Origin of the sequence: Pseudarthrobacter sp. NPDC080039 (genome assembly GCF_040702335.1) — a bacterium.
Taxonomy (GTDB): Bacteria; Actinomycetota; Actinomycetes; order Actinomycetales; family Micrococcaceae; genus Arthrobacter; species Arthrobacter enclensis_A.
Genome location: NZ_JBFBKY010000006.1, coordinates 111583 through 167315, shown reverse-complemented (window position 1 = coordinate 167315; position 55733 = coordinate 111583). Strand labels below are relative to the sequence as shown.

General features: G+C 67.3%; 55 protein-coding genes (2 of these 55 only partly in view). 33 read left to right on the top strand and 22 right to left on the bottom strand.

Annotated elements, in window-relative coordinates; genetic code table 11:
* Positions 1 to 77: the 3' portion of an AURKAIP1/COX24 domain-containing protein gene (locus tag AB0313_RS09645; RefSeq protein WP_003792170.1), read on the top strand. It extends 22 nt beyond the left edge of the window; only the last 77 of its 99 coding nucleotides appear in the window; its start codon lies beyond the left edge, outside the window; its stop codon occupies positions 75 to 77.
* Positions 78 to 180: 103 nt separating this feature from the next.
* Here the strand turns inward: AB0313_RS09645 and AB0313_RS09640 are convergent, their stop codons facing one another.
* On the bottom strand, positions 181 to 999 hold the full coding sequence (locus AB0313_RS09640) for an HAD-IB family hydrolase (protein WP_141946081.1): 819 nt from the start codon (positions 997 to 999) through the stop codon (positions 181 to 183).
* A 78-nt stretch (positions 1000 to 1077) separates the two neighbouring features.
* Here AB0313_RS09640 and AB0313_RS09635 point away from each other — a divergent pair, with 78 nt between their 5' ends.
* Both AB0313_RS09635 and AB0313_RS09630 read left to right on the top strand, forming a co-directional pair.
* Positions 1078 to 1332: a glutaredoxin family protein gene (locus tag AB0313_RS09635; protein ID WP_141946083.1), complete on the top strand. Its 255-nt coding sequence runs from the start codon at positions 1078 to 1080 to the stop codon at positions 1330 to 1332.
* A 9-nt stretch (positions 1333 to 1341) separates the two neighbouring features.
* Positions 1342 to 2046, top strand: coding sequence for a redox-sensing transcriptional repressor Rex (locus AB0313_RS09630; protein WP_366305174.1), 705 nt, complete (start codon positions 1342 to 1344; stop codon positions 2044 to 2046).
* Between the two features lie 77 nt (positions 2047 to 2123).
* Here the strand turns inward: AB0313_RS09630 and AB0313_RS09625 are convergent, their stop codons facing one another.
* Positions 2124 to 2912, bottom strand: a complete 789-nt coding sequence (locus tag AB0313_RS09625; protein ID WP_366305172.1) for a hypothetical protein — start codon at positions 2910 to 2912, stop codon at positions 2124 to 2126.
* A 222-nt stretch (positions 2913 to 3134) separates the two neighbouring features.
* The gene (locus tag AB0313_RS09620) at positions 3135 to 3683 is read right to left on the bottom strand and encodes a YceI family protein (protein ID WP_141946093.1); all 549 of its coding nucleotides are present in this window, start codon (positions 3681 to 3683) and stop codon (positions 3135 to 3137) included.
* Positions 3684 to 3883: 200 nt separating this feature from the next.
* On the opposite strand from AB0313_RS09620, the gene AB0313_RS09615 reads away from it, so the two are divergent.
* The 10 genes from AB0313_RS09615 (at position 3884) to AB0313_RS09570 (ending at position 17769) form a co-directional block, all read left to right on the top strand.
* Positions 3884 to 4564 (top strand): histidine phosphatase family protein, encoded by a 681-nt coding sequence (locus tag AB0313_RS09615; RefSeq protein ID WP_366305170.1) that lies wholly within the window; start codon positions 3884 to 3886, stop codon positions 4562 to 4564.
* 56 nt (positions 4565 to 4620) lie between these two features.
* Positions 4621 to 5181, top strand: a complete 561-nt coding sequence (locus tag AB0313_RS09610; protein WP_366305288.1) for a TlpA disulfide reductase family protein — start codon at positions 4621 to 4623, stop codon at positions 5179 to 5181.
* Between the two features lie 15 nt (positions 5182 to 5196).
* Positions 5197 to 5952 (top strand): cytochrome c biogenesis protein CcdA, encoded by a 756-nt coding sequence (locus AB0313_RS09605; protein WP_366305168.1) that lies wholly within the window; start codon positions 5197 to 5199, stop codon positions 5950 to 5952.
* On the top strand, positions 5952 to 7715 hold the full coding sequence (locus AB0313_RS09600) for a cytochrome c biogenesis protein ResB (protein ID WP_366305166.1): 1764 nt from the start codon (positions 5952 to 5954) through the stop codon (positions 7713 to 7715). Before AB0313_RS09605 ends, AB0313_RS09600 begins: the two co-directional genes overlap by 1 nt.
* Entirely contained in the window at positions 7715 to 8803 is a 1089-nt protein-coding gene (gene ccsB, locus AB0313_RS09595; RefSeq protein ID WP_141946100.1) for a c-type cytochrome biogenesis protein CcsB, read from the top strand. The genes AB0313_RS09600 and ccsB overlap by 1 nt, the downstream gene beginning before the upstream one ends.
* A gap of 155 nt (positions 8804 to 8958) precedes the next feature.
* Complete coding sequence (locus tag AB0313_RS09590) at positions 8959 to 11058, top strand: Hsp70 family protein (protein WP_366305164.1); 2100 nt, start codon at positions 8959 to 8961, stop codon at positions 11056 to 11058.
* Between the two features lies 1 nt (position 11059).
* Complete coding sequence (locus AB0313_RS09585) at positions 11060 to 13147, top strand: LuxR C-terminal-related transcriptional regulator (protein WP_366305162.1); 2088 nt, start codon at positions 11060 to 11062, stop codon at positions 13145 to 13147.
* Between the two features lie 162 nt (positions 13148 to 13309).
* Positions 13310 to 14338, top strand: a complete 1029-nt coding sequence (locus AB0313_RS09580; protein ID WP_307308361.1) for an IniB N-terminal domain-containing protein — start codon at positions 13310 to 13312, stop codon at positions 14336 to 14338.
* Between the two features lie 27 nt (positions 14339 to 14365).
* The gene (locus tag AB0313_RS09575) at positions 14366 to 16279 is read left to right on the top strand and encodes a dynamin family protein (protein WP_366305160.1); all 1914 of its coding nucleotides are present in this window, start codon (positions 14366 to 14368) and stop codon (positions 16277 to 16279) included.
* Positions 16276 to 17769: a dynamin family protein gene (locus tag AB0313_RS09570; RefSeq protein WP_366305158.1), complete on the top strand. Its 1494-nt coding sequence runs from the start codon at positions 16276 to 16278 to the stop codon at positions 17767 to 17769. Before AB0313_RS09575 ends, AB0313_RS09570 begins: the two co-directional genes overlap by 4 nt.
* 9 nt (positions 17770 to 17778) lie before the next feature.
* Here AB0313_RS09570 and AB0313_RS09565 read toward each other — a convergent pair whose 3' ends face one another.
* Together AB0313_RS09565 and AB0313_RS09560 are read right to left on the bottom strand one after the other, a co-directional pair.
* The gene (locus tag AB0313_RS09565; RefSeq protein WP_366305156.1) at positions 17779 to 18345 is read right to left on the bottom strand and encodes a hypothetical protein; all 567 of its coding nucleotides are present in this window, start codon (positions 18343 to 18345) and stop codon (positions 17779 to 17781) included.
* A gap of 4 nt (positions 18346 to 18349) precedes the next feature.
* Positions 18350 to 18751, bottom strand: a complete 402-nt coding sequence (locus AB0313_RS09560) for a PLD nuclease N-terminal domain-containing protein (protein WP_366305286.1) — start codon at positions 18749 to 18751, stop codon at positions 18350 to 18352.
* 64 nt (positions 18752 to 18815) lie between these two features.
* On the opposite strand from AB0313_RS09560, the gene AB0313_RS09555 reads away from it, so the two are divergent.
* Positions 18816 to 19124: a DUF4229 domain-containing protein gene (locus AB0313_RS09555; protein ID WP_307308371.1), complete on the top strand. Its 309-nt coding sequence runs from the start codon at positions 18816 to 18818 to the stop codon at positions 19122 to 19124.
* Here the strand turns inward: AB0313_RS09555 and AB0313_RS09550 are convergent.
* The 5 genes from AB0313_RS09550 to AB0313_RS09530 form a co-directional block, all read right to left on the bottom strand.
* Positions 19121 to 20002 carry a 1,4-dihydroxy-2-naphthoate polyprenyltransferase gene (locus tag AB0313_RS09550; protein ID WP_307308373.1) on the bottom strand — a complete coding sequence of 294 codons (882 nt, stop codon included), beginning with the start codon at positions 20000 to 20002 and terminating at the stop codon, positions 19121 to 19123. The two genes, AB0313_RS09555 and AB0313_RS09550, sit on opposite strands and share 4 nt — an antisense overlap.
* Positions 20003 to 20078: 76 nt before the next feature.
* Positions 20079 to 21290, bottom strand: coding sequence for an AMP-binding protein (locus tag AB0313_RS09545; RefSeq protein ID WP_366305154.1), 1212 nt, complete (start codon positions 21288 to 21290; stop codon positions 20079 to 20081).
* Positions 21291 to 21302: 12 nt separating this feature from the next.
* Complete coding sequence (locus AB0313_RS09540; protein ID WP_141940268.1) at positions 21303 to 22256, bottom strand: 1,4-dihydroxy-2-naphthoyl-CoA synthase; 954 nt, start codon at positions 22254 to 22256, stop codon at positions 21303 to 21305.
* Between the two features lie 22 nt (positions 22257 to 22278).
* Entirely contained in the window at positions 22279 to 22719 is a 441-nt protein-coding gene (locus AB0313_RS09535; protein WP_141940269.1) for a VOC family protein, read from the bottom strand.
* Positions 22720 to 22773: 54 nt separating this feature from the next.
* Positions 22774 to 23535 carry a CPBP family intramembrane glutamic endopeptidase gene (locus AB0313_RS09530; protein WP_141940270.1) on the bottom strand — a complete coding sequence of 254 codons (762 nt, stop codon included), beginning with the start codon at positions 23533 to 23535 and terminating at the stop codon, positions 22774 to 22776.
* Positions 23536 to 23743: 208 nt separating this feature from the next.
* On the opposite strand from AB0313_RS09530, the gene AB0313_RS09525 reads away from it, so the two are divergent.
* Entirely contained in the window at positions 23744 to 25204 is a 1461-nt protein-coding gene (locus AB0313_RS09525; protein ID WP_366305151.1) for an amino acid permease, read from the top strand.
* Between the two features lie 103 nt (positions 25205 to 25307).
* Here the strand turns inward: AB0313_RS09525 and AB0313_RS09520 are convergent, their stop codons facing one another.
* Entirely contained in the window at positions 25308 to 26042 is a 735-nt protein-coding gene (locus AB0313_RS09520; protein ID WP_366305149.1) for a dienelactone hydrolase family protein, read from the bottom strand.
* A 114-nt stretch (positions 26043 to 26156) separates the two neighbouring features.
* On the opposite strand from AB0313_RS09520, the gene AB0313_RS09515 reads away from it, so the two are divergent.
* Both AB0313_RS09515 and AB0313_RS09510 read left to right on the top strand, forming a co-directional pair.
* The gene (locus tag AB0313_RS09515; RefSeq protein WP_366305284.1) at positions 26157 to 27212 is read left to right on the top strand and encodes a DNA polymerase IV; all 1056 of its coding nucleotides are present in this window, start codon (positions 26157 to 26159) and stop codon (positions 27210 to 27212) included.
* Between the two features lie 204 nt (positions 27213 to 27416).
* Positions 27417 to 28385: an IS481 family transposase gene (locus AB0313_RS09510; protein WP_366305147.1), complete on the top strand. Its 969-nt coding sequence runs from the start codon at positions 27417 to 27419 to the stop codon at positions 28383 to 28385.
* On the opposite strand, the gene AB0313_RS09505 is transcribed toward AB0313_RS09510, so the two are convergent.
* Entirely contained in the window at positions 28382 to 28558 is a 177-nt protein-coding gene (locus AB0313_RS09505; RefSeq protein WP_043452369.1) for a CsbD family protein, read from the bottom strand. The two genes, AB0313_RS09510 and AB0313_RS09505, sit on opposite strands and share 4 nt — an antisense overlap.
* A 129-nt stretch (positions 28559 to 28687) precedes the next feature.
* Here AB0313_RS09505 and AB0313_RS09500 point away from each other — a divergent pair, with 129 nt between their 5' ends.
* The 4 genes from AB0313_RS09500 (at position 28688) to AB0313_RS09485 (ending at position 32387) form a co-directional block, all read left to right on the top strand.
* Positions 28688 to 29362, top strand: coding sequence for a pentapeptide repeat-containing protein (locus tag AB0313_RS09500; RefSeq protein ID WP_307308392.1), 675 nt, complete (start codon positions 28688 to 28690; stop codon positions 29360 to 29362).
* 118 nt (positions 29363 to 29480) lie between these two features.
* A complete protein-coding gene (locus tag AB0313_RS09495) occupies positions 29481 to 30707 on the top strand; it encodes a thiolase family protein (protein ID WP_141940274.1) in 1227 nt (408 codons plus the stop codon).
* Positions 30707 to 31510: an enoyl-CoA hydratase/isomerase family protein gene (locus tag AB0313_RS09490; protein WP_307308397.1), complete on the top strand. Its 804-nt coding sequence runs from the start codon at positions 30707 to 30709 to the stop codon at positions 31508 to 31510. Before AB0313_RS09495 ends, AB0313_RS09490 begins: the two co-directional genes overlap by 1 nt.
* A gap of 4 nt (positions 31511 to 31514) precedes the next feature.
* Entirely contained in the window at positions 31515 to 32387 is an 873-nt protein-coding gene (locus AB0313_RS09485; protein ID WP_307308400.1) for a 3-hydroxyacyl-CoA dehydrogenase family protein, read from the top strand.
* Between the two features lie 9 nt (positions 32388 to 32396).
* On the opposite strand, the gene AB0313_RS09480 is transcribed toward AB0313_RS09485, so the two are convergent.
* A complete protein-coding gene (locus AB0313_RS09480) occupies positions 32397 to 32630 on the bottom strand; it encodes a DUF6480 family protein (RefSeq protein WP_141940277.1) in 234 nt (77 codons plus the stop codon).
* A gap of 72 nt (positions 32631 to 32702) precedes the next feature.
* Between AB0313_RS09480 and AB0313_RS09475 the strand changes: the two genes are divergently transcribed.
* Positions 32703 to 33323 carry a GNAT family protein gene (locus AB0313_RS09475; RefSeq protein WP_366305143.1) on the top strand — a complete coding sequence of 207 codons (621 nt, stop codon included), beginning with the start codon at positions 32703 to 32705 and terminating at the stop codon, positions 33321 to 33323.
* Between the two features lie 168 nt (positions 33324 to 33491).
* On the opposite strand, the gene AB0313_RS09470 is transcribed toward AB0313_RS09475, so the two are convergent.
* Positions 33492 to 33650, bottom strand: a complete 159-nt coding sequence (locus AB0313_RS09470; RefSeq protein WP_307308406.1) for a hypothetical protein — start codon at positions 33648 to 33650, stop codon at positions 33492 to 33494.
* Between the two features lie 103 nt (positions 33651 to 33753).
* On the opposite strand from AB0313_RS09470, the gene AB0313_RS09465 reads away from it, so the two are divergent.
* A complete protein-coding gene (locus AB0313_RS09465) occupies positions 33754 to 34464 on the top strand; it encodes a tyrosine-protein phosphatase (RefSeq protein ID WP_366305141.1) in 711 nt (236 codons plus the stop codon).
* Positions 34465 to 34522: 58 nt separating this feature from the next.
* Positions 34523 to 37156, top strand: coding sequence for a trypsin-like serine protease (locus AB0313_RS09460; RefSeq protein ID WP_366305139.1), 2634 nt, complete (start codon positions 34523 to 34525; stop codon positions 37154 to 37156).
* Between the two features lie 22 nt (positions 37157 to 37178).
* Here the strand turns inward: AB0313_RS09460 and AB0313_RS09455 are convergent, their stop codons facing one another.
* Positions 37179 to 37622: a hotdog fold thioesterase gene (locus AB0313_RS09455; protein WP_366305137.1), complete on the bottom strand. Its 444-nt coding sequence runs from the start codon at positions 37620 to 37622 to the stop codon at positions 37179 to 37181.
* A 144-nt stretch (positions 37623 to 37766) separates the two neighbouring features.
* On the opposite strand from AB0313_RS09455, the gene paaZ reads away from it, so the two are divergent.
* A complete protein-coding gene (gene paaZ, locus AB0313_RS09450) occupies positions 37767 to 39878 on the top strand; it encodes a phenylacetic acid degradation bifunctional protein PaaZ (protein WP_366305135.1) in 2112 nt (703 codons plus the stop codon).
* Positions 39879 to 40058: 180 nt separating this feature from the next.
* Complete coding sequence (locus AB0313_RS09445) at positions 40059 to 40454, top strand: VOC family protein (RefSeq protein WP_366305133.1); 396 nt, start codon at positions 40059 to 40061, stop codon at positions 40452 to 40454.
* Between the two features lie 90 nt (positions 40455 to 40544).
* Here the strand turns inward: AB0313_RS09445 and AB0313_RS09440 are convergent, their stop codons facing one another.
* The 5 genes from AB0313_RS09440 to AB0313_RS09420 form a co-directional block, all read right to left on the bottom strand.
* A complete protein-coding gene (locus AB0313_RS09440; protein WP_141940284.1) occupies positions 40545 to 40850 on the bottom strand; it encodes a hypothetical protein in 306 nt (101 codons plus the stop codon).
* A 13-nt stretch (positions 40851 to 40863) separates the two neighbouring features.
* Entirely contained in the window at positions 40864 to 42003 is a 1140-nt protein-coding gene (locus AB0313_RS09435) for a trypsin-like peptidase domain-containing protein (protein ID WP_366305131.1), read from the bottom strand.
* 103 nt (positions 42004 to 42106) lie between these two features.
* Positions 42107 to 42763: a TetR/AcrR family transcriptional regulator gene (locus AB0313_RS09430; RefSeq protein WP_366305129.1), complete on the bottom strand. Its 657-nt coding sequence runs from the start codon at positions 42761 to 42763 to the stop codon at positions 42107 to 42109.
* A 61-nt stretch (positions 42764 to 42824) separates the two neighbouring features.
* Positions 42825 to 44210: a phenylacetate--CoA ligase PaaK gene (gene paaK / locus AB0313_RS09425; RefSeq protein ID WP_174237466.1), complete on the bottom strand. Its 1386-nt coding sequence runs from the start codon at positions 44208 to 44210 to the stop codon at positions 42825 to 42827.
* Positions 44211 to 44217: 7 nt separating this feature from the next.
* Entirely contained in the window at positions 44218 to 44688 is a 471-nt protein-coding gene (locus AB0313_RS09420; RefSeq protein WP_366305127.1) for a hotdog fold thioesterase, read from the bottom strand.
* A gap of 269 nt (positions 44689 to 44957) precedes the next feature.
* Between AB0313_RS09420 and pta the strand changes: the two genes are divergently transcribed.
* Entirely contained in the window at positions 44958 to 47054 is a 2097-nt protein-coding gene (gene pta, locus AB0313_RS09415) for a phosphate acetyltransferase (RefSeq protein WP_366305125.1), read from the top strand.
* Between the two features lie 83 nt (positions 47055 to 47137).
* Here pta and AB0313_RS09410 read toward each other — a convergent pair whose 3' ends face one another.
* Positions 47138 to 48469: an MFS transporter gene (locus AB0313_RS09410; RefSeq protein WP_141940288.1), complete on the bottom strand. Its 1332-nt coding sequence runs from the start codon at positions 48467 to 48469 to the stop codon at positions 47138 to 47140.
* 243 nt (positions 48470 to 48712) lie between these two features.
* Between AB0313_RS09410 and AB0313_RS09405 the strand changes: the two genes are divergently transcribed.
* The 4 genes from AB0313_RS09405 (at position 48713) to AB0313_RS09390 (ending at position 53693) form a co-directional block, all read left to right on the top strand.
* Positions 48713 to 49435: a GntR family transcriptional regulator gene (locus tag AB0313_RS09405; protein WP_366305123.1), complete on the top strand. Its 723-nt coding sequence runs from the start codon at positions 48713 to 48715 to the stop codon at positions 49433 to 49435.
* A 165-nt stretch (positions 49436 to 49600) separates the two neighbouring features.
* Positions 49601 to 50947, top strand: coding sequence for an L-fuconate dehydratase (locus AB0313_RS09400; protein WP_366305121.1), 1347 nt, complete (start codon positions 49601 to 49603; stop codon positions 50945 to 50947).
* A complete protein-coding gene (locus AB0313_RS09395) occupies positions 50944 to 52488 on the top strand; it encodes an aldehyde dehydrogenase (NADP(+)) (RefSeq protein ID WP_366305119.1) in 1545 nt (514 codons plus the stop codon). The genes AB0313_RS09400 and AB0313_RS09395 overlap by 4 nt, the downstream gene beginning before the upstream one ends.
* Positions 52485 to 53693, top strand: coding sequence for a fumarylacetoacetate hydrolase family protein (locus AB0313_RS09390; protein WP_366305117.1), 1209 nt, complete (start codon positions 52485 to 52487; stop codon positions 53691 to 53693). The genes AB0313_RS09395 and AB0313_RS09390 overlap by 4 nt, the downstream gene beginning before the upstream one ends.
* A gap of 84 nt (positions 53694 to 53777) precedes the next feature.
* Here AB0313_RS09390 and AB0313_RS09385 read toward each other — a convergent pair whose 3' ends face one another.
* Positions 53778 to 54068, bottom strand: coding sequence for a hypothetical protein (locus AB0313_RS09385; protein ID WP_141940292.1), 291 nt, complete (start codon positions 54066 to 54068; stop codon positions 53778 to 53780).
* Positions 54069 to 54207: 139 nt separating this feature from the next.
* Between AB0313_RS09385 and AB0313_RS09380 the strand changes: the two genes are divergently transcribed.
* Both AB0313_RS09380 and AB0313_RS09375 read left to right on the top strand, forming a co-directional pair.
* A complete protein-coding gene (locus tag AB0313_RS09380) occupies positions 54208 to 55368 on the top strand; it encodes an acetate kinase (protein ID WP_366305115.1) in 1161 nt (386 codons plus the stop codon).
* Positions 55369 to 55373: 5 nt separating this feature from the next.
* Positions 55374 to 55733, top strand: the 5' portion of a protein-coding gene (locus tag AB0313_RS09375; RefSeq protein ID WP_366305113.1) for a GNAT family protein. Its footprint extends 207 nt past the window's final position; 360 of the gene's 567 nt are visible here — the first part of the coding sequence; it begins with the start codon at positions 55374 to 55376; its stop codon lies beyond the right edge, outside the window.

Sequence of the window (55733 nt, the reverse complement as noted above, 5' to 3'; positions counted from 1 at the left end):
GTCGCAAGCGTATGGCCAAGAAGAAGCACCGCAAGCTGCTTCGCAAGACCCGTCACCAGCGCCGCAACAAGAAGTAGCAATACTTCGTTCAGCGTGGAGATGCCCGTCCCCTTCCCAGGTGGCGGGCATTTCGTTTGTCCCCGTTGTAGTGCCGGCAGCGAGAGGCCAGCGCCGGCAACGCTAGGCGCGCGGGCCGCGGAAGCGGGCGAAGCCCTTCCACAGGCCGTAGACGACGCCACCGAAGGTTGCCGCCTTGAGGCCGAAGGTGGCGGCGCGGCGGCCGGCGCGGAAGTCGTAGACCGGCCAGTTGCGGTCGCGGGCGTGGCGGCGCAGCCTGGAGTCCGGGTTGATGGCCACAGGGTGTCCCACCAGCGACAGCAGGGGGATGTCGTTGTAGGAATCGCTGTACGCCCAGCAGCGCTTGAGGTCCAGGGCCTCCTCGTCGGCAATGGCCTGCACTGCGACGGCTTTCGCAGAGCCGTGCAGGATGTCACCCACCAGGCGTCCCGTGTACATGCCGTCCGAAACCTCGCCGACTGTGCCAAGTGCTCCGGTCAGTCCAAGGCGGGTGGAGATCACGGTGGCCACTTCGATGGGCGTGGCCGTCACCAGCCAGACCCGCCGGCCTACCCGCAGATGCTGTTCCGCCAGGGCCTTGGCGCCCGGCCAGATCCGCGACGCGATCATTTCGTCATAGACCTCTTCGCCGAGGGCCTTGATGTCGTCAACGCTGATGCCCACTGCCAGGGTCAGGGCCGAGTCCCGGACGGCGTGGACATCATCCATGTTTTCACCGCGGGCCACGAACTTGAACTGTTTCCAGGCCATGCCAGCCGCCTGCCTCAGGGTGAACGCTCCCCGCTGGTGCATCTTGCGGGCTACATGGAAGAGGCTGGCGCCGCGCATCAGGGTATTGTCCACGTCGAAAAACGCCGCTTCGCCGGGCTGCGGCGCAGCAACCGGCCGCGTGACTACGGCGACGTATTTCTCCTCGGGCATGGACTCGAGTCTAGTCAATCCACCGGCCTGCCGCCGTCGGCGTCACCGGCAACCCGCGAACGGCGATACCGTTAAGCCATGGCTACACCCCGCGTCGTCCTGGTCACCAAAGCTGACTGCCACCTTTGCGAAGAGGCGCGCGACGCCGTCAGCCGGGTCGTTGCCTCGCTGGGGCTTACCTGGAGCGAGGAACGGGTGGATAACCAGCCGGAACTCCGGGAGCGCTACGCCGAGGAGATTCCGGTGGTGCTGGTGGACGGGGTCCAGCGGGACTTCTGGAAAATCGACGAGGCCCGGCTGGAACGCGTGCTGCAGCGCGCCATGGCCCAGTAAGGGAGCGCCGTGACCTCCCTGGACTCAACATCGCAGCCTGTCCCGGAACTTCCCGATGCCGGCGGCATGCCGCCCAAACAGATACCGCCTGCCGCCGTGGCCCGGCTGACGCTCTACCTGCGGGCCCTCAACACCCTGCTGGCCGAGGGTGTGGAACGTGTCTCTTCCGAATCCCTCGCGGAGGCCTCGGGCGTCAGTTCCTCCACGCTGCGCAAGGACCTCTCCCATGTGGGTTCGTACGGCACCAGGGGGGTGGGTTACGAGGTGCAGTACCTCAGCCGCCACATTGCCGCGGCCCTTGGCCTGACCCACGACTGGAAGGTTGCCATTGTGGGCGCCGGCAACCTGGGCAAGGCCCTGGCGCGGTACGGCGGCTTTGAGTCCCGCGGATTCGACGTCGTGGCCATCTTCGACGCCGACCAGATGGTGGTGGGCAGCGAGGTGGGGTGGCTGCGGGTCAGCGACGTGGCAGACCTTGAGACCGTCCTGCACCGCACCGGCGCCAACATGGTGGTGCTGGCGCTTCCGGCCGCGGTGGCGCAGGGCGTCTGCGACCGCGTGGTGGCGGCAGGAGTGCGCAGCGTGCTGAGCTTCGCGCCGGTGATGCTGCAGGTTCCCGAGGGCGTAAACCTCCGCAAGGTGGACATGGCCACCGAACTCCAGATCCTGGCCTACCATGCCCAGCGGGCCCAGACGCCAGGGCAACCCGCCTAGGACCACTCGACACAGCAGAACGGCCCGGGAGACATTGCTGCTCTCCCGGGCCGTTCTGACGTCAGCGGACGGGGCCGCTACCGCCCGTAAGGGTTGCCGAAGCCGCCGGTATACGGATTGGTAAAGGGCTGCTGTTTCCGGAAATAAGGCGCAGCTGCAGGCAGGTAGAGCAGCACGATGGCGGCAATCCCGAGGAGCGTGCCGATCGTCGAGAGGCTGGGAACCCCGAACAGACCGAATAGGGACAGCGCCGCAAATACCGTGCCCAGGATGCGGGCCCAGTTCCTGCCTTTGCGGACGAAGAAGGCCACAAGCAGGTACAGGGCCGCCCCGATGATGGCAAACACCACCAAGGTGCCGGCGATGAAGCCCTTCATGTTGTCGTAGCTGATGTCGGCCCCGCCGGCTTTCATCTGCTGGTCAAAGAGCTGCCGGAGCTGGGGGTCATCAAGCTGGGTGAGCCCCAGGATCATGCCGAAGACAAAAAGGACAGCTGACGCGATGAGCAGCCAGAAGGAGATGTTTACCAGTTGCGGGACCCCGGCGCTGGCGGCGGCCTGAGGCTGCTCGGAGGGGTACTGGCCGTAGGGAGACTGCCCGTACGGCGGCTGCCCCTGCCCGTACTGCCCGCCATACTGGGGAGCGTTCTGCCCGTACTGCGGCGCTGCCGGCGGCTGTGATCCATACTGCGGCGGGTTTTGGCCGTACTGGGGAGCGTTCTGCCCGTATTGGGGTGCGTTCTGTCCGTACTGCGGCGCATTCTGGCCGTAGCGTGGCTGCTGGGAGCCGGACTGGCCGTTCCCGGGCTGGCCGTTGCCGGAGTGGGGGTCTTGGGGTGCGGGAGGCGGGACGGGAGGCGTGCTCATTGGGCGTTCCTTCTGCGGGTCGGGATCCAGGTGGGGTGCCGGGAATCGGTCCTCAGCCTTCCCCCCAGCATGGCTTACGTCCACCGTACCCCCGGCCGTCCGTGATGTGGATGATTCACAACTTATTCACGCCGGCCGGTGCCTTGTCGGTTCCGCCCGTTAAACACCGCACCCCGGAGCCTGCCTCGTGGGCCGCTGCCGGGGGTGCGGTGTTGGGGGAAATTACGCTGCGGGAGCGATGAAGGCGAGCTCCAGGTTGATGGCAACCTTGTCGCTGACCAGTACGCCGCCGGTTTCCAGCACGGCGTTCCAGGTCAGGCCGAAGTCCTTGCGGCTGATGGTGGTCTCAGCGGAGACGCCGGCGCGGGTGTTGCCGAACGGGTCAACGGCCACACCGTTGAACTCGGTTTCCAGGGTCACAGGGCGGGTGACGCCCTTGATGGTCAGGTCGCCGGTGAGTTCGTAGCTGTTGCCCTTGGCCACCAAGCCGTTGGAGACGAAGGAGATCTCCGGGAACTGCTCCACGTCGAAGAAGTCGCCGCCCTTGACGTGGCCGTCGCGGTTGGCGTCACCGGAATCGAAGCTGGCGGTCTGGATGGTGGCGTTGATCTTCGAGTCGGCCACGTCCTCGGCCAGCTCCAGGGTGGCGGCGGCTTCGGTGAACTGGCCACGGACCTTGCTGATGCCTGCGTGCCGCACGGTGAAGCCAATCTCGCTGTGGGAGTTGTCCAGGGTCCAGGTGCCGGTGGTGACGTCTGCGGGAAGTGCCATGATGTTGCTCCTTGTGTTGATACCTGTCGAGGTCGTGATGTTGAAGCTTCATCTGTTGAAGTCTCAACTAACTGCTGCATCCAGTATAAACATGCATTTGCATCTTTTGTTCCCGCCTTTGGAACATTTCTTCAAAAACTTCAGTTCTACTCGACGTAGAAGATTTCGGATCGCACGCCATCTTTGAGAAACTGGTACACATGCCCCAAGCCACTGTCCATCTGCTCCGCCACGGCGAGGTCCATAATCCCGACGGCGTTCTCTACGGACGGCTCCCGGAATTCCACCTCTCCGAACTGGGGCAGGAGATGGCGCGGATGCTTGCCGAACACTTCCGGCAGCGCGCGGAGCGCGGCGCCCGCATCACCTACCTGGCCGCCTCACCGCTTGACCGTGCACAGGAAACCGCGCGGCCGACGTCGGAAGCCCTGCACCTGCAGATCCACACCGATGAGCGGATCATCGAAGCGGAAAACTACTTCGAGGGCATGAAAGTCACCAGGGCGGAACTCAGGCGCCCCAAGCACTGGCCGCGCCTGGTCAACCCCCTGCGCCCGTCCTGGGGTGAGCCGTACAAGCAGCAGGCCGCACGCGTGGCGGCTGCCGTGCAGGACGCGCGGCTGCAGGCCATCGAACGTGCTGCGGGCGACTTTGGCACCGCCGGTCCCGAGGCCATCCTGGTAAGCCACCAGCTGCCCATCTGGGCCACCCGGCTGAGCGCCGAGGGCAGGCCCCTGTGGCACGACCCCCGCAAGCGCGAATGCACCCTGACCTCCGTCACGTCCCTGGTATTCGACGACGACGGCTCGCTCCTGCGGGTCGAGTACAGCGAACCCGCGGCGTCCCTTCTTCCCGGTGCCGCCAGCACCCCTGGAGCCTAGCAGTGAGCAACAACCACAACCTTCCTTCCCGCCGCCGCCTCCTGGCCGCCGGCGGCATGGCCCTGACCGCGCTGACCCTTGGCCTGTCCGGCTGCGCCCAGGAGGATGCGCTGGCCAAGCAGGCCAAGGCGGGGGACAACAAGAACTACGTTGCCGGGGACGGCTCCGTGACGGAGTTCGCCGCCGCGGACCGCAAGGAAGCCGTGCAGGTCCAGGGAGCCTTGTTCGACGGCACCAAGGTGACACCGGCCGATTTCCAGGGAAAGGTCAGCGTCCTTAACTTCTGGTTCGCGGCCTGCGCCCCGTGCAGGGTGGAGGCGCCGCTCCTGGAATCGCTGCACCAGGAGTTCAAGGACCAGGGCGTCCAGTTCTTCGGCGTTAACCTCCGCGACGAGAAGGCAACGGCCGAGGCCTTCGAGAAGACCTTCAACCTCACCTACCCCAGTTTCAATGACAAGGACGGGGCCGTCCTGCTGTCCGTGTCCGGCCTGGTTCCCCCCGGCGCCGTGCCCACCACCCTGGTCCTGGACAAGCAGGGACGGGTTGCCTCCCGCGTTCTCGGCGAGATCGAAAAGGGCACCCTGAAGGCCCTCATCACCGCCGCCGTGGCGGAGTAGGGACAGGCCGGGACCGTGAACAGCCCCTTTGCAGAAGCCATCCTCAGCGGATCCCTGCTGCTGGCCATCCCGGTGGCACTGCTCGCCGGCCTGGTTTCCTTCCTTTCCCCCTGCGTCCTTCCACTTGTCCCGGGCTACCTGGGGTACGTGACGGGCCTGAGCGGCGTGGACCTGCACAAGCAAAAACGCGGCCGGATGCTGGCCGGGATCGGCCTGTTCGTCCTGGGCTTCTCCGTGATCTTCGTCCTCCTGGGCGGCGCGTTCGGCCAGCTGGGCACCCTTATCACGGGCAGCCAGAACGCCTGGATCACCCAGCTCCTGGGGCTCCTGGTGATCATCATGGGCATTGTGTTCATGGGCGGCTTCAGCTGGCTCCAGCGGGACGCGAAAATCCACGCCAAACCGCCGGCAGGCCTCTGGGGCGCGCCCCTGCTGGGGCTGACCTTCGGGCTGGGGTGGGCGCCGTGCATCGGCCCCACCTACTCCGCGGTGCAGCTGCTCAGCCTCTCCGGCGGGTCCTCTGCCGCCAAGGGTGCCTTCCTGGCCTTTGTCTACAGCCTGGGGCTGGGCATCCCGTTCCTGCTGATCGCCCTGGCCCTGCGCCGGGGGATGGGCGTCATGGCCTTCTTCCGCAAGCACCGGCTGGCCATCCAGCGGACCGGCGGCGGAATCCTGGTGGTGCTCGGGCTGCTGATGGCCACCGGCGTGTGGGGTGCCTGGGTGACCGGGCTGCAGTACTGGTTCCAAACCGATGTGAAGTTGCCAATCTAATGAGCGAGCGCGTGAACGTAAAGAAAAAGCAATCCGCCCCCCTTGCGGAGGCAAAAGCCCAGGCTGCCCTTCCGGCACTCGGGCTCAAGGGCATGCTCCGATGGGCCTGGACCCAACTGACCAGCATGCGCACCGCTCTGTTCCTGCTGCTGCTCCTCGCCGTCGCCGCCGTGCCCGGCTCGTTGTTCCCGCAGCGGCCGGCCAACCCGGCCAACGTCACCCAATACATCACGGACCACCCTGACTACGGCAAGCTGCTGGACAACCTGCAGCTCTACGACGTCTACTCCTCGGTCTGGTTCTCGGCTATCTACCTGCTGCTCTTCATCTCGTTGATCGGCTGCGTGGTTCCCCGCGCCATCGCCCACTACAAGGCCATGCGCTCCCAGCCGCCGCGGACCCCGCAGCGCCTCTCCCGGCTGCCCGAATACGGCACGCTGGTGATTCCCTCCGGTGCCGGCATTCCGGCGTCGGACGCCATCAACAATGCCGCCGGGATACTCCGGAAGCGCGGCTACCGCGTGGAGGTGAGGGATGCCGACGGCGCCCTTCCGTCCCTGGGTGCCGAGCGCGGCTTCCTGAAGGAAGTCGGCAACCTGGTCTTCCATACCTCGCTCATCGGCGTGCTGGTGTCCGTGGCCGCGGGCGGACTGTTTGGCTACAGCGGCCAGCGCATCCTGGTGGAGGGCGACACGTTCGTGAACACCCTGGTGGGCTACGACCAGTTCAGCCCGGGCACTAACTTCCAGTCGAGCCAGCTGCAGCCGTACTCCCTGCAGCTGGACAAGTTCAACATCACGTTCGACCGCGAATCCAAGGGCAAGTTCGGCCAGCCCATCGACTTCGCAGCCACCGTGACCACCAAGGAAAACCCCGACGCCCCGCCCAAGCAGGAGCTCCTGAAGGTCAACGACCCCGTGAGCCTCGGAGGGACCAGCATCTACCTCACCGGCAACGGCTACGCGCCGGTGGTAACCATCCGGGACGGGACCGGCAACATCGCCATGCAGGGCCCGGTGGTGGCCAAGCTGCAGGGCCAGAACTACTATTCCTCGGTGGTCATCAAGGTTCCGGACGCCAAGCCGGACCAGCTCGGGTTTGTGGGCTTCTTCCTGCCCACCGCCTTCGTCAATGACAAGAACGTTTCGTTCAGTGCCGATCCTGAGTTGTTCAACCCGCAGCTGACCCTCAACTCCTACTACGGGAATTTGGGCCTGGACACCGGTGCTCCGCAGAACGTCTTCGAACTCGACGTCAAGAACCTGACCCCGCTTAACGCCCGCAACCTGGCCGCCGGCGGCATCACGCTTGCCCCCGGCTCCACCTACACGCTGCCGGACGGCAAGGGCAGCATCAGCTTCGATGGCGTGAAGCGCTACATTGGCGTGGACATCCACCACAATCCCGGGCAGGTGTCCGCCCTGGTCTTCGCACTCCTGGCGGTGGCCGGCCTGATCCTGTCGCTCTACGTCAACCGCCGGCGCGTCTGGGTGCGCACGGGCACCGCGGACGACGGCCGCACCATGGTGGAATACGGGCTCCTGGCCCGCGGCGAAGACCACCGCCTGGCCGGAGAAGCGGCAACCCTTCGGAAACTCTTCTCCACCGAGTGGCAGCTGCCCGAAGATTCCGCCGCCGAAGACAGCGCCACATCCCAGCAAACTCCCAGCCGGACAAGCGATAATGTCGCAGGCTCCGTCGACAATGCCGCAGGCTCCCTCACCACCCCAGCAGGCCCTACCGGGCCCGAAAAGGACCAGTAATGCCATTTGGAATCAACGAAACCATGGGCCAGTACAGCGAACTCTTCATGCTGCTGGCGGCGGGAACCTACACCGTGGCCTTCATCGCCTTCGCCTGGGACCTTGCCAAGAGCAGCAAGGCCCTCCGGGCCGTGGACCTCAAGGCCGCCCAGGCCGGGACCGCCGCCAAGGTCCCCGTAGCTGCCGGGGTGGCCGCGGGCTCTGCCGGGGCCCGCCTGGACGGGCCGGCCGACCGGGCCGAGCGTCCGTCGTCGTCTGCTGCCAGGGCCGGCGGTGCAGGCACCGGGGGTGTCAGGACGGCCGACGGCGACATGAAGTACGCCGCGGAGCGCCGGGTTCCGGCGCGGGTCGCCGTAGCCCTGACCACCCTTGCCGCCGTTATCCACGGCGCGGGCGTGGTCACCAGGGCCCTGGGCGCCGGACGCGTGCCGTGGGGCAACATGTACGAATTCCTCACCACCGGCGCATTCCTGGTGGCGGCCGTGTTCCTTCTTTCGCTGATCCGCCGCGACCTCCGCTTCCTGGGCACCTTCGTAGTGGGCCTGGTGATCATCATGATGGTGGCTGCCTCCGTGGCGTTCTGGACCCCGGTGGGCCACCTCGTTCCCGCCCTGCAGAGCTACTGGCTGGTTATCCACGTCTCCATCGCGGTTCTTTCCTCCGCACTGTTCACCCTGACGTTCGCGATGTCCGCCCTGCAGCTGGTGCAGTCGCACCGGCAGAAGACGGCTGCCGCCGGCGGCGCCGACAAGCTCGGTTTCATGCGCCTGGTGCCTTCAGCACTGAGCCTGGAAAACCTGTCCTACCGCATCAACGCCATCGCCTTCATCGGCTGGACCTTCACCCTGATGTTCGGCGCCATCTGGGCGGAAAAGGCCTGGGGCCGGTTCTGGGGCTGGGACACCAAGGAAGTGTGGACCTTCGTTATCTGGGTCGTCTACGCCGGCTACCTGCACGCCCGCGCAACGCGCGGCTGGACCGGAACCCGGGCGGCGTGGCTGTCCATCGTGGGCTACCTCTGCGTGATCTTTAACTTCACCATCGTCAACACGCTCTTCAACGGCCTCCACTCCTACTCCGGCCTATAGGGTCCTGCCCGGGCCCGGCAGCCGGGACTTTCGGCCCCTTTTCCGCCGCCAGGCGGCATAGATCGGCCGAATGGCAATTCGATGTAGCAACAGGGGTGTTCCCCCGTCCTTCGATGGTGCTACGTTGGTGACGTTCACTGTGATGAAGCTTGCATGTGGACCACCAGCCTTTCGAGGTACCCATGAGCTACGCTCTCGCCGTTGACGTCGGGACAAGTTTCACGGCGGCCGCCGTGGTTCGTTTTCACAAGGGTGCCTCCCCTGTGCCCGAGAGCCTGCCCCTGGGGTCGCGCGGGGCTTCGGTGCCTTCGGTCCTGTACTTCCCGGAAGAGGGAGCCGTCCTGGTAGGCGAGGCGGCGGAGCGCCGCGGGCTGGACTCGCCGGAGCGCGTGGTGCGGGAATTCAAGCGCAGGATCGGGGACGACGTACCCATCATCCTGGGAACCCTGGCGCTGCAGCCTGAGGAGGTCTTCGCCACCATGGCCCGGTGGGTGGCAGACCGGGCTGCCGAACGGGAAGGGGGGCCGCCGTCGGCGCTCTTCCTCACCCACCCAGCCGCATGGGGAATCCACCGCCTGTCCGTCATCCGGGACGCCCTCGCAGCCCACGGCCTGGAGAACATCACGCTCCTTCCGGAGCCAGAGGCCGCGGCACTGCATTACGCATCCCAGGTCCGGGTCGATGAGGGAAGCACCATCGCGGTATACGACCTTGGCGGGGGTACCTTCGATACGGCCGTCCTGAGGAAGTCCGGCAGCAGCCGCTTTGACCTGATGGGGCGCCCGGAGGGCATCGAAGACCTGGGCGGCGCCGACTTCGATGCCGCCGTATTTGGCTACGTTGCCGCGCACACCGGGACCGCACTCAATGACCTGGATCCCACCGATCCGGCCGTGCTGGGAGCCCTGGCCCGGCTCCGGCGCGAATGCGTCGAGGCCAAGGAAGCGCTGTCCGTGGACAGCGAGGCCAATATTCCCGTGTTCCTGCCGGGAGTCCACCAGCAGGTACGGCTGGTGCGTTCCGAGTTCGAGGCGCTGATCGACGAGCCCCTGCGGGAAACGGTGGAGGCGCTGCAGCACTCCCTGTCCCAGCTGCACCTGGAGCCGGCCGACCTTTCCACGGTGCTGCTGATCGGGGGGTCCTCCCGGATTCCGCTGGTGGCCGAACTGGTGTCGGAGCGGCTGGACCGCCCCATCGCCGTGGACGCGGACCCGAAATCCTCCATCTGCCTGGGGGCCGCCGTGGCGGCGCTTCTCGCTTTCACCTCCGCAGCGGAGGCTGCAGCAGCGGAGGCCGCGGCAGCGGACGGGGCTGAAGCGCCCGGGTCCCGGGGGGACGGCGCAGGGGCGACTGCCGCCGTCGGGCCTCCCGTTCCAATCGTGCCCACCGCCCCGCCTGCTCCCACAATGCCCAGCTGGTCAAGGAAATACACGACGGTGGCAGGAGACGGTAAAGGGAAGGGCGGCGCGCACGCGCCGAAACCCACCGTCCGGGTCACGGCCGTCGCCGCAGCCGCAGCTGTCCTCACCATCCTCACGGCGACGGCCGCGCAGAGTCCGGACGGTTTCGGGAGCCTGACCGCAATGTTCGTCCCGCAGGCGGGCGCCAGTACCACGGGCGGCTCCGTCGGGGCTGGGGGGACAGAGGGACCCCATGCAGGGGGAGCGGCAGCCGCCGTGCCCCGGCCGCTGGCCGGCGTCGAGGCCAGCGCCAGCACGCAGGCCAGCCAGGAAGCCACCGCCAGCGCGTCCGCCCAGCCGACGGGACACCATGCAACCGGCGGCGAGGGGACGGCGGCCGCCGGCGGGGCACATGCAGGCAGCCCTGTGCCGGCAGGCGCAGCTCCTGCAGCCAGCGCCCCATCCAGTTCCAACGGTTCTACTGCCGGCAGCGGGATCGTCCTGGATGCGGCAACCATAACTGCCACGCCGCCGCCCGGCACCCCTTCGCCGGTTCCGACAACGCCTCCCACCACCATCACCACGCCGACAGCCAGCCCAACTCCTACGGGATCCGGCGCGGGTGGCACCGCAACGCCTGTCCCGGCGGTCTCACCCACGCCGGTCAGCGCCACCGGCACGCCCGTACAGACGGATGTTCCAACCGCCACGGCAAGCCCGGACCCGGGAACCACTCCCACCCAGCTCAGCGCTGAGGCCAGCCCGACGCCGCAGGACACGGCGCTTGAGCCCACTGCCACGGCAACTGAAACTGCCGTGGCAACAACGGACCCGACCACCCCGCCGGCGGCCTGACATGGACGGGCAACTCCAGCGGGCAGAGCACTTCATTCCCCTGCATACCTCACCGGACCACCAAGGGCAGCCGCCCCCTGGCGCGGAGCTGATGGCCAACCACCTCAAGGGGGCGAATGCGGCCGTACGTGAACTGCTGCTCGCACTCTCGGTGGGCTTCGCCCTGCCCGGGCCACTCCCTGCGGACCTTCAGCACAAACTCGCCGGGGGAGCAGTGGAAGATCTTGATGCACTGGTGGACCGGGCCGAGAGTGCCGGGCTGCTAAGGCCCGATGGCACGGTGGTGGGCACCGCCCAGCACGCACTGCTGGCGGCCACCCCGGCCGCCAAGGTCCACGCACTCCAACGTGAGCTGGTGACTGTTTTCGCTGCCACGGGACAACCCCTCGGAGCCCTTGCCCGCGAGCTCGCCAGGGGCGGCCTGGCTGATCCACGGGTTGCGCTGGAACTGGAACAGGCTGCGAACGCTGCCCTGGAGCGTGATCCCCGGCTCGCCGGGCAGCTTTACGAGGAGGCGCTCCTGGCTGGCGCCGACCCGCTGGCCACTGCGGCCCGGCGCGCCCAGGCCGCAGCCGGGGACGGGGAACTCGATGCCGCCGCCCGCATCATCGACTCGCTCCTGGTCAGCACAGAGCCGCCCGACGTGCGCCGCGGGGCAGATGTCGGTGCTTCCGTCTGGGCGCAGCGGGGAATGCTGGCGCGCGGCGCGGACGTCTACAGCTGGCTGGGCCCGGGCCGCGTAGGTGCCTCGGCACCCCTTGCCGCCGTCGCCATGATTGGCTCCGGCGACCGGGCAGGAGCGGAGGCCTTCTTCCAGCCGGACGCGCCCCCGGCGTCGCCGACGCTCCTGTCCGCCGCCCTGGTCCAGACCGGACAGGGAATCCTCGCGTCCCTGGGCGAAAAGCCGCAGCAAGGCATTTCCATCCTGATCCATGCCTCGGACATGCTGAACTCGGCCGGGACGGCCCTTCCGTTGCCGGAAACACCCGCTGCACTGGCAGCACTCCTGGCACTGCACAGCGGTGAGCCACACCTGGCGGAGACAGTCTGCAGGGCGGCGGCAGCCGCGGGGCAGGGCGGCAACGCGGCCCAACCCAGGCTCCTGCTGCTCCAAGCCTGGGCAGCCATGATGCAGGACAAACTCGAGGACGCCCGGCTTGCCGCCACCGAAGCGGCCAAGGCCAACCATTGGCCGCTGGTCCCGCGCGATGAGTTCCTGTCCGCCGCATTGGAAGTGGGGCTGGCGCGCCGGAACGGGGACGTGCCCGAGCTCATCCGCGCATGGGAACGGGCCCGCGAGGCCATGCTGCACACCTCGGTTGACCTTTACAACCTGCTGCCATGGGGGGAGCTGCTGATCGCCGCTGCCCGCCTGCGGGAGACGCGCCGCGTGGCGCAATACCTGGAGGACGCCTGGAAGCTGCTGGGGCGCCTCGGCGAACCCGCTCTGTGGTCCGTTCCCCTGCACTGGTCCGCCGTCCAGGCCGCGCTGCTGAATGAGAGGCCCGCAGACCTGGCTCCACACGCATCGGCACTGGCCAAGGCCTCCGCCCACAGCCAGCTTGCCGCGGTCCTGGCCACGGCCGGCAAGGCCTGGGTGTCAGTGCTGGCAGGCCGGTTCCGCACCGCTGACGTGGAAGGCGCCGCCCGGCTGCTGGCAGCGGTCGGAATGCCCTGGGAAGGCGCGCGGCTCGCGGGGCATGCGGCCGCCCGGGCCGACGAACGGCGGGACATGATGCGCCTGCTCTCCTGCGCCCGGGACCTCCATCCCCAGGGTCCTCCGGCCGGCGGGCCACCAGGATCCGGCGAGGTGGACGCAGGAAACGGTGCGGACGGACCCGGCAAAGTGGGGCAGCCGGACGCATCCGGACTGAGCGAGCGCGAAAAGGAAGTCGCCCGGCTGGTGCTTGAAGGCAAGACCTACCGCGAAATCGGGGAAGCGATCTACATCTCACCCCGGACCGCAGAGCACCATATTGCCAGAATCCGGCGCCGGCTGGGTGCCGAAAACCGCTCTGACCTCCTGGCACGACTGCGCCTTGCGCTCGGTGTTGAGAGCTCCCAACAGCTCAACCCGCAACAGGAGTGAGCCCCTAATGCCCCTATGCGCACCATGCCAATCACCCCGGAGCGGAACCAGCGTGTAGGGGGAACGGGCCCGATGCCATGCAGCGGAAGCGAACCTAGGTTTGAGGCAAAAGGGAACGCCGCCTGATGATCGCAACTCGAAGAAGATGTGAGGACCACGCATATGCCAACACTCGCAAACGACCTTGTCCAGTTCCTGATGCACCTTTTCGGCGACCGGGAGGCGGTCCAGGCGTTCCTGGCCGACCCCGAGAGGGCGCTCGCGGAACACGGCCTGGGCAACGTGGGCTCCGCTGACGTTGACGCCGCTATGCCGGTTGTCCTGGATTACGCTCCCATCACTGTAAATGCGGCATCCTTTGACCGCGCCCCCAACCTCGGCGCCAACAGCGCATGGGTTGGGCAGCCGGGTGCAACTGCCGCCCATGCCGGGGCCCTGCCGGCGGTGTACACGGGTGGACGTGGCCTGGGACAGGGCGGAAACTACGACCATGACGATCACGCCAACGCAGTCCAGCAGCTCCACCACGTGGTGAACCACTTCTCGTACACCACCAACACCACCATGCTGGATGACCGGGGGATCTTCACGGACCAGTCCGTCAGCCAGAACATCTGGGCACACGGAGACGTGGAGCAGTGGTTCGACAACGCAGCGGTGGCTGCCACCGGTGACCACGCTGTTTCCGCCGGCGATGACGCGGGTGCCCGGGACGCCGGCAACATCAGGGATACCTACAGCACGGACCACTCAATGGACCAGTCCACCCACGCGGGCGGAGACGCTGGAATGGGCAGTGGCCAATCCGACGCCTTCGACACCGACGTGGTCCTGGACACGGACAACTCCTTCGACGACAACCTGGACCGTTCCCACGGCATGGACGGCCACCTGGCAACCACGGACCATTCCGTCAGCATGGACACAACCCCCGACGCCAGTGACTCGTCCAGCGACAACTCCGCCCACACCTTCATCCAGGCCGGGGACCCGTACAGCCCGGACACCTCCACAGGTACGGCGGCGGAAACGCACGTGGACGATTCCTTCCAGGACCATGCGGCAACGGGCCTCATGGAGGGCGACCTGGGGGAGGCGGATAACCACCTCGGTCTCCCGGAGGACAACTCCACCCACACGGATGTGGACCCGGACCACCACGCCCCCATAGACGACTCGACAGCGCTCTAACACCTAACTGGAACAGGGGGACATGCTGTGGCAGATTCAGGACCGGTGAGGCAGCAGGGGCCGACGACGGCCGGTCAGCTGGCAAGGCTCCTGGAGCAGGGGGTTCAGCTGGTGGGCAGCGGTGAACGTGCTGACCTGCGCAGGCGGCTGGACCAGGCCTTGGGCCGCCTGCAGGATCCCAGCATCCGGGTCATTGTGGTGGGGGAATTCAAACAGGGGAAGAGCAAGCTGATCAACGCCCTGGTGAACGCCCCGGTGTGTCCGGTCGATGACGATATTGCCACGTCCGTGCCCACCATCGTCAGGTACGGGGAGACACCCTCCGCCACGGTCCTGGTCCCCGCGGTGAAAGACCCCGGCGCTTCCGGCGATGACGGAAGCGGGGACGGCGCCGACGGCACGATCGAGCGCCGCCCCGTGCAGCTCGCGGACCTGCCCGCGCTCGTCTCCGAGCAGGGCAACCCGGGCAACGGCAGGAAGCTCGCCGCTGCGGAGGTCTGCCTGCCCCGCCGAATCCTTACCGGGGGACTGGCCATCATCGACTCCCCGGGAGTGGGTGGAATGAACTCCACCCATGCGCTGACCACGCTCACGGCCCTGCCCGCCGCGGACGCCATGCTGCTGGTCTCGGACGCCTCGCAGGAATACACCGAACCTGAGCTGCGGTTCCTGCGCCAGGCCATGCGGATCACCCCAAACGTTGCGGCCGTCCTGTCCAAGACAGACCTCTACCCGGACTGGCGCCGGGTGGAGGAACTTGACCGGGGATACCTGGACCAGGTGGCGCCGGAGATCCCGTTGTTCCCCTTGTCCGCGGATCTTCGCCTGGAGGCTTCACGGCTGCAGGACAGCGAGCTCAACTCCGAATCCGGATTCCCTGCCTTGGTGGCCTACCTGCGTAACGACATCGTGGGCAAGGCGGAACGCATCCAACGGCGCTCCGTCAGCCAGGACTTGCTGTCCGTTACCGACAACCTGCGGCTGGCCCTGCAGTCCGAGCTCGACGCGTTGGAAAACCCGGGCGGCACGCCGCAGATGCTCGCGGCCCTGGAACAGGCCAAGACGGAGGCGGACCACCTGCGGAAGCGGTCCGCACGGTGGCAGCTGACACTGAGCGACGGCATCAACGACCTCATCTCTGACATGGAGTACGATCTCCGGGACCGGCTGCGCCGGATCCAAAAGGAAGCCGAAACAGCCATCGACCAAGGTGATCCGGGGCCGGTATGGCCACAATTCACGCAATGGCTGGAAGAATGCGTTGCCGCGGCAGTGTCGGACACCTTCGTCTGGACCAGCGAGCGCTCGCAGTGGCTGGCAGCGCAGGTGGCCGGGCACTTCGCCGCCGACGAGGTGTCCCTGCCGGTCCTGCAGGTCTCCGATTCCGGGGACGCCCTGGACCCGGTGGACCGGATGCCGGAGCTTGATCCCGGCCGTGTGAACCCGATCCAGAAAGTCCTCATCGGAATGCGCGGATCCTACGGCGGTGTCCTGATGTTCGGGCTCCTGACCGGTATCTTCGGAATGGCCCTGATCAATCCGCTGTCCGTGGGCGCCGGGCTGCTGCTGGGACGCAAGGCCTACCGCGAGGACAGGGAAACACGCTTGAAGCGCCGCCAGGGTGAAGCCAAGGCGCTGGTGCGGCGCCAGCTGGACGATGTCATATTCCAGGTTGGAAAGCAGCTGAAGGACCGCCTCCGCCTGGTCCAGCGGACCATCCGCGACCACTTCACGGAGATCGCCGATGAATACCACCGGTCGCTGTCCGATTCGGTGGCTGCTGCCCAGAAGGCTGCAAACTCCTTCACGCAGGAGAGGGAAGGACGGATCCGGGACATCCGGACCCAGCTGGCAAAGGTCGATGCCCTGCACAGGGCCGCGGAAGCTGTCTCCGCTGAAGCCATTGCGGCAGGCACCCGTGCCTCGGCGGGGGTGGGATGACGGCATCCACCACAGCGGGGGCCGCCGCGCTGATCCGGGAAGCGCTTGAGGCATACGCTGACGACCCGCAGGCTTCCGCCGCGCTCCAGGGGTATGCGCAGCGGTTGGCTGAGCCGCTGCGGATCGCCGTCGCCGGCATGGTGAAAGCGGGCAAGTCAACGCTCCTGAACGCCATCCTCGGCGAGGAAATTGCGCCCACGGACACCGGCGAATGCACGCGGATTGTGACGTGGTACCGGCACGGCCACACCCCACGCATCACGCTGCACCCCTTTGCGGGGGAGCCCCGGAACCTGCCCCTGAAACGCGTCGACGGCCGCCTGGTCTTCGTCCTGGACGGCATCCGGGCCGAAGAGGTGGAGCGCCTCGACGTCGAATGGCCGTCGCCGGCCCTGCGCGCGATGACCCTGATCGACACTCCCGGGATCGCGTCCCTCTCCCGGGATGTCTCCGCACGGTCGGTACGGTTCCTGGCCCCGGAGGATTCGCCGTCGGAAGCTGACGCGGTCATCTACCTGATGCGCCACCTTCACGCCTCCGACCTCCGGTTCCTGGAATCCTTCCGCGATACCGGTGCCGGCCGCTCCGGTACGGTCAACGCTGTCGCTGTGCTGTCCCGGGCAGACGAAGTGGGGGCCGGGCGCATCGACTCCCTCCTTTCTGCCGCCACCATTGCCGAAAGGTACAGCCGCGACCCTGGACTGCGGAAGCTGGCCTTGGGCGTGGTTCCCGTGGCAGGGCTGCTGGCGCAAAGCGCCCGCACCCTGCGGCAGCCGGACTTCCAGGCCCTCCAGTCGCTGGCAGCCATGGACCGGACAGCACGGGAACGGCTGATGCTGTCCGCGGACCGGTTCCGCCGGTCCACGGAACCTGAGGGGCTGACGGAAGAGGCCCGTGCATCGCTGCTGGAGCGCTACGGGCTTTTCGGCATCCGGCTTGCCGCGGTCCTGATCCGGAACGGGTTTGGTGAGCCCACGCCGCTGGCGCACGAGCTGGCCCGGCGCAGCGGATTGGATTCCCTGCTGGAGGTGGTGAACCGGCAGTTCCAGGCCCGGGCAGAAGCGCTCAAGGCCCGGACTGCGCTCGTGGCGGTGGCAGACCTCCTGGAAAGCCGGCCCCGGCAGGGGACGGAACACCTGGCGGCGTCCCTGGAGCGGCTGCAGGCCAGCGCGCATGAGTTCCGGGAGCTCCGGCTGCTGGCGGCACTGCGGACCACCGGGGGGGAGCTGCCCCCCAACCTCGCGGCGGCGGCGGAACAGCTGTTGGGGGGAGGCGGTCCGGATCCCTGCACACGCTTGGGCCTGGTTGCGGGTTCGGGCCTGGAGGAAGTGGCGGCGGAGGCCAGGCGCCGCCTGGTTCAATGGCGGGCAGTTGCGGAAAGCCCGCTGACCGCGCGGGCCGCTGTTGAGGCATGCCGGGTTGTCATCCGGAGCTGTGAGGGAATCCTCGCGGACTGCAGCGGCAGGGACAGGCAACGGCAGCCGGCGTAGGACCAGGCGTTAGCCGCGTGCGCCCTCGTGCTTTACCCAGGCCCCGGCGGAGGGCAGGAACAGGAGCGCCAGCCCGGCAAAGGCCAGGAGCAATCCGGCGGCCCAGAGCATCACCACGTAGCTGCCCGCAGCACCGCCGGGTACCAGGAAGGCGGACGCCGGAATGAGGAGGAGCAGGTGGGTGGCCAGCAGGGGGACCAGCGTCCACCTGGCCCAGGCCCGGCGTCCCAGCAAAGCGGCAAGGACGGCCGCCTCCAGCAGGGTCATCAGCAGCAGGGCAGCGATGCTTCCCCAAAAGACGGTGCTGGCGGTGGTGGCCACCCCGGCGCCGCTGCCCCCAGCCATGCCCGCCACCACCCCGCGGAGGCGCTGCAGGTTCGAATCACGGGCCATGAAGGACCCCAACAGGACGGCAAGCCCCGCTGCGAAGCTGAGGAGCCAGAGCGTCCGTGCGGCGCGGACCGCGCCGGGGACACGGGGAGCCACCGGGATGGGCGGGGGCGAGGAGTAGGAGAGCCCGGGCCTGGGCGGGGGCGCGGACACGGGCCGCTCTTCGCCGCCGGCCGGGGACACCATGGGCCTATTTCAGCCCGTCGGCGTCGTGTTCGTCCGTACCACGCCGGCCCTTGCCGCCTTCCTCCTTGGCCTTGGCCTTGGCCTTGGCCTCGAGTTCATCGCGGAGTTTCTTCAGGCGGTCGGCCTCTGCCTGGTTCCGGCGCCGTGCCTCAAGGTTGCGCAGGAAGTCAGGATCATCGTCCGGCGCAACGGGGTGCGGGTAGCTGGGACGCGGCTGCGCCGTGCCCCGGGGGCGGCCGATCAGCAGCCAGAGGATGGCGCCCAGGACAGGCAGGACGATCTGTACGATGATCCAGGCAGGTTTGGAAATACCCCGGGTCAGGCGGCCTTCAGTGCGGATCACGTCCACCAGGCCATACACGAAGATGACGAGGACTGCGACGGCCAAGGCCACACGGAACAGCAGCATGCTATTAAGTCTATCGTCAGGACGGGCAGGGGCCGTTGGCGGAGGCGGCTAAACTTGAAGAGTGGCCTTCTTGAAATATTCCCTCATCCGCCTGGCGATCTTTGTGCCCCTGTTCGTCCTGTTCGCTCTGCTGCAGCTGGGGGCGTTGATGTCCGTGATCTGCGCCGCGGTCATTGCCTTCGCCATCAGCTACCTGTTCTTCCAGAAGCAGCGCGATGCTGCGGCAGCAGCCCTGCAGCACCGGTTCTCCGGAAAAGCCAAGCCGCTGCGCTCAGCCGGCGAGGTCCAGGACGCCAACGCCGAGGATGCCCTGCTGGACGCCAACCCCGACATCACCATCAACAACGCCAAGGGCGGCAAGAACAGCTAGAACCCGTGGCTGAGGACCAGTCCCAGTGAGAACAGCACGCTGTAGCCCAGGTTGATCAGGCCGGTCTGCTTCAGGACCGGGATCAGGCTCTTGCGCTTGCGCCCGTTGATCATCAGCCAGGCCGGCATCAGGCAGGCTGGGATCAGCAGCAGCACGATCAGGATCCACGGCCGCGCCGGGGCCAGGATTACCACCAGCAGGATGGCGACGGCGAGCATCAGGACGTAGCTTTCGCGCGCATGCTTGTCCCCGAGGCGCACCGCGAGGGTCTTCTTGCCGGCCTGCATGTCGGTGGGGATGTCCCGCACGTTGTTGGCCATGAGCAGCGCCGTGGCGATCAGCCCGGTGCCGATGGCCCCAATCACCGCTGAGAGGTTGATGTGGCCGGCCTGGGTGAACGTGGTGCCCAGCGTGGCCACCAGCCCGAAGAACACGAACACGAAAAGGTCGCCCAGGCCCTTGTAGCCGTAGGGGTTCTTGCCCCCCGTGTATCCCCAGGCGGCCATGACGCAGCCCAGTCCCACCAGGATCAGCCACCATGCCTGGGTGAGCAGCACCAGGACCAGCCCGAACACCATGGCCACGGCGAAGGCGCCGAAAGCGGCCCACTTGACGTGATCAGGTTTGGCTGCACCGGAGCCCACCAGCCGCAGCGGACCCACGCGGTCATCATCGGTTCCCCGGATGCCGTCCGAGTAGTCGTTCGCGAAGTTCACACCCACCTGGAGCAGGAGCGCCACCAACGCGGCGAGGATGGCGTTGGGCAGGATGAACGAGTCCATCTCGTAGGCGGCGGCAGAGCCGATCAGCACCGGCGCGATTGCGGCCGGCAGCGTCCGGAGTCGGGCGCCTTGGATCCATTGGGCGGCTGTGGCCACGGTTAGTACCTCGTGTTGTTTCGGTAAGACGGCAGGACGATACGTGCGCACCCGCCGCGGTGGTGCAGGTCCAACTCTACTTTCCCCCGTGCAGGGCGCTGAGTTGTGCGGTCATGGCGAGCCGGTCCGGTTTCCCGTTGGGCAGCATCAGCAGTTCCGGTGCGGCGAGGACCGTCTTGGGCGCCAGGACACCCAGTTGGGTCTGCCACTGCCGTTGAAGGGCGACGGCGGTGTCACCGCCCTCGGGCCCGGCTGCACCTTCCCGGCCGTCCCCGCCGGGGGGGACGATGGCCACGTAGGCCGCCACGGCCTGGCCCCACTCCGCGGACGGAACCCCTGCCACGAAAGCGGCCGCGACGCCGTCGGACTGTTCCAGCTGCTCCTGGACGTGCCCTGCGGAAACCTTCACGCCTCCGGTGATGATCACGTCGTCGGCGCGTCCCAGCACGGTGAGCCGGCCGTCGTCGTCGATGGAGCCGAGGTCGCTGGTGCGGTACCAGCGCACGCCGTCCTCCTCGAAGAACGTGCCGGTTTCCTCGTCGGGGGCCTCGATGTAGCCGGCGGCCACCGTGTCCCCGCCCAGGAGGATACGGCCGTCCGGATCCACGCGGACCGAGACGCCTTCCAGCGGGTAGCCGTCATAGACGCAGCCACCGGAGGTCTCCGCGGAGCCGTAGGTGGTGATGACCCGGACGCCGGCGTCCCGGGCGGCTGCCAGCAGCGCCGGCGATGCAGGCGCGCCACCCAGCAGGACGGCGTTGAACCGCCGGAGCACTGCGAGCGTTTCCGGCGGGGGATTGTCCAAGAGGCGCTGCAGCTGCGTGGGAACCAGCGAGGTGAAGCGGATCTTGTCCGTCAGCTCCAGCGCGGCTGCGGTGAAGGCCTCCGGGGTGAAGCCGCCGGACATGTCCATGACCCAAGGCCGGGTGCCGGCGAACAGGGAGCGGACCAGCACCTGGATGCCGGCGACGAACTGGACGGGCAGCGCCAGCAGCCACTGGCCCTCGCCCTTGAGCCGCAGGGCTGTGGCCATCGAGGAGGCCGCCAGGGATTCCACGGTCAGCAGCGTTGCCTTAGGGGTGCCGGTGGATCCGGACGTGCGCACCACGGCCACGGCATCATCGCACCCGGGCGTCTCCACGTGCCCCACGACGAGCCCGCCGTCCGGGCCCACGGAGAGTTCGACGGCGGGACCCTCGCCATGGAGGGCGGCCGCGAGGGCCTTCAGGGCCGGGTCGATGTTGAGGGGTCCGCCGTGGGCGGAAGGGGTGGAGGTTTCGCTGTTCATTGCCGTCCTGCCTCAGAAGTAGTGCGGGAAGCGTGACCAGTCGGGGTCGCGTTTTTGCAGGAAGGCCTCCTTGCCCTCCACAGCCTCATCCGTCATATACGCCAGGCGGGTGGCTTCGCCGGCGAACACCTGCTGGCCGGCCAGGCCGTCATCGGCAAGGTTGAAGGCGAACTTCAGCATCCGGATGGCCTGCGGCGATTGCCGGGCGATGTCCGCTGCGTATTCCAGGGCCACTTCCTCCAGGCGCCCGTGGTCCACGGCCTCATTCACCGCACCCATCCGGACCATGTCCTCAGCGGAATATTCACGGGCCAGGAAGAAGATCTCGCGGGCGGTCTTTTGCCCCACCTGCCGGGCCAGCAGCGCGGAGCCGTAGCCGGCGTCGAAGCTTCCCACGGTGGCGTCCGTCTGCTTGAACTTGCCGTGCTGCCGCGACGCAATGGTGAGGTCGGAGACGACGTGCAGGGAGTGGCCGCCGCCGGCTGCCCAGCCGTTGACGACGGCGATGACCACCTTGGGCATGGTGCGCATCAGCCGCTGGACCTCCAGGATGTGCAGCCTGCCGGCCCGGGCGGGGTCGATGGTTTCCTGGGTCTCGCCGTCGGCGTAGCGGTAGCCGTCCCGGCCGCGGATCCGCTGGTCGCCACCGGAGCAGAAGGAGTGGCCACCGTCCTTAGGGGAGGGGCCGTTGCCGGTGAGCAGCACTGTGGCAACGTCCGGCGTCATGCGGGCATGGTCCATGGCACGGTAGAGCTCATCCACGGTCCCCGGCCTGAACGCGTTCCGGACCTCAGGCCGGTTGAAGGCAATCCTGACCGTGGGCAGGTCACGCACCCAGCCGCCGTCGGAATCCCGCTCCACCTGGCGGTGGTAGGTCATGTCCTGGAAGTCCTCGAAACCGGACACCACCCGCCAGCGCAAGGGATCGAAGACATCGGACACCGGGGCTGGGATCTGGTTGCTCACCGTCCAAGTCTAGTAATCGGCGTCAGCTGATGCAGAACTCGTTGCCCTCGGGGTCCGCCATGGTGTGCCAGGAATGCGGGCCCTGCCGCGCCGACCAGAGAAAGGAAGCGCCCCGGGCCTCCAGTTCCCGCCGCACCTCGTCCTTATCCCGGCCGTCCAGCCGGACGTCCCAGTGCACGCGGTTCTTTACGGTCTTCTCCTCGGGTGCGGTCTGGAACAGGATGCGCCGGGCGGGGGCCTTGGTGTCAATTTCCTCCGGCGGCCGGATGGCGGCGCCGTCCTTCCACACCAGGTTTCCGCGGTGCGTCATGGTCTGGTCCACGGTGGCATAGCCCTGCCCGATCATGGAGCGGATGAATCCGGCATCCTGGGGTTCCACGGCCCACTGCAGTGTTTCCGCCCACCAGTCGGCGAGTTCATGCGGCCTGACGGAATCGACAACGATCTGGATATTCAGTCCCATCCGTCCACCGTAGAGGCGGGTGCTGCGTTGCGGAAGATCCTCCGTGCAGGAGCCCTAAGCCTGGACGTTCTGCATCTGGTTGAAGACTTCCGGCGGGATGGCATAGACCAGGATCAAGGCCAGCAGGTTCTTTGCTGCATGCACAAAGTAGGAGAACATCACGTTCCTCCCGGTCCACATATAGACGAAGACCAGCGTGGCGCCCATGGCCAGGTAGGGGAGCAGTGCGGTAAGGGTCACCGCCTCCTGCCCCACGATGTGGAGAGCAGCGAACAGCACCACGGACAGGATGCAGCAGATCCAGATGTTGACCCGCCTGCCCAGCTTGCCGATCAGCAGGTGGCGGAAGATGTATTCCTCCACGAAAGGGCCCGCCACCACCAGCAGCGGAACCATCAGCCAGGCCGGGACCTGCTGCATCAGCGCCTGCAGTCCAGCCTGGTTCCGGGACGTTTCCACCTGCCCGTACGCGGCCACCACCACGGCGGTGAGGATCATCATGGCAATCACGGCCGCGGGGACCATCAGCAGCGTGAACCAGGGGCGGGTGGCCAGTACCTTGAGGTCGCGCACCACTACTTTGCGGGCCGCCACCAGTGCCAGTATTCCCACCGAGGCGTAGAAGAGCAGGTTCACGGCGTACGACGCTGCCGCGGGGGACGGGGCAATCTGCCGGAGCAGCGGGGCCACCAGGTCACCGGCTGCGGCGAAGAAGCCCGCGATGGCAACGTAGAGGCACAACGTGGCCAGGTCCATGGAGGAGAACCGGTACAGCTGGGGCTGCGGAGCGGGCGGTAAGCGGTGGGCTGTTGCCATACCCCCAGCCTATCGCCGGGTGCGGCACGTGTTGTGCGCGTCACGTACCACCCCGGACTGTCTTGTAGGATGGTCAGGTCGCGTGAAGCTTCGGCAGTTCGCCGGATCGCCCTCACATTCGCAGGTCGAAAGGCCTTCAAGCCGAATTTTGTGAGCTCGATCATACGAAGACCGGATGCGGCCAACCCCCAACCCACAAGGAACAGTTGTGCCTCAAAGTACCCCCACAGACCTAATGAACAGCACGGCGCCATCCTCCGCCGTCGACTCCTCCCTCAGCGCCGAGGGCTACAGCAAGACCCTGGGCCGGCGCCACGTCACCATGATCGCCATGGGCGGCGCCATCGGCGTGGGCCTCTTCATGGGAGCCGGCGGACGCCTGGCCTCCACCGGACCGGCCCTGATCTTCTCCTACGCCATCGCCGGCGTGATCGCCTACCTGCTCATGCGGGCCCTGGGCGAACTCATCATGTACCGCCAGACCTCCGGCTCCCTGGTGAGCTACGCCGGCGAGATGTTCGGCAAAAAGGGCGCCTACATGTCCGGCTGGATGTACTTCATTAACTGGGGCATGACCGGCATCGCCGAGCTCATCGCGATCGGCCTGTACTTCCAGTTCTTCTTCCCCAACGTCCCCGTGGAAGCCTCGGCAATCGCCGCGCTGGCGCTCCTCGTGGCAGTGAACCTGCTCAGCGTCAAGGCCTTCGGCGAATTCGAGTTCTGGGCATCCTGCCTGAAGGTCGGCGCCATCCTGATTTTCCTGGTGGTGGGCACATTCATGGTGGTCACCAACGCCCAGGTGGGTGACGGGCACGCCTCGGTCAACAACCTCTTCGCCGCCGAGGGCGGAATGTTCCCCAAGGGCGCGCTGGTGATGGTCCTGGTCCTGAACGCCGTGATCTTCGCCTACAACGGCATCGAGCTGGTCGGCGTCACCGCCGGCGAGATGGAAAAGCCGGAACGCGAAGTGCCCAAAGCGATCCGCGCCGTCGTCCTCCGTATCGTGGTGTTCTACGTAGGGTCCGTCCTGCTCCTGGCCATGCTGCTGCCATCCGACCAGTACAAGGCCGGCACCTCCCCCTTCGTCACCGTGTTTGGCCAGATGGGCCTGGGCTGGGTGGGCGATGTCATGAACATGATCGTCATCACCGCCGCCCTGTCCTCGTGCAACTCCGGCCTGTACTCCATCGGCCGTGTGTTCCGCACCATGGCCAACAACGGCCACGCCCCGCAGTGGCTCACCAGGATGTCCAGGCGGCACGTGCCCTACGCGGCCATCCTGGCCATCGCCGCTTTCTACCTGGTGGGCATCCTGCTGAACATCTGGCTGGGTGGCTCGCACGCGTTCGACCTCGCACTGAACACCGCCTCGATTGGTGTGATCTTCTGCTGGGGCTCCATCTTCGCCAGCCAAATTGTGCTGCGCCGGCGCAAGGGCATCACCTCCACCCTGCCCATGCCTGGTTCGCCGTGGAGCAGCTGGGCCGGACTGCTGGGCCTCCTGGCGATCACCGTGCTCATCGGCTTCGACACCATGACCAGCAAGGACGGTGAAGTGTTCTACCTGGGCCTTTGGACCCTGGGGACCATCCCGTTCTTTGCCGTCCTCCTGTGGCTCGGCTGGCAGAAGGTCAAGAACAACCAGCCCAGGAACTCCCTGTTCACCTAAGCCTTCCCGGCCTTTCTGAAGATCGTTCGACGGCGGGCGTCCCCTTGGGTGGGGGCGCCCGCCGTCGGCGTTTCCTCCTTGGCGTCAGGGCGCGCCCAGGCCGTCAGGTAGTGGAGTCTTTCAGGTACCGGGCGAAGTAGTCCTCGATCCGCTGCCATGCTTCGGGGGCGGAGTCCGGGTCCGGCCCCACGCCCATGACGCGCATGAGCGGCCGCAGGAACCTGGGGCCTTCTTCCGCGTCATTCAGGAAGGCATGGCCAGCCCCCGGGAATTCCTTGAAACTGTGCTCGATTCCCAGCCGCTCCAGGGCCGATTCGAGCCGGCCGCCGGCCCCCTTCAGGGGCTTGTCCGCGCCGCCGTAGTTGGCCACGATGGGGCAGGCGCCGCGGAGGGCATCGTCCAGGTTGCCGGGAAGGCGGCCGTAGTTCACGGAGGCCACGTCAAAACCGTCCCTGGCCACCAGCAACGCGAAGCCGCCGCCCATGCAGAAGCCGATCACACCCGTCTTTCCGGTGGACTGCGGGGACGCCGCCAGCCACTTCCGGGCCGTCGCGATATCCGTGAAAGCCCGGCCGGTGCCGGCGGTCATGCTGCGCATGGTGCTGACCAGGCAGCGGCGTGCCCCGCCCTCGCTGAACAGGTCCACCGCCAACGTCAGGTAGCCCGCCCGGGCCAGCCTGTCCGCGTGCCTGCGGGTCTGGTCGGTCAGCCCGAAGGCCTCGTGGATCATCACGACGCCGGGAAAAGGACCCTGGCCCTGCGGTGTGGCGAGGTAGCCGCGCAGGGAAGGGGAGCCGCCGGCGGCGCTGCTTTCGGTGCTGAGGTCAACGTAGGCCATGGCTAAGGCTAACCGGGCAGCGGACGGAAACGGTGTGGATTTCTGGAGCGGGCCTCCGGAGGCTGGTGCACTGCCCGGGGCCCGGGCAGACTGGGGCTTGTGAGCGAACCATGGGTGCTGCATGTGGACCTGGACCAGTTCATCGCTGCCGTTGAAGTGCTTCGCCGGCCGGAGCTCGCCGGAAAGCCCGTGATTGTGGGTGGCCGCGGGGACCCCACCGAACGTGCCGTGGTGTCCACCGCGTCCTATGAAGCAAGGGCTTACGGCGTGGGTTCAGGGATGCCGCTGCGCGTCGCCGCCCGGAAAGTGCCGGACGCGGTCATCCTGCCCGTGGACCAGGAAGCCTACTTCGAAGCGTCCGAAAAGGTCATGGCTGTCCTGCGCTCCCAGTCGGGAACCACGGTCCAGGTACTTGGCTGGGACGAGGCATTCGTCGGCGTCCGGACCGCTGATCCAGAAGCCGTTGCCCGGCAGCTGCAGCAGGCCGTCCTGGCCGAAACCCGCCTGCACTGCAGCATCGGGATCGGGGACACCCTGCTCCGGGCCAAGGTGGCCACCACCTTCGGCAAACCTGCGGGCGTCTTTCGGCTCACGGCGGCGAATTGGCTGGACGTGATGGGAAGCCGCCCCACCATGGAACTCTGGGGCGTGGGAAAGGCGGTGTCGCGGCGGCTCGCCGCCCTGGGCATCAGGACTGTTGCCGAGCTCGCGGCGGCCAACCCCGGGGACCTGGTCCCTGAGTTCGGCCCAAAGATGGGACCGTGGTACGCCCAGCTGGGACGCGGCGACGGTGCGCGCGTGGTTGACGACACTCCCTGGGTGGCCCGGGGGCACAGCCGCGAGACCACCTTCCAGCGCGATCTGACCGACGGCGCCCACATTGAGGACGCCGTCCGTGAGCTGGCGGCGCGGGTGATGGAGGACGTCGCGGCTGAGGGAAGGCCCGTCATTGGCCTGACGCTGAAGGTGCGCTACGCCCCGTTCACCACCAAGACCTACGCGCGGAAAATCGCGGGGACGTCGGATCCCGCAGAAGTGCTGTCAAGAACGCTTGAACTGTTGGCCAGGATCGAGCCCGGGCAGCCCATCCGGCTGCTGGGGCTCCGGGCCGAGATGACCATGCCCGAAGATTCCCGAAAAGGGCACACCCCCACCCGCAGCGGGTGGTGAGTGGGCACGAAACGGCGGCAGATCCGTTGGGATCCGCCGCCGTTTGGGGTTGGTGCAGCACGCCGTTCGCCGCGGCTGCGCCGGCAACAGCTAGTTGTATTGACCACGGACGTTAGTGACGCTCGGGGTGGTTTGGTGACATGAAGAAGACCTCCGGGTGGAGTGGGGCTTGTCTAGAGTCCTTTTCCACACACGGAGGTCTTCGTGTCCCACGCTAACGCTTTCCTCACTCCTCGTGGCCGGTTGCAGCTCGCTCAGTGCGTTGTTGATCAGTGCTGGAGCCTGCGCCGTGCTGCGGAGCGGTTTCAGGTCTCGGTCCCGACCGCTGAGCGTTGGGCGAAGCGCTACCGCGAGGAGGGACCCGACGGAATGGAGGACCGTTCGAGTCGGCCACATTCCTCGCCCCGCAGGACTGCTACGCGTACCGAGCGGAGGATCATCGCCGTGCGTGTGAACCGCCGGTGGGGCCCTGCCAGGATCGGCTATCTGCTGGGCCTGCACCCCTCGACCGTCCACCGGGTACTGTCCCGCTACCGGCTGGCGAAACTAACCTGGCTCGATCGCGGCACAGGACGAGTGATCCGCCGCTACGAACACGACAGGCCCGGGGATTTGGTCCACGTGGACATCAAGAAGCTGGGCCGGATCCCCGATGGCGGCGGACACCGAGTCGTGGGCAGGACCGCTGGCTGGAAGAACAAGACCGGCACCAAGGCCAACCGCCGGCCTGGCTACCACTACCTCCACAATGCCGTGGATGACCACTCACGACTGGCTTACACCGAGATCCTCACTGACGAAACCAAGGAAACGGCAGCAGACTTCTGGGTGCGGGCAAACGCCTGGTTCAAAGAACACGGAGTTACCGTCCAGCGTGTTCTGACTGACAACGGGAACTGCTACCGGTCCCATGCTTTCGCCGAAGCGCTGGGGCCAAACATCAAACACAAACGCACCCGCCCCTACAGGCCACAAACCAACGGCAAAGTCGAACGGTTCAACCGCACCATGCTCGAGGAATGGGCCTACATCCGACCCTACCGCTCAGAAGCCGAGCGGGTTGCTGCTTTCCCCGACTGGCTCCATGCCTACAATCACCATCGAGCCCACACCGCACTCAAAGGTCGGACGCCAGCCAGCCGCGTCACCAACCTCTCAGGTCAATACAGCTAGTCGCGCTTGAACTCGTCCTTCACGCTTTCGCCCACCTTCTTGGCGTCCGCCTTGACCTGGTCGGCCTGGCCTTCCGCCTTCAGGCGGTCGTTGTCGGTTGCGTTGCCTGCAGCTTCCTTGGCCTTGCCGCCAAGGTCTTCTGCCGCGTTACTGATCTTGTCTCCGAGGCCCATGGTTCCGGCCTCCTTTCGTTTCCTTCGATCAACCGTGCTCTTTCACGGTAAACAAAGCCTACTTACTATTTCAAGCCCCGGCCAGCGGCCGGGCGTTCCGCGCTCAGCCCCGGCGATAGGCTCAGGTACATGGACAAAGCGCGCAGCAAGGCCCCGGGCAAGGTGAGCCCGCCCCGGCTTTCCAGGATTCAGCTGCAGGATCCCGAAGACCTGCCGGACCCAGCCTTCCATCCCGGCGTTCGGTATGAAAATGTCCGGTTCAGCCGTCCGGCCATGGATGGACTGGACCTGGCGGATGCCTTTTTTGCCGAGTGCCGCTTCGATGCCGCTTCCTTCAACGAGGCCCAACTCCGCGGCGCCTCGTTTCGGGACTGCCTCCTGGCCGAGGCGTACGCGCCGGTCTTCCATGCTGCCCGCACTGCCTGGCGCGAGGTGGAGTTCCGTAATCCGCGCCTGGGCTCCGCCGAGCTGTACGAGAGCGGGTGGCAGTCTGTCCGGATCGACGGCGGGAAGGTTGACTACCTGAACCTGCGGGGCGCCAAGCTTACCGACGTGCTGATCAGCGGCTGCATCATCAACGAACTGGACCTCGGAGCCGCGGCCGCGACCAGGGTGAAACTGGAGGACTGCACGGTGGGATCCCTGGACCTGGGCGGCGCCAAGCTGAAGGACTTCGACCTGCGGGGGACCGAATTCCGGAGGATCAGCGGACTCGGCAGCCTTTCGGGACTTGTGATCGACGACTACCAGCTGGGCCTGCTCGCACCGCTCATCGCCGCACATCTGGGGGTGACGGTCCTGTAACCGGATGCGCGCCGTGAGCCTGCCGTGTACCATTTACAGAATGAACGGTCGGTAAGTGGGGGATTCCTCTGCATCGGCCGCCGATGACAATGCTGTTTATCGCGTGAAGGGTGTTTCCATGGCTGCTTCTGCAGGTCCGCAGGCTTTCCTTGTAGGCGGGGTCCGAACGCCCGTGGGCAGGTACGGCGGCGCGCTGTCGTCAGTCCGGCCTGACGATCTTGCGGCACTGGTGGTCCGGGAGGCCGTGGAACGCGCCGGCCTGGATCCGGAGAGCATCGACGAAGTCATCCTGGGCAACGCCAACGGCGCCGGCGAGGAGAACCGGAACGTGGCCAGGATGGCCACCCTGCTGGCCGGTCTGCCGCTCCACATCCCCGGCATCACCGTCAACCGGCTCTGCGCGTCCGGCCTCAGCGCCATCATCCAGGCCAGCCACATGATCAAGGCCGGGGCCGCGGACATCGTGATCGCCGGCGGCGTGGAGTCCATGAGCCGGGCACCCTGGGTCCAGGAAAAGCCAACCGCGGCGTTCGCCAAGCCCGGCCAGATCTTCGACACCTCCATCGGCTGGCGCTTCACCAACCCCCACTTCCAGCACGGTTCCCTGGCCCGGGACGGCAAGATGACATACTCCATGCCGGAGACTGCGGAGGAAGTGGCGCGGGTGGACAACATCTCCCGCGAGGACGCTGACGCGTTCGCCGTCCGCTCCCACCAGCTGGCCCTGGACGCCATCGAGGCCGGCCGGTTCAAGGACGAAATCGTGCCTGTTACCGTCAAGACCCGCAAGTCCGAAACCGTGGTGGACACTGACGAGGGCCCCCGCCCCGGCACCAGTCTGGACGTGCTGGCCAACCTGAAGCCGGTGGCGCACGGGGGGTCGGTGGTCACCGCGGGTAACTCATCCTCCCTGAACGACGGCGCCTCCGCCATCATCATCGCCTCGGAAGCGGCGATCGAGCGGCTGGGCCTGACCCCGCGCGCCCGGATCATCGATGGCGCCTCAGCGGGCTGCGAACCCGAGATCATGGGCATCGGCCCGGTCCCCGCCACCCAGAAAGTGCTCAAGCGGAGCGGCTTGAGCGTGGGTGACCTGTCCGCCGTCGAACTTAACGAAGCCTTCGCCACGCAGTCCCTCGCGTGCATCCGGCGCCTGGGCCTGGAACCGGAGATCGTCAACCGCGACGGCGGTGCCATCGCTTTGGGACACCCGCTGGGTTCCAGCGGCTCACGGATTGCCATCACCCTGCTGGGGCGGATGGAGCGCGAAGACGCCAAGATCGGCCTGGCAACGATGTGCGTGGGCGTCGGCCAGGGTACCGCCATGCTGCTGGAGAAAATCTGATGGCCGCCACCGTGGACCTGGGAAAGGAAAAGTTCTCAGCGCTCCTTGTCGACGAGAAGGACGACCGGGTGGTGGTGCTGCTCAACCGGCCCGAGGTGAAGAACGCCATCGACCAGCAGATGGTGGACGAACTGCACACCGTCTGCGCCGCGCTGGAACAGAATCCCAAAGTGCTGATCATCGCCGGCGTGGACGGAGTCTTCGCTTCGGGAGCCGACATCGCCCAGCTGCGCGAACGCCGGCGGGACGACGCCCTGCAGGGAATCAACTCCACCATCTTCGTCCGGATCGCCAAACTGCCCATGCCGGTCATTGCCGCGCTGGACGGCTACTGCCTGGGCGGCGGTGCCGAGCTCGCGTACGCTGCCGACTTCCGGATCGGGACACCCAACGTTCGGATCGGCAACCCGGAAACGGGGCTGGGAATCCTGGCCGCCGCCGGTGCCAGCTGGCGGCTCAGGGAACTCGTGGGCGAACCGCTGGCCAAGCAGATCCTGCTGGCCGGGCTGGTCCTCGGTGCGGACGAGGCCAAAGCCGCCAACCTCATCACCGAAATCCACGACCCCGCCGAGCTGCTGGATGCGGCGCACAGCCTGGCCAACAGGATCGGGCGCCAGGACCCGCTGGCCGTCCGCATCACCAAGTCGGTGTTCCACGCACCTGCCGAAGCACATCCGCTCATCGACCAGCTGGCCCAGGGCATCCTCTTCGAATCCCAGGCCAAGTTCGACCGCATGCAGGCGTTCCTGGACCGCAACGCGGCCAGGAAGGCCAACGCCGCCAACCCTGCCGACGGAAAGTAGACCCATGAGTGATCCATCAGTGAACCCCGCCCTGCCCACCCTCGTCGGAGTCCTGGGCGGTGGCCGCATGGGGGCCGGGATTGCCCACGCCTTCCTGATCAAGGGCGCAGACGTCCTGGTGGTGGAGCGCGACGACGTCTCCGCGGAGGCTGCCCGGGAGCGGGTGGAATCGGCTGCTGCGAAGAGCATCGAGCGCGGGGCCGTGGACGCCAACTTCGAGGAACTCACGTCCCGCCTGGCCGTCAGCACCGACTACGACGACTTCACAGGCCGCCAGCTGGTGGTGGAAGCCGTCCCGGAAGACTGGGACCTCAAAGTCACGGCACTGCGGGGCATCGAGGAACGGCTGGCAGAGGACGCGTACGTGGCGTCGAATACGTCGTCGCTGTCCGTCAACGGCCTGGCCCGCGAGCTGAAACGGCCGGAGAACTTCCTGGGCCTGCACTTCTTCAACCCCGTGCCCGCCTCCACGCTCATCGAGGTGGTGCTGGGGGAGCGCACGTCTCCCGGACTTGCCGCCGCCGCAAAATCCTGGGTGGAGGCACTCGGCAAAACCGCCGTCGTCGTCAACGATGCCCCGGGCTTCGCGTCCTCACGCCTGGGCGTGGCCATCGCGCTGGAAGCCATGCGGATGGTCGAAGAAGGCGTGGCCTCCGCCGAGGACATCGACAACGCCATGGTGCTGGGCTACAAACACCCCACTGGGCCGCTCAGGACCACAGACATCGTGGGGCTTGATGTCCGCCTGGGCATTGCCGAATACCTGCACTCCACCCTTGGCGACCGGTTTGCGCCCCCGCAGATCCTCAGGGACAAGGTGGCCCGCGGCGAACTCGGACGCAAAACCGGGAAGGGCTTCTTCGACTGGCCCAGCTAGGGGCACTCCTTAGCCGAAGAAGTGCAGAATGTAGCCGATGAAGTACAGGAGGCACAGCAGGACAACGACCCCGATAATGCCGATCCACAGGAACTGCGTGCCCTTCCTGGTGCCGTGCTCCTCGTGACCCTGCGGGCCGGCAGTGGATGCTTCGCCCGGCGGGGTTTCGCCGGGCGGAACTCCGCCGCCGGGCTCCAGGCCGGTGATTTTATCGTCCTCGGGATCCGGGTTGGGTCCTGACACAATAACTCCCTCGCTCGACGTCGCGGTGCTTCCCCAGCCTAACCGCCCCCTGGGTGGGCCTAGGCTGGTGCGGTGACTTTCCTTGAACCCCTTACCCTCACCGGCCGCTACGTAATCCTGGAGCCGTTGGCGGAGGAGCACCACGACGGTTTGGTGGAAGCCGCCCGGGACGGCGGGCTGTGGAAGCTCTGGTACACGTCGGTGCCCGCGCCCGGCGCGATGGCGGCGGAAATCCGGCGCCGTCTTGCCCTCCAGGAGCAGGGTTCCATGCTTCCGTTCACCACCCGGCTCATCGATGGAGCCACGGGCGGCCCGGGGCGCATCATCGGCATGACCACCTACATGAACATCGACGCCGCCACACCCCGCGTGGAGATCGGCTCCACCTGGAATGCAGCGTCAGCGCAGGGGACCGGCACCAACCCGGACTCCAAGCTCCTGCTGCTCCGCCACGCCTTCGAAACCATCGGCTGTCCAGCAGTGGAATTCCGTACGCACTGGCTCAACCACCAGTCGCGGGAGGCAATTGCCCGGCTGGGCGCCAAGCAGGACGGCGTGCTTCGGAGCCACTCACGCACCAGCGACGGGAACCTCCGGGACACCGTGGTGTTCTCCATCCTGGACCACGAATGGCCCGCTGTCTGCGCCGGCCTTGAGTACCGCCTGGACCGGCGGGGACAGGGGCCGCGCTGATCTACGGGGCGGCGGGTTGAACCGAACTGACGGCGCCCAACAAGGCTGACGCGTAGGCCCGGTATCCCGCCGCGTTGGGGTGGAAGTTGTAATCGGCCGCGAAGTTGTTCGGATCAAGCTGCAGCCACGGATCGAGCGAGTTGGCCGCATGCCCTGCAAAGCGCCCCGTCACATCCACGTAGCGGCATTGGTCCCGCACGCGGTGTTGGCGGCGTCCACGGCACCGGAAATGGTGGCATTGACCGTCAGCGTGGCCTGGTTGATCAGCACCTGGTTGGCCACCGGAATCGGGGCGTAGCAGGGCTGCTCGGGACACCCCTGGTGCACATTGGGTCCGGCAGCCCTTTCTTCGGCGGCGGTTATCCGTTATGTGCCGAGGTCTCCCAGGAGCGTGTGGTTAGCTGTCCCGATGAGCATCAGGGGCAGATCCATGGACTGGGACGGCGCTGTGAATGCATGGCACGTTTCCGGCGGCATCTACCGGATGGGGCGCCGCGAGTGGCTGACGGAGGCTGGGTGGAAGCAGGCGTTCGACGACGGCGTCCGCACTGTGGTGGATCTTCGAAACGTTGGCGAGGGGCGGCGCCGGGACACCGATCCCGTGGTCCCTGCCGCTGCCTTGACGGGCATCGATGTGGTTCACGCACCTACCGAGGAGCCGGACGATCCGCGCTTCACGGCCTTGACTGGCCCCTACCTCAACGATCCGGCGCACTACGCCGGGAATGCGCGCCTGTTCCCGGAGAAGCTGGTGGGTGTCTTTCGGGCCCTCGCCTCCGCCGCGCCCAAGGGGGACGTGCTGCTGCACTGCGCCGCCGGCCGCGACCGCAGTGGAATGGTGGCGGCCATGGTCCAGGACCTGGCCGGTGACTCAGATGAAGCGATCGCCGAGGGCTACCGGCGTGCCGCCCGCGGCATCAACGAGCGCTACCGCACCCATGGGCCCCCGCACAGCCGGGAGAGGTACCTCGAGGACCCGGAATTAGGCCCGCTGCTGGAGCGGCGCGGCCTCGCCGTCGTGGCGTTTGTCCGGAACCTGGGCACCCGCAGCTACCTGCTGGCGAACGGGCTCAGCCCTGCCGAGCTGGATGCCGTCCTGGCCATATGCCGGCCAAGCGTAGATACAATGGGACCAGTGTGACGCCTGTGACGTGAGGTGCTCTTGTTCCTCAGTCACGTTGATCGGCAGAGAGACGGACATGAGCGGAACAGCAGCACCCAGGACCAGGACCTCCCCCGAGCACCGGCGGGGGTCGAACGCGGACAAGCTCCGCCGGGTACTCGCGCTGGGCGCGGCCGCCGGCATGATGGCATCCTCCGCCTACGTGGCGGCGCCGGCTTTTGCCGCCGGCGAGACCTACCCAAGTCCCGCTCCGGCGGCTGGGGCAGCAGCGACCGGAGCACAGGTACCGGCGCCGGCTGCCGGCACTTCGCCGTCACCCTCCGCGTCCAGTCCCTCGGCGTCCTCCGGCCTCTCCGAGGCAGCGCTCGCCGACGCAGTGCAGCGGGACCTGAAGCTCACCCCGCAGCAGTTCGCGGCCGCAGGCGAGCTGGGCGCCCAGGCAGCGGCTGCAGCGGTCCAGCTCCGCCAACTTCCCGGTTATGTGGGCATCCGGATTGAGGGCAGCTCGATTGTGGTCACCGGCTCGGGACAACAACTTCAGGCTGCGGTAGCCGCACTCGCCGGGAGCATCCACGGGCTGTCACTCGAAGCACCCCCCGCCGGACCTGCCGCAGCAGCGCCGGCTGGTGTGGCGCCGTCGCCCTCTGCTCCCGCCGCCACGGTGCAGGCCGGCGCGCCGGCCGCATCCGCGGAGGGCCAGCGGTCCCAGCTGGCAATCAGCGCCGAAGAGCTCTTCCAGGAGTATGTCCGCGACGTGGGAACGGCAGGGCTGCAGGCAGTAGTCGTCTCCTCCAGCGGCAAATTCGTGATCCGGACGGGCGGCATTGCCTCCGCGCAGTCGACCCAGGGCGGCGGTACGGGTACCGCCTCCAACCCAGCGGCCGCAGATGCCGCGGCTCCCGGCAAGATCTCCCCGTCGCAGTTTGTCTCGCGGTACGCCAACGTGGAACTCGACCGCGGAGCTCTCCTCAAGCCGGAAGCAGCTGAGGTACCCGGGGGAGTGGGCTACCAGACGGACCGGCAGACCATCTGCTCCACCGGGTACTCTGCCTTCGACCCCTCCGGCCTGCCCGCCGTCCTCACGGCCGGGCACTGCGCCGAAGACGGGACGGCGAAGACCGCCGATCTGCTGTTCCAGGGCCTGCCTAACGGGCGGCTGGGCTCCTTCCAATTCAGCCAGTTTGGCGGCCCGGGGAACTCCACTGTCCTGAATCCCAACAGTCCCCAACCCGGCAATGTGGGCGTTGACATCGCCGTCATTGGCAGCATCCGGCAGGGCCTCGACCCGCTGCCGGCGGCGAGTACCTACGGCGATCCGTCCGAGCCGGGCCCGGACGTCAAGATCATCGGCACCTCCGCCCCGGTCATCGGCATGCCGGTGTGCCGCTCCGGCTGGCGGACCGGATGGTCCTGCGGGCACATCAGCGCCGTGGGAGTCTTCCTGGTGGGCGGACACAATTACCCCACCGACCCAACGGACATCCGGGCGTTCAACGGTTTCCTGTCGTACGACGTACAGTCCAACGGCGGTGACTCCGGAGGTCCCTGGATCAGCGGGAACTACGCGGTGGGAACCCACAGTGCGGGCGACTGGGGCGGGACGCAGAACTTTGCCGTCGCCGCCACCCTGGACGACTCCCTCAAGGTGCTGCCCGGCTACCAGTTGGAACTCTTCCTCAACAAGCCCGCACTCGCCGCACCGACGGGCGGGACGTTCAAAGCCGGCACCAGCATCACCGGCCGGGTTCCTGCCGCGCCCGCCTCCGCCGTCGCCGAAGGTTCCCGGGTGCGCATCACGTATGCGGGCCGGCAGCCGTTCGACGTGCCCGTGCAGCCCGATGGCACCTGGTCCTTTACGGCACCGGACGCGCCGGGTCCGTTCAGCTTCACGGCAGAGACCGTAAACGGGTTCAGCCGCTCCGGTGCGGTGTCACTGGACACGGTCATTTCGCCATCGTCCCTTCCCGCGCCCACCATCACCACGGCGGCCAACCAGCCGCTGCAAGGGTTGAAGACCGTCGACGGCACGGGAACGCCCGGGGCCACCATCACCCTGTCCGGTGACGTCGCCGGCACGGCCCTGGTGGGGGCAGACGGCCGCTGGACTGTTGCCCTGCGGGCCCCGGCACCAGCCGGAAAAGTCAACGTTACTGCGGTCCAGTCCTACCCGGGCCTGGCGGACAGCCCGCCAGCCAGCGTGGTCTTCTCCGTCATGCCGCCGCCACCGGCCGTCACCAGCCTCGCGGACGGGCAGCACCTCAAGCAGGAGGCCCTCCCCGCATCCCTCCAGGGAACCGGCCTCAACGGCGCGGATGTGGCGGTATCCATTGACGGGAAGCCGCTTCCCGGCACTGCTGGATCGGCCGCCCCCGGCCCGACAGGATCCCGCTCAGTGGGAAGCAGCCTTGCACCGTTGGTCCTGGTGGCCGGTGGAACCTGGACGGTTCCGTTCCCCGCCGGGCTGGCCCCTGGCGCCCACACAGTGTCGGTAACCCAAGCCGTTGACGGAGTAACCTCCACACCGGCGCAGCTCACGTTCACCATCGACGCGCCGCCGCCGGTGCTTCCCGCAGGAAACATCACGGCCGGCAGCCTCGCCGCTACCGGCGCCTCCGGTGTGCTTCCCGCGGCGCTTGCCGCTGCGGCCGCGCTCGCCGTCGGGGTCGTGCTGATGGTGCTGGTCCGGCGCCGGAGGGGACGCGCGGACTAGGTTTCAGCGGGCTCAACCACCGCTATTTGTGGCGCTTCATCAGCAGGTTGGTGATGCGCAGGGTGCAGAGCCGCTGGCCTGCCTCGTTGGTGATGAGCACCTCGTGCGTGGTCAGGGTGCCCCCCAGGTGGATGGGCGTGGCCGTGATGGTCACCTGGCCCTCCCGCGCGGATCGGTGGTGGGTGGCGGACACGTCCACTCCCACCGCCGTCTTGCCCATGGTGCTTGCATGGATGACGGCGGCCCAGGACCCCACGGCCTCACCCACGGCAAGGGAGGCGCCGCCGTGCAGGAGGCCGAACGACTGCCGGTTGCCCTCCACCGGCATGGTGGCCACCACCCGTTCCACGGACTCCTCCAGGATCTTCACGCCCATCTTCTCGTCCAGCTCACCGAGGGTTATCTTCCAGAGCTCGTGCTCCGGGGGCTGGTTGCCGGCGGCATCCGTGGGCGACGGGGCGTTCATGGGATCTCCTTATAACTGGGCTGATTCAGTCCTGGCCTTCTAGTGTGCAGCACGGCACTTCATGTATGGTGAATATATTACCGAACGGACGGTCAGTAATGACTGCCCTGCCTGCCTGCCCCCTTGTTGGAAGGACCGTCAACGATGACCACCACAGCCACAGCTCCCCAGGCCACGGTCGACACCGTGGAGACAGTGCCCAGCTTCGTCATGGATGCTTGGTGGACGCCCGACGCCGGTGCGTCGGCTTCCGCCGTCCCCGTCCGGGATGCGAGCACGGGGGAGATCCTGGCCAAGGTCAGCACGGAAGGCCTGGATCTCGCTGCCGTCGTGGACTATGGCCGAACCATCGGCCACGCTGAACTCGGCAAGCTGACCTTCCACCAGCGGGCCCTCAAGCTCAAGGAACTGGCCCAGTACCTGAACGCCCGCCGGGAACATTTCTACAACTTCTCCTTCCAGACCGGCGCCACCAAGATCGACTCCATGGTGGACATCGACGGCGGCATCGGCGTCCTGTTCACCTTCGGCTCCAAAGGCCGGCGCGAATTGCCCAACTCGCAGGTTGTGGTGGACGGACCCATGGAGGTGCTCTCCAAAGACGGCTCCTTCGCCGGCGAGCACATCTACACCCGAATCCCCGGTGTCGCCGTGCAGATCAACGCCTTCAACTTCCCGGTCTGGGGCATGCTTGAGAAATTCGCTCCCGCCTTCATCGCCGGCGTCCCCACCATCGTGAAGCCCGCCACCCCCACCGGCTACGTTGCCGCCGCCGTGGTCAAGGCGATCATCGAATCAAACATCCTGCCCAAGGGCTCGCTCCAGCTGGTCTCCGGCTCGGTCCGCGGGCTGCTGGACGTCCTGGACTACCGTGACCTGGTCGCCTTCACCGGCTCCGCTTCCACTGCCAAGTCCCTCAAGGCGCACCCAAACGTGGTGGAGGGCGGCGTGCGCTTCACGTCGGAAACGGACTCCCTGAACGCCGCCATCCTGGGCCCGGACGCGGTGGAGGGCACCCCGGAGTTCGACGCGTTCGTCAAGTCCGTGGTCACGGAAATGACCGTCAAGGCCGGCCAGAAGTGCACCGCCATCCGCCGTGCCATCGTGCCGCAGGAACTGGTGCCCGCAGTCACCGCCGCGATTGGCAAACGGATTACCGAGCGCGTTGTCCTGGGCGACCCGCGCGGCGAAGGCGTCACCATGGGTGCCCTGGCTTCGGTGGAGCAGCTTCAGGATGTGCGCGCCGCCGTCCAGTCCATGCTCGACGCCGGCGGTGAGCTTGCGTACGGAACGCTCGATTCGCCGTCGGTCACCTCCGCCGACGGAACCACCGGGGTAGTGGACGGCGGCGCCTTCATGGCACCCGTCGTCCTGAACTGGGACAACCCGGAAGCTGAAGCCATCCACTCCCGCGAAGCCTTCGGGCCGGTGTCGTCCGTGATCGGCTACAAGGACCTTTCCGACGCCGTTCGCCTCGCCGCCCGTGGCGGCGGCTCCCTGGTGGCCTCGGTGTGCACCAACGATCCCGAGGTGGCACGTGAACTGGTCATCGGTATCGCCGCCCACCACGGCCGCGTCCTGATGCTCAACCGTGAGGACGCCCGCACCTCAACAGGCCACGGCTCGCCCGTCCCGCACCTGGTCCACGGCGGACCCGGGCGGGCTGGCGGCGGCGAGGAACTGGGCGGCATCCGGTCCGTGCTGCACCACATGCAGCGCACCGCAATCCAGGGCTCACCCAACATGCTCACCGCCGTCACCGGCGTGTGGCACACCGGGGCTGACCGGAACTTCACCCAGGAGACGGAGGGGGCGCACCCGTTCCGGAAGTCGCTGGAAACGCTGCGGATCGGTGATGCCGTCCGCTCGGACCTTCGGCAGGTCACACTGGCCGACATCAGCGCCTTTGCCGAGTCCACGGGCGACACGTTCTACGCCCACACCAACCAGGAGGCTGCGGAAGCCAACCCGTTCTTCCCGGGCATCGTGGCACACGGCTACCTGCTGCTGAGCTGGGCTGCCGGCCTGTTCGTGGAGCCGGCGCCGGGTCCCGTGCTGGCCAACTACGGCCTGGAGAACGCGCGCTTCCTCACCCCTGTCGCGGCCGGAGACTCCATCCGGGTGACCCTCACGGCCAAGAAGATCACTCCGCGTGAAACCGACGAATACGGCGAGGTGGCCTGGGACGCCGTCCTGACCAACCAGAACGACGAAATCGTGGCCACCTACGACGTCCTCACCCTGGTCGAGAAGTAATCCCCAACGCCCCATCACTTACTGCCCGGTTTTCCCCAACGCGCCATCACTTTCCGCACGGAAGTGATGGCGCGTTGGGGGGATTGGTGCGGGAAGTGATGGGGCGTTTGGGCCCGGGTCTTTTTGGGTCCGCCGGGCGTAAGATTCTGCCCGTAGGAGGTGGCCCCAATGACCCTCAAAATGAACACAGCCACAACCATCCTGCCGGTCGATGATGCAGCCCGCGCCCGCAGCTTCTACACGGAAAAGCTCGGGCTCCCGCACCGTGGAAAGACCGACGACGGCAGCGAACTGCTCGGCGCGGACGGCGGTCCCATGCTGCAGCTGGTGCCGGTCTCCGACGGCAGGCATTCGGAACACACCGCACTAAGCTTCGAGGTCACGGACATTGAGGACACCGTCCGCGACTTGGAGGCCCGGGGCGTCATGTTCCAGGATTACGACCTGCCCACACTTAAGACCGAAAACCACGTCTGCACCACTGAGTCGGAGAAGAGCGCGTGGTTCATGGACACCGAGCACAACATCCTGTGCGTCCACCAAAACCTTGGCGGCCAGCTCGAATACCAGGTCTAGGCGTACCGGACGCAGCAACTGAAAACACGGCAGCAGGGGTGCCCCCGGTCGGATCGGGGAACCCCTGCTGCTTGGTCTGGCGGCCTGGCGTCAGCTTTCGGCGCCGCCGTGCAGGCCGTCGTCGCTGCTGTCGTCCTCGGGGCCGGTGCCGTGGCCGCTTTCGCTGCGGTCGGACAGGTCCATGTTGCCGCGGGCCTCATCCATGGTGGGCCCGCCGGAGGGGACGCTGTAGGTGTCCGGGCGGACGCCGTGCGACTGCTCCTCGATCAGGGCCTGTTCCTCGCTGAAGCGGATCACGTTGGCCTCGTCGCCGGCGTCGCCGGGGACGTCCTCGCGGATCTTTGAGGGGTCCGGGATGATGAATCCTGCCTCGGGCTCTTCCTTGGGGTGGCTCATGTGCTTTTCCTTCCTATCGGGTGGTTGTGGTGGCGGGCCTGTCAGTGAGGTCCACCTTAATGTCCAGGCTTTGGTCGCCGCGCTTGACCTTGAAGCCTACGGTGTCGCCGGGGTTGTGCTTGCGCAGTTCCGCCAGGAGCGTCTCAGGGGTGGTAAGCTGCACGCCTTCCATGGACTGCAGGACGTCGCCGGGACGGATGCCTGCGCGTCCCGCCGGGCCGTCCGTATCGGCAGCGAGCACCACCACCCCGGATCCTCCCTGGATGCCCAGCTGATCGGCGATCTGCGCCGTGAGCTCGCCGGGAGTCAGGCCGAGGTAGGCATGCTTGGCCGTGCCGGTGGCCAACAGTTCCTCTGCCACGTCCACGGCGGTGGCGGCGGGGATGGCGAAGCCCAGTGAGACGGCCCCTGCGGAGGGCGGGATGTAGGCCTCACTGATGCCGATCACCTCGCCGCGCATATTGATCACCGCGCCGCCGGAGTTGCCCGGGCTGATGGGTGCGTCGGTCTGGATGAGGTCCACCAGCGACAGGCTGTTGGACGCGGAGCCGGGGATGGAACGGTGCAGACCGGAGATGATGCCTGCGGTGGCGGTGTTCTCAAAGCCAAGGGGCGAGCCAAGGACCAGGGCGCCCTCACCCACCTTGGGCAGGTTGCTCTGGTACGTGGGCTTCGGCAGGCCGGTACGCTTGGCCTGCACCAGAGCCAGGTCAGTCACGGCGTCGCTGGCCTTCACCGTCCCTTCAACGCGCTGCCCGTCGGCGAAACCTACCTCCACCGAGGTGGCGCCGTGGATGACGTGCTCGTTGGTGAGGATCAGCCCGTCCGCCGAGTACACCACACCGCTGCCCAGGCCGCTTTGCGTGAAGATGGTGACGACGGACGGCGACAGGTTTTCCACGAGTTGCGGCAGGTTGCTCGCCGCGGTGCCGGAGTCAGCACCCCCGCCGGTTGCCGGTGCGGAACCCGACGCGGGTGCCGGTGCGGAGCTGGCCGCGGACGACGACGGCGCCGGGCTTGAGGAGGAGCCGCTGGGTGCAGGAGGGTTTGGCGTACCGGTGCATGCGCCCAGTGCCAGGGAGGCCGCGAGTACCCCGGCGCCAAGCACTGTTTGGAGGCGGCGTGAACGCTGCGGATCGCTGGCCTGGCTCATCAGGACCTCCCTGCGGATGGTGGCTTTCTACCACCGTAGCGGGGGAGCGGGAAAAATACCAAGCACCCTTATTATCCCGGCCGCCGTTCCGGAGCGGGGCCGCCTACGCGTCTGCGTGCAGGCCCTCGAACGCCATGGTGATCACGTCATCGGCCAGCCGCTGCGGGGAGAGGGAACCGCCCGGCTTGTACCACTCCACGATCGAGTTGATCATGCCGAACAGCAGCCGTGAGACGGTGCGGGGGTCGATGTCCCGGCGGAGCGACCCCTCGTCGCGGGCGGCTGAGATAAGCGCCGCCACCTTGTGGTCGAACGTGCGGCGCCGCTCCAGGGCGTCCCGTTCGATCTCGGTGTTCCCGCGCAGCCGCAGCAACAGGGTGACGAACGGCAGCCGGTCCACCAGGACGGCCACCGTCTGGCGCAGCACAAACTCCAGCCGCGCGTCAGCGGCGCCGGAGGTGGCCTCCGGCTGCTCCAGGATCGCTTCGAGGCCGCCCAGTGCGTGGTCGAGGGCGAGCTTGAGGAGGTCGCCCTTGGACGGCACGTGGTGGTAGATGGCGGACTTGGAGATGCCCAGGTTATCGGCCAGGATGCCCATGGAGGTGGCGTCGTAGCCGTGCCGGTTGAAGACGTCGACGGCGATGCGGAGCACCGACTGCTGGTCATAGCCGGGGCGGCCGCGCTTGGCCGTGCCGTTAAGGGCAGTCCCGTCGGTGCTGGCGGTTTCGGTGGTGCTGGCAGTTCTGCTGGCGCTGGGCATAGTGGCTAGTTTCTCACGAACGGTCGGTAAGTCCGGGAACGGCGCAGCACCACCGAAACACTCAGGCCTTCGGTCGGAGGTCGTAGATGCGGCGCAGCTTGCCGTTGGACCGCTCCAGCGAACCCGGCTCCACCACGTCCACGGTGCATGAAGAACCCACGTGGATCTTGATCTGTTCCTTCAAGGTGCGTGCCGCCGTCGTGCTCTGCTCAATGGTGACGGCGTCCCGGCGCTCGATGCGCACGGTCAACTGGTCCATTCGCTGGCCCTCGGGGCGGGTGAGTTCGAGCTGGAAGTGCGGGCTGAGCTCCGGGATGCGCAGGGCGATTTCCTCAATCTGGGACGGGAAGAGGTTCACGCCGCGCAGGATGATCATGTCGTCGCTGCGGCCCGTGATGCGGCCCATCCGGCGGTGTGCCGGGCGGGCCGTGCCGGGCAGCAGGCGCGTGAGGTCCTTGGTGCGGTACCGGATGATCGGCAGCGCTTCCTTGGTCAGCGAGGTGAAGACGAGTTCGCCGTGTTCGCCGTCGCGCAGGACGTTCTCCTTGCCCGGGGCAGGGTTGAAGGGGTCGATGATTTCGGGGCGGAAGTGGTCCTCCCAGATGTGGCTGCCGTCCTGCGTCTCCACTGCCTCACCGGCGACGCCTGGACCCATGACCTCTGACAGGCCGTAGATGTCGCAGGCCTTGATGTTCATCATGACCTCGAGCTCGTGCCGCATCTCCTCAGTCCACGGCTCGGCGCCAAGGACGGCGAACTTCAGGGAGGTCGAGGCGGGGTCGATGCCCATGTGGGCCATGGCGTCGGCGATGGTGAGCAGGTAAGTGGGGGTGGCCAGGATGGCATCCGGCTTGAAGTCCTGGATCAGCTGGATCTGGCGTTCGGTCTGGCCGCCGGACATCGGGATGACGGTGCAGCCCAGGGCTTCGGCGCCGGCGTGCGCGCCCAGGCCGCCGGTGAACAGGCCGTAGCCGTAGGCGTTGTGGACCTTCATGCCCGGACGGATGCCGGAGGCGCGGAAGCTGCGGGCAACGAGCTTGGCCCAGTCGGCCAGGTCCTGCTTGGTGTAGCCGACGACGGTGGGCCGGCCGGTGGTGCCCGAGCTGGCGTGGATGCGGGCTACTTGGTTCTGCGGCACCGCGAACATGCCGAACGGGTATTCCTGGCGCAGGTCCTCCTTGGTGGTGAAGGGGAAGTTGCCCAGGTCGCTCAGCTCGCGCAGGTCATTGGGGTGGATGCCGGCCTCGTCGAACTTGCGCTTGTAAAGCGGCACGCGCTCATAGGCATAGGCCAGGGTGTGCTGCAGCCGCTGGAGCTGCAGGGCCTCGAGTTCGTCGCGCGAGATGGTCTCCTCGCGGTCCAGGACGGCGTCGGTGCCGGCGTTCGCCTCGGTGTCCGCCGGGGTGGAAACGGCAGCGGCGGGGGATTCTGGGGCATGCAGGGTCATGGTTTTCCTACTTCTTGGGGATGGTGCGGCTGCGTCCGCGGAACTCGGCGATGAGCTCGCCCGGGAAACTGGACTGGTTGCCGGATGCCGGCACGCCGGCGTCGGCGGCGAAGATCTGGATGTCGTAGAGGCCGCTGCGCCCGGCGCTGGAACGGCGGTCCGCGACGGCGGTGAGCACCTGGCCGCGGAACGCCGGCTTGAGGAAATTGATGTCGACGCCGGAGGCAACGGTGATGGTGTTTTCCTCGCCGGGTGCAGGCTGGATGGGGTTGCACGCGAGGGCGAACGCGGTGTCGCCGAAGGCGAAGATCATTCCGCCGTGGGCCATGCCGAAGCCGTTGAGCATTTCCTGCCGGAGGGTCATCCGGATGGTGGCGTGGCCGTCGCTGACGGCGAGGACCTCGATGCCCATCCATTCGGAGGCATAGTCGTTTTCCAGGATGGGGTGGGTGGCCCCGGAAAGGGTGGTCTCAGCCATGCGTCATTGCCTCCAGCTTTATTTACCGAATGTTCATTAGGTAATCCCATCGGAGGGGCGACTGTCAAGGGGGCGGGGGATAACCGGCGATGGCGTCGCACCGCTTCCGCGGATGGACCGGGCCGCTTCATCGATTGCTGTGTAAACGTCCTTTTGGGCGCCCATAACGACGTTTACGGAGCAGTCGACGCTGGATGAGGTGCCACGCGCGCGGATCGAAGTGCAAGGATGGGGGAACCGGCACCGGCAAGAACAGCAAAGGGCGGACCATGGCCAAAGGCATCTACGTCAGCGCAACCACTCCTGGATCGGGCAAGTCCCTGATCGCCCTGGGACTGGCGGACACCCTGCACCGGCATGCGGACAGGATCGGCTTCTTCAAGCCGGTGGTCCACGGGCCGTCCGCGGCCAATGACCCCATGGTGGCCCTGATGAGGGCCCGGTTCGCGCTGGACGATGACCGGTGCCGCGGCGGCCTGACCTACGGCGAGGTCCGGACCCTGCTGGCCGAAGGGAACCGGGCGGAGATCGACGCGCGGTGCGTGGAGATTTTTGCGGACATTGCCCGCCACTGCGACGTGGTGATCGTGGAGGGGACGGACCTGGTGGGCCAGGACGCCGCCGTCGAGTTCGATCTCAACGCCCGGCTGGCCAATAACCTCGCCACTCCCGTCGTGGCCGTGGTGGGCGCCAAGGGGCGGACCGTGCCCGAGACCGCTGCCGCCGTCGAGGTTGCGCGCAAGGAACTGGCCGCGGAAAAGTGCGCGCTGCTGGCCATCATGGTCAACCGGGCGAATGCCGATGACCTGGATGCCATTGCCGCCGCCCTGAAGCCCGGCGCCTCCGGCCGCCCCGTGTACATCCTGCCGGAGCTGGAGGAGATCGCCCGGCCCACCACCGGCGAGGTGGCCATGGCCCTGGGCGTGCGGCAGATCGCGGGAACCCCGGACATGGAGCGCGATGTCAAGGACATCAAGGTGGCTGCCATGAACGTGGGCAACTTCCTGAATGTGCTGGATGAGGGTGCGCTGGTGATCGTGCCGGGGGACCGGGCGGACGTGATGGTGGCCTGCCTGGCCTCCTCCTTCTCGCCCGAGTTTCCTGTGCCGTCGGCGCTCATCCTCACCGGGGGCCTGGCCCCGGACGCCAACATCTACCCGCTCCTGGCGCAGGCACCGTTCCCGGTGTTCGCGGCGGACGAGGACACATACCAGACGGCGCGCCGGGTGTCCGAGGTGCGCAGCGAGATCTGGTCCGGGCACCGGCGGAAGGTGGCCTCGGCCCTGGGCCTGTGGTCGCGCCGGGTGGACGAGGCCGAACTGGTGGAACGCCTGCACCTCCCTAGGGCGGAACGGATGACCCCGCTGCGGTTCCTCCATGACCTCATCGAGCGCGCCCGGACACAGCGGCGGCACGTGGTCCTGCCGGAGGGAACCGACGTCAGGATCCTGCGCGCGGCCGAGATCCTGCACCGCCGCGACGTCTGCGACCTGACGCTCCTGGGCCCGGAGTCCCAGGTCCGGGAGCTGGCCGCCGCCAATGGCATCGACCTCACGGGCATCAACGTCATCGACCCCGCCACCTCTAACCTGCGGCAGAAGTTCGCCGAGAAGTACGCCGAGCTGCGGGCCCACAAGGGCGTGGACCTGCCCAAAGCGCTGGAGATCATGCAGGACGGAAGCTACTTCGGCACCATGATGGTCCAGCTGGGCGTGGTGGACGGGATGGTCTCGGGAGCGGCCCACACCACCGCGCACACCATCCGCCCGGCGCTGGAGTTCGTGAAGACCCGTGAAGGCGTGAAAATCGTGTCCTCGGTGTTCCTGATGCTGATGCCGGACCGCGTGCTGGTCTACGGCGACTGCGCGGTGAACCCGGATCCCAACGTGGAGCAGCTGGCGGACATTGCCCTGGCGTCCGCCGAGACCGCCGCCCAGTTTGGCGTGGAGCCGCGTGTGGCCATGCTGTCCTACTCAACCGGCGGTTCGGGGTCCGGTGAAGCGGTGGACGAGGTGCGGCAGGCCACCGAGCTGGTGCGGGCCCGCCGGCCCGACCTGGCCGTGGAGGGTCCCATCCAGTACGACGCCGCCGTGGATGCTTCCATTGCCGCATCCAAGATGCCCGGTTCCTCCGTGGCAGGCCAGGCGACGGTGTTCATCTTCCCGGACCTGAACACCGGCAACAACACGTACAAGGCCGTCCAGCAAAGCTCCGGCGCCGTCGCCGTGGGGCCGGTCCTGCAGGGGCTCCGGAAACCGGTCAACGACCTCTCCCGCGGCTGCACGGTGGAGGACATCGTGAACACGGTGGCCATCACCGCCATCCAGGCGCAGGCCCAGGTCCCGGTCCAGCAGCCGGCGTCCTAGGACACCACGCACAAAGGACGACGCCGGCACCCGGGTGGGTGCCGGCGTCGTCCGGTGGCGTGGGTGGGGACAGCGGACAGTGCCTAGGCGGCTGCCTTGACCTTCAACGGCTCGATCTTGCCGATGACGAACAGGTAGTTGGCAGCGCCGACCAGTGAGATTGCGCCGATCACGGCCAGCGGTGCCACGAACGACCCCGTCTGGTCCACCAGGATGCCGATCAGGACGGGCGTGAAGATCCCGGCCAGGTTGGAGGCGAAGTTCTGGAGCCCGCCGATCGAGCCGACGTGCCGGGAGCTGGGGGCGACGTCGGCCGGCAGCGACCAGATGCCGGTGGCGGCCACCGCGAGGCTGGAGTAGGCGATGGACAGAAGGGCCAGGGCCATCCAGGCTTCCGGGACTATCGCGGCGAACATGATGACCGAGCCGCCGGCCAGGCCGCCCGCGATGACCGTTTTGCGGACCTTGCTGACGGGGGATCCTGCCCGTACTGCACGGTCCGCAAGGTAGCCGCCGAGCCAGCCGAACAGTACGGCGCAGATGCCCGGAATGGCGCCGAAGAAGCCGAGCGTGAGGAGATTGAAGCCACGCTCCTTGACCAGGTAGCTGGGGAAGAACGTGATGAAGAAGTAGATGGCGCTGTTCAGGCAGAAGAAGCCGAACATCATGCTGAGGATGGCGCGGTACTTGAAGAGTGAACGCCAGGGGAGCTTGGCTGCGCCTTCGTCATCGTTTGCCGAGCCGCGGGCACCGCCCTCCTGGATGTAGCTGACTTCGGCAGCATTGGCACTGGGGTGTTCTTCCGGGCTCCGGTAGTACTTCCACCACACGGCGGCCCAGATGATTCCGAGGACGCCGATGATGATGAAGACGGCATGCCAGGAGGTGAAGGCGACAATCAGGGTGACGATGGGCAGCGCGATCACTGCTCCCACCCTCGATCCTGAATCCCAGATGCTGGTGGCGAACGCGCGTTCGCGGACCGGGAACCATGTGGCCACTACCTTGGCGGCGGTGCTGGGGGCGGGGCTTTCACCGGCGCCCAGCAGGAAGCGGGCCGCAAATAGGGACCAGAAGCTGGACGCTGCGGCGGTAACCATGGTGAAGACGGACCACCAGAGGGCCGCCAGGGAGAACGACCGGCGGGGGCCCACCTTGTCCACGTACCAGCCGGCGGCGAGCTGGAAGAAGTCGTAGGCCCAGAAGAAGGCGGCGAAAATCAGTCCCTGCTGGGTGGCGCTGAGTTCGAAGTCCTTGCCCATGAACGGCAGGGCGACGCTGAGGCTGGAGCGGTCAAGGTAGTTGATGCTGAGGCCCACGAAGGCAAGCCAGATGATCACCCAGCGTTTGCGGGTCATGAGGCGGGGCTGCCGGGGTGAGGTGGTGGTGGACGTCTTACTTCCGAGCGTAGTCATGCGGTCTCCTTCGACAGATACATGGCTTCGGGTGCGGGATGCACGGGTGGGAGGGGGAGGCGCAGAAGAGCCCGGCGCCAAAATCGTATAGGAATCTGGTTAATCATATAGAAAGTGTGATCCGGATCAAGTCCCCTGCAGAAAAAATGCATCTGTGAAGGCTGCGGTGCCCGGTGGCTTATGATTCCCCCAAGCGACTCCCCGCCCGTCAGTGCCAGCCAACCCAGTGCAAGAGGTAACCGCGTGCCCCCACGTCAATCGTCCGAAACTTCCCGCGGCAAGGCGGCGGTGCCCGACGTCTATTCGGCGATGCGTGCCTCCATCCTGGAAGGCGAGATTGCGCCCGGCACCAGGATCAACATCGACGCCGTTGCCCGCAGCCTGGGCGTGTCCCAGACGCCCGTCCGCGAGGTGCTGCAGCGGCTTGAGGGCGACAACCTGGTGGTTTACAACCCGGGCCGCGGCTACAGCACCACCCCCTTGCTGGACCTGCCGGAGCTGCGCTCGCTGTTTGAGTTCCGGCTCCTGGTGGAACCGTGGGCAGCCCGGGCAGCTGCCGTGGACCGCCTTGCCAATCCGGCCGGCTTGCTGGAGAAGGAGCTGGGCAGCTTCCGGGCCGTCATGAAGCGGAGCAAGGACCTGCGGCAGGATCTGGTAGCCCATGACACCCGTTTCCACGACACCATCCTCGCCGCCTCCGGCAACCCTGTGGTCCGGCATGCCTTCGCGCAGACCCACTGCCACCTGCACACCTTCCGGCTGTACCCGGCGGACGTTGACGGCGCCATTACGGTGGCTGAGCATACGGCCGTTCGGGAAGCGATCGAGGCGTGCGATCCAGAGCGGGCCGAGGCAGCCATGACCACCCATATCCGAAACTCCTTCGACCGGTTCGCCCAGGCCTTCGAGGGTGAACTGCCGCCGCTGGAAGACAGTGGGCCGCCGCGCAGGCGCATCATCACCTAGGTGTTGGCGAACAGCCCCGGCCCGTAAAGGCCGGGGCTGCTGCGTTCCTGGAGCGCCTGCGGCCGTGGGGGGCTTGACCTGGATCACGCGTCCTATATGATTTTAGAAATTCGTATAGGAATCGAATCTTTCCCTTCTCCAGTTCTGCTCCGAAAGTTGAGATCCATGCCTTCCATCACGTCCATCAACACCCAGGACGTCCGCTTCCCCACGTCCCTTAAGCTCGACGGTTCAGACGCGGTCAACGTAGACCCTGATTACTCCGCCGCCTACGTGGTCATCCGCACCGATGCGGGCGACGAGGGCCACGGCTTCGTCTTCAGCTGCGGCCGCGGCAACGAAATCCTGACGGCCGCCATTGACGCGTACGCCCGCCTGCTGGTGGGCCGTGACATCGACGAGCTGATCGGCGACCTCGGCGCGGCGTCCAGGCTCCTCATCCACGACTCCCAGCTGCGCTGGCTTGGCCCCGAGAAGGGTGTGACCCAGATGGCCTGCGGCGCCCTGGTCAGTGCCCTCTGGGACATTCGTGCCCGCCGGGACAACAAGCCACTGTGGCTCCTGCTTGCCGAGATGACGCCGGAGGAACTGGTCAGCGTGGTGGACTTCACCCACATCCGCGACGCCCTCAGCCCGGAGGAAGCCCTCGAAATCCTCCGTACCGGCCAGGACGGCAAGGCCCAGCGCATCGCCGAACTCAAGGCCAGCGGTTTTCCCGCCTACACCACCTCCCCGGGCTGGCTGGGATACAGCGACGAGAAGCTGGTCCGGCTGAGCAAGGAGGCCGCGGCTGACGGATTCTCCATGATCAAGCTCAAAGTGGGCGGGGACATCAACGACGACCGCCGGCGCATGGCCTTGGCCCGCGAAGCCGTGGGCGGCCTGCCCATCGCCATCGACGCCAACCAGCGGTGGGAAGTATCCGAAGCAATTCAATGGGTCAACCGGCTGGCAGAGTTCAACCCCTACTGGATCGAGGAACCCACCAGTACCGACGACGTCCTGGGCCACGCCGAAATCCGCAAGGGCGTGGCACCCGTCCGGGTTGCCACCGGTGAAGCCGTAGCCAGCCGCATCGTCTTCAAGCAGCTGCTCCAGGCAGGCGCAATCGACGTGCTGCAGCTCGACTCCACCCGCGTGGCCGGCGTCAACGAGAACATCGCCATCCTGCTGCTGGCCGCCAAATTCGGAGTGCCGGTCTGCCCGCACGCAGGAGGCGTGGGCCTGTGCGAGCTGGTCCAGCACTTCTCCTTCTTCGACTACGCAGTAGTGGGCCGCAGCCAGGAAAACCGGATGATCGAATTCGTGGACCACCTGCATGAGCACTTCGCCGAACCCGTCCGGATCATCAACGGCCGCTACGCTGCACCCGAACTGCCGGGCACCGGTGCGGAGATGTTCAGCGCCTCCCGTTCCCACTGGGAATTCCCCAATGGCCCCGGATGGCAGGAAGTGGGCAACCGCGCCGCCGTTACCGGCGCAGCCCTGGCCCCTGCCGGAGCCCGCCGATGACCGCCGGAGCTGGTGCCGCCGTCGGACTCGCCACGGACCATCCCGTCGGGCCCACCACCGCTGGTGCCCTGGACGCCGCCGTGGAAGCAGCGGCAGCCGCCTTTGACCAGGGCCTCCCGGCAACCCCGGACATCCGCGCAGGGTGGCTCGAAGCTATCGCCGCCGGCCTGGAGCAGGACGCCCGCGGGCTGGTGGAAACGGCCGTCCGCGAAACCCACCTGGGTACCGCCCGGCTGGAGGGGGAACTGAAGCGGACCGTCTTCCAGTTGCGGCTGTTCGCGGAGGAAATCCGCCGCGGCGAGCACTTCGACGCCACCATCGACCACGACGACCCCGCCTGGGGCATGGGTCCGCGCCCGGACCTCCGGCGGTACAACGTGCCCCTTGGCGTGGTGGGGGTTTTCGGCGCCTCCAACTTCCCCTTCGCCTTCAGCGTGATGGGCGGGGACAGCGCCTCGGCACTGGCAGCCGGCTGCGCCGTGGTGCACAAGGCGCACGACGCGCACCGCGAACTCGCCGCCCGCACCGCCCGCGTGGTGACCGAGGCCCTGGAAGCTGCCCGGGCGCCGTCGGGCCTCTTCTCCATGGTGACGGGCAGACAAGCGGGTGAGGCCCTGGTTGACCATCCCTTGGTCAAGGCGGTCGGCTTCACCGGTTCCACCGCGGGCGGCCGTGCCCTGCTCAACAGGATTGCCGCCCGGCCCGAACCCATCCCGTTCTTCGGTGAACTGGGCGGCATCAACGCTGTCTTCGTGGCGCCCAAGGCATGGGCAACCCGGCGCGCGGAGATCCTCAGCGGCTACGCCGGCTCCTTCACCCTGGGGATGGGCCAGTTCTGCACCAAGCCGGGCCTGCTGTTCGTCCCCGCCGGCGACGCAGAGGGCATCCGCAGCCAGCTGGCGGAAGCGCTTGCAGGGTTCGCTCCCGCACGGCTGCTCAGCGACCGCCTGCACGCCGGTTACGCCGACGCCGTGGCCACACTCCGGGACAGCGGGGGAGTACGGGTCCTGCTGGAAGGGGACTTTGCGGAGGAACCGGCCCCCACCGTCCTGCACACGACGTCGGAGGAGGTGCGGAAGGACCCCGGGCTGCTCCGGCAGGAGATGTTCGGACCCGCCAGCGTGGTGGTGGAGTACCGGGACCAGGCTGAGCTGCCCGGGCTGGCACGGCTGCTGGAAGGGCAGCTGACCACCACCCTCCAGGCCGAGGAGGACGACGACGTCTCCGAACTCGCTGCCCGGCTGGCGGACATCAGCGGGCGCGTTTTGTGGAACGGCTGGCCCACGGGAGTCACGGTCAGCTACGCCCAGCACCACGGCGGTCCCTACCCCGCCACCACCTCGAACACCACGTCGGTGGGGACGGCGGCCATCCGCCGCTTCCTCCGCCCGGTGGCGTACCAGTCATTCCCTGCGTCGCGGCTGCCCGCGCCACTGCAGGACAGCAACCCCTGGCGTATCCCGCAAAGGGTCGACGGCGTGTGGCAGCACCCCGCCGAAGGTGCCGTCAGCCGCGATACCGGGAACGAGGGGCAGTCATGAGCCCGGTGTCCGAGGCAGTGCGGTCTGTCCTTCCCGAAGACGCGGACCAGGCCCTGCTCATCGGCCGGGTCTGGGATGCGGAAACGGGCGGCCCGCGCGTGGTCGCCGTCAGCGGGGGCACCGTCTTCGACCTGCAGCGGCTGGCCGCCACCGTTGCCGAGCTCATGGAACTGCCGGACCCGGCAGCCGCTGTCCGCTTTGCCCTGCTGGATCCCACCCTGGCCGAACCGCGCTGGGCGACTGCCGACGTCGTCCGCGCCTCCCTGGCCGGGAGCGCTTCGGTGGAGAGCGAGGGGCCCAGGCTCCTGGCGCCCATCGACCTCCAGGTCATCAAGGCCTGCGGCGTGACGTTCGTGGACAGCATGATCGAGCGGGTCATTGAGGAGCGCTGCGCGGGAGATGCCGGCCGGGCTGCTGAGGTGCGGGAGCTGGTGGGCCGTGCCCTGGGCGGAAGCCTGGCCGACCTGCGGCCCGGCTCCGCGGAGGCGGCCGAAGCCAAGCGGGTCCTGATCGCTGAAGGGCTGTGGTCGCAGTACCTGGAGGTGGGGATCGGCCCGGACCCCGAGGTCTTCACCAAGGCGCCGGTCCTGTCATCGGTGGGACTCGGCGATGGAATCGGGATCCCGGCCTTTTCGTCCTGGAACAACCCGGAACCGGAGCTGGTCCTCATTGCCACCTCCGGCGGGCGCGTGGTGGGCGCGACGCTGGGCAACGACGTGAACCTTCGCGACGTGGAAGGCAGGAGCGCCCTGCTGCTGGGCAAGGCCAAGGACAACAATGCGTCGAGCGCGCTGGGGCCGTTCATCAGGCTGTTCGACGGGAACTTCACCCTGGAGACGCTGCGCGATGAGGAGATCCTGCTCCGCGTGGACGGCCCGGACGGGTACCTGCTGGAGGGCCGGAACAGTGTCTCCCGCATCAGCAGGCCCTTCGAGGAACTTGTGGCCGCCACCCACGGTAAGCACCACCAGTATCCGGACGGCTTCGCGCTGTTCACCGGGACCCTGTTTGCGCCCACGCAGGACCGGGACGAGCCGGGCCAGGGTTTCACCCACAAGCACGGCGATGTCGTCACCATCCGCAGCCGCCACCTGGGTGCCCTGGTCAACACGGTGGGTCCGTGCGAGGAACTGCCGGAATGGACCTTCGGCCTCCGCCAGCTCTTCGATTACCTGGCGAGGCAGGGACAGGGCGCACGGGCCTAACCCGCCACAGATCAAAGGCCGACGCCGGCACTCGGGGGAGTGCCGGCGTCGGCCTTTTGGTGCGGGGAATTAGTGCGGGAACAGTCAGCTGTTGTCCGGCTTGGCCAGGCTCTCCGGGTCCTCCTGCTTGGCCGGTTCATCAGAGAGGCCCTGTGGGGTCAGGTCCAGGTCTTCCCGGTTCTCCGGAGCTTCCGGCGCTTCCCCAGTCTCGGCGGCCTTGAGGTGGCCGGTGTCGTCCAGGGCCGGGTTGGCGCCCTCCACCCCCGTGGGATCGTGCTTGCTGCCGGAATCCGGCTGCGCGTTGAGCGGGGCGGTGCTGCTGGATCCCGTGTTGGTGGGGTCGTTCTCGTCGATCGAATTGGGCTCGTTCGTCATGGAATTTTCCTCTCGGCGTCGTCCAGCCTTGTCCGCCGACCATAGGCACAGCAGGCCGTCATCCGCAAGGAATCAGCCGACGCGAGCGGCACATATAGTGGGGTTTGAACTGCAGACGCCAGGCTGAGGAGGCCACCGCATGCTCGTGCTCGTCATCAACTCCGGTTCATCATCGCTCAAATACCAGGTCAGGGACGTGGCCGCCGGGACGGTCCTCACCGAGGGACTGATCGAGAAGATCGGCATGGGCAACGGCGGCGGTGGCGACGGCGAGCCGGTGGGACCGCGGGACCATGCGGAGGCACTGGAGCAGGTGGACGCGGCCATCCACCAGGAGCTGGGCGACCTGGAGCTCGGCGCGGTGGGGCACCGGGTGGTCCACGGCGGAGAACGGTTCTCCGAGCCCGTGCCGGTGGACAACGAGATTACCCGCGCGATCGAGCGGCTCAACCCGCTGGCGCCGCTGCACAACCCCGCCAACGTCCTGGGCATCCGCGCCATCACCAAAAAGTGGCCCAAGATGCCGCAGGTGGCCGTGTTCGACACCGCCTTCCACCGCACCCTGCCCGAGCACGCCTGGCGTTACGCCGTCCCGGACGAGCTCTACACGAACCACGGCATCCGCCGCTACGGCTTCCACGGCACCTCCCACGAGTACGTGGCGCGGCGGTCGGCCGCGCTGCTGGACCTCCCCATCGAGGAATTCGACGCCGTCATCGCCCACCTGGGCAACGGCGCCTCCGTGACTGCCATCCGCGGCGGACGCTCCGTGGACACCTCCATGGGCTTCACCCCGCTCGAGGGTTTGGTGATGGGCACCCGCTCGGGCGACCTGGACCCGTCCATCCTGGTGTTCCTGGGCCGGGCCGGCTGGTCTCCCGAGGACATCGACACCATGCTGAACCGCGAATCGGGACTCAAGGGCCTGGCCGGGAACAACGACATGCGCTCCGTGGTGGAGGCCTCGGAGGCCGGCGACGAACGCGCCTCCATGGCGCTCGCCGTCGCGTCCTACCGGCTGGCCAAGTACATCGGCGGCTACCACGTGGCCGTTGGCGGGGCCAAGGCCCTGGTGTTCACCGCGGGGATCGGCGAGAACTCGCAACAGTTCCGGGCACAGGTGGCGGACCGGCTGGGTGCCTTGGGCATCGAGCTCGACGGCGGGCTGAACGCGGCGCGGTCAAAGGAACCGCGGGTGATTTCCACGCCGTCCTCCGCCATCCCCGTCCTGGTGGTTCCCACGGACGAGGAGCGCGCCATCGCGGAGGCGACGGCCGCCGTCGTATCCGCCGCCCGCTGACACTTATGCCCGCCATTTCCCTGCCCATCCGCACCGACCGGCTGGTCCTGCGCCGCTTTGACGGCCGCGACCTAGATGCGTTCCATGCGTACCACTCGATGCTGGACACTGCACGGTTCCTTCCCGGCCCGGCAAAGACCTACACCCAGTGCATGGAGCGGGTGGGCCGGTATGCAAACTTTGTCTTCGAAAAGGAAGGGGACTGGGTGGCCCTCGCCATCGAGGCCGCCGATGAACCCGGGCTGCAGGGCGAGGTTGTGCTCAAGTGGCTGCCGGGCAGCGGCCAGGGCGAAGTCGGGTGGACGCTGGCGCCCGGAGCCAGGGGCAAGGGCTACGGAACGGAGGCCGCCCAGGCCGTCCTGCGG

What these genes read in the sequence shown, in the direction of transcription:
- AB0313_RS09640 (WP_141946081.1), bottom strand. Translation starts at nt 999, where the DNA reads ATGCCCGAGGAGAAATACGTCGCCGTAGTCACGCGGCCGGTTGCTGCG.
- AB0313_RS09635 (WP_141946083.1), top strand. Translation starts at nt 1,078, where the DNA reads ATGGCTACACCCCGCGTCGTCCTGGTCACCAAAGCTGACTGCCACCTT.
- AB0313_RS09625 (WP_366305172.1), bottom strand. Translation starts at nt 2,912, where the DNA reads ATGAGCACGCCTCCCGTCCCGCCTCCCGCACCCCAAGACCCCCACTCC.
- AB0313_RS09620 (WP_141946093.1), bottom strand. Translation starts at nt 3,683, where the DNA reads ATGGCACTTCCCGCAGACGTCACCACCGGCACCTGGACCCTGGACAAC.
- AB0313_RS09615 (WP_366305170.1), top strand. Translation starts at nt 3,884, where the DNA reads ATGCCCCAAGCCACTGTCCATCTGCTCCGCCACGGCGAGGTCCATAAT.
- AB0313_RS09610 (WP_366305288.1), top strand. Translation starts at nt 4,621, where the DNA reads ATGGCCCTGACCGCGCTGACCCTTGGCCTGTCCGGCTGCGCCCAGGAG.
- AB0313_RS09600 (WP_366305166.1), top strand. Translation starts at nt 5,952, where the DNA reads ATGAGCGAGCGCGTGAACGTAAAGAAAAAGCAATCCGCCCCCCTTGCG.
- ccsB (WP_141946100.1), top strand. Translation starts at nt 7,715, where the DNA reads ATGCCATTTGGAATCAACGAAACCATGGGCCAGTACAGCGAACTCTTC.
- AB0313_RS09585 (WP_366305162.1), top strand. Translation starts at nt 11,060, where the DNA reads ATGGACGGGCAACTCCAGCGGGCAGAGCACTTCATTCCCCTGCATACC.
- AB0313_RS09580 (WP_307308361.1), top strand. Translation starts at nt 13,310, where the DNA reads ATGCCAACACTCGCAAACGACCTTGTCCAGTTCCTGATGCACCTTTTC.
- AB0313_RS09570 (WP_366305158.1), top strand. Translation starts at nt 16,276, where the DNA reads ATGACGGCATCCACCACAGCGGGGGCCGCCGCGCTGATCCGGGAAGCG.
- AB0313_RS09565 (WP_366305156.1), bottom strand. Translation starts at nt 18,345, where the DNA reads ATGGTGTCCCCGGCCGGCGGCGAAGAGCGGCCCGTGTCCGCGCCCCCG.
- AB0313_RS09545 (WP_366305154.1), bottom strand. Translation starts at nt 21,290, where the DNA reads ATGAACAGCGAAACCTCCACCCCTTCCGCCCACGGCGGACCCCTCAAC.
- AB0313_RS09535 (WP_141940269.1), bottom strand. Translation starts at nt 22,719, where the DNA reads ATGGGACTGAATATCCAGATCGTTGTCGATTCCGTCAGGCCGCATGAA.
- AB0313_RS09530 (WP_141940270.1), bottom strand. Translation starts at nt 23,535, where the DNA reads ATGGCAACAGCCCACCGCTTACCGCCCGCTCCGCAGCCCCAGCTGTAC.
- AB0313_RS09520 (WP_366305149.1), bottom strand. Translation starts at nt 26,042, where the DNA reads ATGGCCTACGTTGACCTCAGCACCGAAAGCAGCGCCGCCGGCGGCTCC.
- AB0313_RS09505 (WP_043452369.1), bottom strand. Translation starts at nt 28,558, where the DNA reads ATGGGCCTCGGAGACAAGATCAGTAACGCGGCAGAAGACCTTGGCGGC.
- AB0313_RS09500 (WP_307308392.1), top strand. Translation starts at nt 28,688, where the DNA reads ATGGACAAAGCGCGCAGCAAGGCCCCGGGCAAGGTGAGCCCGCCCCGG.
- AB0313_RS09495 (WP_141940274.1), top strand. Translation starts at nt 29,481, where the DNA reads ATGGCTGCTTCTGCAGGTCCGCAGGCTTTCCTTGTAGGCGGGGTCCGA.
- AB0313_RS09490 (WP_307308397.1), top strand. Translation starts at nt 30,707, where the DNA reads ATGGCCGCCACCGTGGACCTGGGAAAGGAAAAGTTCTCAGCGCTCCTT.
- AB0313_RS09485 (WP_307308400.1), top strand. Translation starts at nt 31,515, where the DNA reads ATGAGTGATCCATCAGTGAACCCCGCCCTGCCCACCCTCGTCGGAGTC.
- AB0313_RS09465 (WP_366305141.1), top strand. Translation starts at nt 33,754, where the DNA reads ATGGACTGGGACGGCGCTGTGAATGCATGGCACGTTTCCGGCGGCATC.
- AB0313_RS09460 (WP_366305139.1), top strand. Translation starts at nt 34,523, where the DNA reads ATGAGCGGAACAGCAGCACCCAGGACCAGGACCTCCCCCGAGCACCGG.
- AB0313_RS09455 (WP_366305137.1), bottom strand. Translation starts at nt 37,622, where the DNA reads ATGAACGCCCCGTCGCCCACGGATGCCGCCGGCAACCAGCCCCCGGAG.
- paaZ (WP_366305135.1), top strand. Translation starts at nt 37,767, where the DNA reads ATGACCACCACAGCCACAGCTCCCCAGGCCACGGTCGACACCGTGGAG.
- AB0313_RS09445 (WP_366305133.1), top strand. Translation starts at nt 40,059, where the DNA reads ATGAACACAGCCACAACCATCCTGCCGGTCGATGATGCAGCCCGCGCC.
- AB0313_RS09440 (WP_141940284.1), bottom strand. Translation starts at nt 40,850, where the DNA reads ATGAGCCACCCCAAGGAAGAGCCCGAGGCAGGATTCATCATCCCGGAC.
- AB0313_RS09435 (WP_366305131.1), bottom strand. Translation starts at nt 42,003, where the DNA reads ATGAGCCAGGCCAGCGATCCGCAGCGTTCACGCCGCCTCCAAACAGTG.
- AB0313_RS09430 (WP_366305129.1), bottom strand. Translation starts at nt 42,763, where the DNA reads ATGCCCAGCGCCAGCAGAACTGCCAGCACCACCGAAACCGCCAGCACC.
- paaK (WP_174237466.1), bottom strand. Translation starts at nt 44,210, where the DNA reads ATGACCCTGCATGCCCCAGAATCCCCCGCCGCTGCCGTTTCCACCCCG.
- AB0313_RS09420 (WP_366305127.1), bottom strand. Translation starts at nt 44,688, where the DNA reads ATGGCTGAGACCACCCTTTCCGGGGCCACCCACCCCATCCTGGAAAAC.
- pta (WP_366305125.1), top strand. Translation starts at nt 44,958, where the DNA reads ATGGCCAAAGGCATCTACGTCAGCGCAACCACTCCTGGATCGGGCAAG.
- AB0313_RS09410 (WP_141940288.1), bottom strand. Translation starts at nt 48,469, where the DNA reads ATGACTACGCTCGGAAGTAAGACGTCCACCACCACCTCACCCCGGCAG.
- AB0313_RS09400 (WP_366305121.1), top strand. Translation starts at nt 49,601, where the DNA reads ATGCCTTCCATCACGTCCATCAACACCCAGGACGTCCGCTTCCCCACG.
- AB0313_RS09395 (WP_366305119.1), top strand. Translation starts at nt 50,944, where the DNA reads ATGACCGCCGGAGCTGGTGCCGCCGTCGGACTCGCCACGGACCATCCC.
- AB0313_RS09390 (WP_366305117.1), top strand. Translation starts at nt 52,485, where the DNA reads ATGAGCCCGGTGTCCGAGGCAGTGCGGTCTGTCCTTCCCGAAGACGCG.
- AB0313_RS09385 (WP_141940292.1), bottom strand. Translation starts at nt 54,068, where the DNA reads ATGACGAACGAGCCCAATTCGATCGACGAGAACGACCCCACCAACACG.
- AB0313_RS09380 (WP_366305115.1), top strand. Translation starts at nt 54,208, where the DNA reads ATGCTCGTGCTCGTCATCAACTCCGGTTCATCATCGCTCAAATACCAG.